41 protein-coding genes and 1 tRNA gene (1 of these 42 running past the window's edge) are annotated in these 45,012 nt (G+C 45.3%); 20 read left to right on the top strand and 22 right to left on the bottom strand.

Annotated elements, in window-relative coordinates; all coding sequences use genetic code 11:
- Positions 1-306: 306 nt before the first annotated feature.
- Complete coding sequence (nadK, locus tag RH86_RS01880) at positions 307-1,191, bottom strand: NAD(+) kinase (RefSeq protein ID WP_009384615.1); 885 nt, start codon at positions 1,189-1,191, stop codon at positions 307-309.
- Positions 1,192-1,336: 145 nt separating this feature from the next.
- On the opposite strand from nadK, the gene grpE reads away from it, so the two are divergent.
- The 5 genes from grpE to dnaJ all read left to right on the top strand — a co-directional run bounded on the left by grpE (position 1,337) and on the right by dnaJ (position 8,078).
- The gene (gene grpE / locus RH86_RS01875) at positions 1,337-1,942 is read left to right on the top strand and encodes a nucleotide exchange factor GrpE (protein WP_005594264.1); all 606 of its coding nucleotides are present in this window, start codon (positions 1,337-1,339) and stop codon (positions 1,940-1,942) included.
- Positions 1,943-2,374: 432 nt separating this feature from the next.
- A complete protein-coding gene (locus tag RH86_RS01870) occupies positions 2,375-3,652 on the top strand; it encodes a dicarboxylate/amino acid:cation symporter (RefSeq protein WP_005594266.1) in 1,278 nt (425 codons plus the stop codon).
- A gap of 298 nt (positions 3,653-3,950) precedes the next feature.
- Positions 3,951-4,235 carry a GIY-YIG nuclease family protein gene (locus RH86_RS20050; RefSeq protein WP_009384614.1) on the top strand — a complete coding sequence of 95 codons (285 nt, stop codon included), beginning with the start codon at positions 3,951-3,953 and terminating at the stop codon, positions 4,233-4,235.
- A gap of 496 nt (positions 4,236-4,731) precedes the next feature.
- Positions 4,732-6,645: a molecular chaperone DnaK gene (dnaK, locus tag RH86_RS01865; RefSeq protein WP_005593271.1), complete on the top strand. Its 1,914-nt coding sequence runs from the start codon at positions 4,732-4,734 to the stop codon at positions 6,643-6,645.
- Between the two features lie 284 nt (positions 6,646-6,929).
- On the top strand, positions 6,930-8,078 hold the full coding sequence (gene dnaJ, locus RH86_RS01860) for a molecular chaperone DnaJ (protein WP_009384613.1): 1,149 nt from the start codon (positions 6,930-6,932) through the stop codon (positions 8,076-8,078).
- Between the two features lie 109 nt (positions 8,079-8,187).
- Here dnaJ and RH86_RS01855 read toward each other — a convergent pair whose 3' ends face one another.
- Complete coding sequence (locus RH86_RS01855) at positions 8,188-8,607, bottom strand: type IV pilin protein (RefSeq protein ID WP_223296314.1); 420 nt, start codon at positions 8,605-8,607, stop codon at positions 8,188-8,190.
- Between the two features lie 127 nt (positions 8,608-8,734).
- Here RH86_RS01855 and RH86_RS01850 point away from each other — a divergent pair, with 127 nt between their 5' ends.
- From RH86_RS01850 to tadA, 7 genes are all read left to right on the top strand, one after another.
- A complete protein-coding gene (locus RH86_RS01850; RefSeq protein ID WP_005593274.1) occupies positions 8,735-9,244 on the top strand; it encodes a GspH/FimT family pseudopilin in 510 nt (169 codons plus the stop codon).
- Positions 9,222-9,860: a PilW family protein gene (locus tag RH86_RS01845; RefSeq protein ID WP_009384611.1), complete on the top strand. Its 639-nt coding sequence runs from the start codon at positions 9,222-9,224 to the stop codon at positions 9,858-9,860. The genes RH86_RS01850 and RH86_RS01845 overlap by 23 nt, the downstream gene beginning before the upstream one ends.
- A gap of 122 nt (positions 9,861-9,982) precedes the next feature.
- A complete protein-coding gene (locus RH86_RS01840; RefSeq protein ID WP_009384610.1) occupies positions 9,983-10,390 on the top strand; it encodes a hypothetical protein in 408 nt (135 codons plus the stop codon).
- Positions 10,380-10,862: a prepilin-type N-terminal cleavage/methylation domain-containing protein gene (locus RH86_RS01835; protein ID WP_009384609.1), complete on the top strand. Its 483-nt coding sequence runs from the start codon at positions 10,380-10,382 to the stop codon at positions 10,860-10,862. The genes RH86_RS01840 and RH86_RS01835 overlap by 11 nt, the downstream gene beginning before the upstream one ends.
- 251 nt (positions 10,863-11,113) lie before the next feature.
- A complete protein-coding gene (locus tag RH86_RS01830) occupies positions 11,114-12,673 on the top strand; it encodes an AbgT family transporter (protein ID WP_009384608.1) in 1,560 nt (519 codons plus the stop codon).
- A 127-nt stretch (positions 12,674-12,800) separates the two neighbouring features.
- A complete protein-coding gene (locus RH86_RS01825; RefSeq protein WP_009384607.1) occupies positions 12,801-14,081 on the top strand; it encodes a hemolysin family protein in 1,281 nt (426 codons plus the stop codon).
- 128 nt (positions 14,082-14,209) lie between these two features.
- On the top strand, positions 14,210-14,746 hold the full coding sequence (tadA, locus tag RH86_RS01820; protein WP_038219076.1) for a tRNA adenosine(34) deaminase TadA: 537 nt from the start codon (positions 14,210-14,212) through the stop codon (positions 14,744-14,746).
- 96 nt (positions 14,747-14,842) lie between these two features.
- On the opposite strand, the gene RH86_RS20760 is transcribed toward tadA, so the two are convergent.
- The gene (locus tag RH86_RS20760) at positions 14,843-14,974 is read right to left on the bottom strand and encodes a hypothetical protein (protein WP_009384605.1); all 132 of its coding nucleotides are present in this window, start codon (positions 14,972-14,974) and stop codon (positions 14,843-14,845) included.
- Positions 14,975-15,255: 281 nt separating this feature from the next.
- Positions 15,256-16,821 (bottom strand): membrane-bound lytic murein transglycosylase MltF, encoded by a 1,566-nt coding sequence (gene mltF, locus RH86_RS01815; protein ID WP_009384604.1) that lies wholly within the window; start codon positions 16,819-16,821, stop codon positions 15,256-15,258.
- Between the two features lie 293 nt (positions 16,822-17,114).
- Between mltF and purL the strand changes: the two genes are divergently transcribed.
- Together purL and RH86_RS01805 are read left to right on the top strand one after the other, a co-directional pair.
- Positions 17,115-21,044, top strand: a complete 3,930-nt coding sequence (gene purL, locus RH86_RS01810) for a phosphoribosylformylglycinamidine synthase (protein WP_009384602.1) — start codon at positions 17,115-17,117, stop codon at positions 21,042-21,044.
- Between the two features lie 562 nt (positions 21,045-21,606).
- The gene (locus RH86_RS01805) at positions 21,607-21,948 is read left to right on the top strand and encodes a DUF3622 domain-containing protein (RefSeq protein WP_005599319.1); all 342 of its coding nucleotides are present in this window, start codon (positions 21,607-21,609) and stop codon (positions 21,946-21,948) included.
- A gap of 74 nt (positions 21,949-22,022) precedes the next feature.
- On the opposite strand, the gene RH86_RS01800 is transcribed toward RH86_RS01805, so the two are convergent.
- From RH86_RS01800 to purM, 5 genes are all read right to left on the bottom strand, one after another.
- Complete coding sequence (locus RH86_RS01800) at positions 22,023-22,214, bottom strand: DUF4250 domain-containing protein (RefSeq protein ID WP_005599320.1); 192 nt, start codon at positions 22,212-22,214, stop codon at positions 22,023-22,025.
- A gap of 2 nt (positions 22,215-22,216) precedes the next feature.
- Positions 22,217-22,420 (bottom strand): YaeP family protein, encoded by a 204-nt coding sequence (locus RH86_RS01795; RefSeq protein WP_005599321.1) that lies wholly within the window; start codon positions 22,418-22,420, stop codon positions 22,217-22,219.
- A 139-nt stretch (positions 22,421-22,559) separates the two neighbouring features.
- Positions 22,560-23,219 carry a tellurite resistance TerB family protein gene (locus RH86_RS01790; protein WP_009384597.1) on the bottom strand — a complete coding sequence of 220 codons (660 nt, stop codon included), beginning with the start codon at positions 23,217-23,219 and terminating at the stop codon, positions 22,560-22,562.
- Positions 23,220-23,571: 352 nt separating this feature from the next.
- Positions 23,572-24,213, bottom strand: coding sequence for a phosphoribosylglycinamide formyltransferase (gene purN, locus RH86_RS01785; protein ID WP_009384595.1), 642 nt, complete (start codon positions 24,211-24,213; stop codon positions 23,572-23,574).
- Positions 24,214-24,215: 2 nt separating this feature from the next.
- Entirely contained in the window at positions 24,216-25,256 is a 1,041-nt protein-coding gene (gene purM / locus RH86_RS01780; RefSeq protein ID WP_009384592.1) for a phosphoribosylformylglycinamidine cyclo-ligase, read from the bottom strand.
- Positions 25,257-25,436: 180 nt separating this feature from the next.
- Between purM and upp the strand changes: the two genes are divergently transcribed.
- A complete protein-coding gene (upp, locus tag RH86_RS01775) occupies positions 25,437-26,063 on the top strand; it encodes a uracil phosphoribosyltransferase (protein WP_005599329.1) in 627 nt (208 codons plus the stop codon).
- A 154-nt stretch (positions 26,064-26,217) separates the two neighbouring features.
- On the opposite strand, the gene rluF is transcribed toward upp, so the two are convergent.
- The 3 genes from rluF to RH86_RS20045 all read right to left on the bottom strand — a co-directional run bounded on the left by rluF (position 26,218) and on the right by RH86_RS20045 (position 28,423).
- Positions 26,218-27,378 (bottom strand): 23S rRNA pseudouridine(2604) synthase RluF, encoded by a 1,161-nt coding sequence (gene rluF, locus RH86_RS01770; protein ID WP_009384590.1) that lies wholly within the window; start codon positions 27,376-27,378, stop codon positions 26,218-26,220.
- Between the two features lie 92 nt (positions 27,379-27,470).
- Positions 27,471-28,052, bottom strand: coding sequence for a DNA endonuclease SmrA (gene smrA, locus RH86_RS01765; protein ID WP_005599332.1), 582 nt, complete (start codon positions 28,050-28,052; stop codon positions 27,471-27,473).
- 230 nt (positions 28,053-28,282) lie between these two features.
- Positions 28,283-28,423: a DUF3149 domain-containing protein gene (locus RH86_RS20045; protein ID WP_009384586.1), complete on the bottom strand. Its 141-nt coding sequence runs from the start codon at positions 28,421-28,423 to the stop codon at positions 28,283-28,285.
- Between the two features lie 256 nt (positions 28,424-28,679).
- On the opposite strand from RH86_RS20045, the gene RH86_RS01755 reads away from it, so the two are divergent.
- Positions 28,680-28,756 (top strand) — tRNA-Pro (locus tag RH86_RS01755).
- A 194-nt stretch (positions 28,757-28,950) separates the two neighbouring features.
- On the opposite strand, the gene RH86_RS01750 is transcribed toward RH86_RS01755, so the two are convergent.
- The 6 genes from RH86_RS01750 to nagA form a co-directional block, all read right to left on the bottom strand.
- Positions 28,951-29,820 (bottom strand): TraB/GumN family protein, encoded by an 870-nt coding sequence (locus RH86_RS01750; RefSeq protein WP_005599335.1) that lies wholly within the window; start codon positions 29,818-29,820, stop codon positions 28,951-28,953.
- Positions 29,821-30,083: 263 nt separating this feature from the next.
- Positions 30,084-31,475: a peptide MFS transporter gene (locus tag RH86_RS01745; protein WP_009384584.1), complete on the bottom strand. Its 1,392-nt coding sequence runs from the start codon at positions 31,473-31,475 to the stop codon at positions 30,084-30,086.
- A 289-nt stretch (positions 31,476-31,764) separates the two neighbouring features.
- The gene (asnB, locus tag RH86_RS01740; protein WP_009384581.1) at positions 31,765-33,429 is read right to left on the bottom strand and encodes an asparagine synthase B; all 1,665 of its coding nucleotides are present in this window, start codon (positions 33,427-33,429) and stop codon (positions 31,765-31,767) included.
- A 207-nt stretch (positions 33,430-33,636) separates the two neighbouring features.
- The gene (locus RH86_RS01735) at positions 33,637-35,223 is read right to left on the bottom strand and encodes a cation:proton antiporter family protein (protein ID WP_009384579.1); all 1,587 of its coding nucleotides are present in this window, start codon (positions 35,221-35,223) and stop codon (positions 33,637-33,639) included.
- A gap of 86 nt (positions 35,224-35,309) precedes the next feature.
- Positions 35,310-36,524 (bottom strand): DNA-binding transcriptional regulator NagC, encoded by a 1,215-nt coding sequence (nagC, locus tag RH86_RS01730; protein ID WP_009384577.1) that lies wholly within the window; start codon positions 36,522-36,524, stop codon positions 35,310-35,312.
- Between the two features lie 2 nt (positions 36,525-36,526).
- The gene (gene nagA / locus RH86_RS01725; RefSeq protein ID WP_005599341.1) at positions 36,527-37,663 is read right to left on the bottom strand and encodes an N-acetylglucosamine-6-phosphate deacetylase; all 1,137 of its coding nucleotides are present in this window, start codon (positions 37,661-37,663) and stop codon (positions 36,527-36,529) included.
- A gap of 484 nt (positions 37,664-38,147) precedes the next feature.
- Here nagA and nagE point away from each other — a divergent pair, with 484 nt between their 5' ends.
- Together nagE and glnS are read left to right on the top strand one after the other, a co-directional pair.
- A complete protein-coding gene (gene nagE / locus RH86_RS01720; protein ID WP_009384575.1) occupies positions 38,148-39,722 on the top strand; it encodes an N-acetylglucosamine-specific PTS transporter subunit IIBC in 1,575 nt (524 codons plus the stop codon).
- Between the two features lie 247 nt (positions 39,723-39,969).
- Complete coding sequence (glnS, locus tag RH86_RS01715) at positions 39,970-41,640, top strand: glutamine--tRNA ligase (RefSeq protein WP_005599343.1); 1,671 nt, start codon at positions 39,970-39,972, stop codon at positions 41,638-41,640.
- Between the two features lie 107 nt (positions 41,641-41,747).
- Here the strand turns inward: glnS and fcrX are convergent, their stop codons facing one another.
- Positions 41,748-42,194, bottom strand: coding sequence for a ferric iron uptake transcriptional regulator FcrX (fcrX, locus tag RH86_RS01710; RefSeq protein ID WP_006710465.1), 447 nt, complete (start codon positions 42,192-42,194; stop codon positions 41,748-41,750).
- Between the two features lie 198 nt (positions 42,195-42,392).
- Between fcrX and RH86_RS01705 the strand changes: the two genes are divergently transcribed.
- A complete protein-coding gene (locus tag RH86_RS01705) occupies positions 42,393-42,887 on the top strand; it encodes a DUF4442 domain-containing protein (RefSeq protein WP_009384573.1) in 495 nt (164 codons plus the stop codon).
- A gap of 47 nt (positions 42,888-42,934) precedes the next feature.
- Here RH86_RS01705 and fldA read toward each other — a convergent pair whose 3' ends face one another.
- The 3 genes from fldA to RH86_RS01690 all read right to left on the bottom strand — a co-directional run bounded on the left by fldA (position 42,935) and on the right by RH86_RS01690 (position 44,695).
- Positions 42,935-43,468, bottom strand: coding sequence for a flavodoxin FldA (gene fldA / locus RH86_RS01700; protein ID WP_005599349.1), 534 nt, complete (start codon positions 43,466-43,468; stop codon positions 42,935-42,937).
- A gap of 48 nt (positions 43,469-43,516) precedes the next feature.
- Complete coding sequence (locus RH86_RS01695) at positions 43,517-43,738, bottom strand: DUF2788 domain-containing protein (protein ID WP_005599351.1); 222 nt, start codon at positions 43,736-43,738, stop codon at positions 43,517-43,519.
- 192 nt (positions 43,739-43,930) lie between these two features.
- The gene (locus RH86_RS01690; protein WP_009384571.1) at positions 43,931-44,695 is read right to left on the bottom strand and encodes an alpha/beta fold hydrolase; all 765 of its coding nucleotides are present in this window, start codon (positions 44,693-44,695) and stop codon (positions 43,931-43,933) included.
- A gap of 93 nt (positions 44,696-44,788) precedes the next feature.
- Here RH86_RS01690 and seqA point away from each other — a divergent pair, with 93 nt between their 5' ends.
- Positions 44,789-45,012 carry the 5' portion of a replication initiation negative regulator SeqA gene (gene seqA / locus RH86_RS01685; RefSeq protein ID WP_005599356.1) on the top strand. Its footprint extends 316 nt past the window's final position, so the window shows 224 of its 540 coding nt (coding positions 1-224); the start codon lies at positions 44,789-44,791; its stop codon lies off the right edge, out of view.

Below are 45,012 nucleotides of genomic sequence, written 5' to 3'. Positions count from 1 at the left end.
AGAAACGAGAAAAGATTCCCGACTCGCTCGTGCCTCGCTCTCGAGAATGACGGTGGTGGGTGGATTGAGAAGTGAGAAGTTAGGCAGAGATTAGAGAGAGTCGAGAAATCGAGAAGCGAGAAGCGAGAAAGAGGCGAGAATGGAGAAACGAGACAAAGATTCCCGACTCGCTTGTGCCTTGCTCTTGAGAATGATGATGGTGAGGGGGAAAAGCGGAGTTACGCCGCTTATCGCTAAACGGTCATTCCCTACAGCGACGTAGTCGCGTGGTAGGGAATCTAGCTTTTTGGAGGAACCAAAGCGGGGTTAGAACAGTTTGCTTGACCAGCCGAGCTTGCTACGCAGTACGTGGTAGTAGCTGTAGTCTTTTGGATGAATCAAGGTCAACATATTTGGGCTTTGGTAGATATGAATTTCATCACCTGGAGAAACCGGTAAAGAGACTTGCCCATCGCAGCTTACTTCTTGGGTGCCGCGGTTATCCGGCGAAACAATCAGTTTGATGCGGCGTTTGCTATCGACCACTAACGGGCGGCATGAAAGCGTATGTGGGAACATAGGCACTAACGAAATCGCATTTAAGCTAGGCGAGAGGATTGGGCCGCCGCCGGAAAGTGAATACGCGGTCGAGCCAGTCGGTGTCGCAATGATCAAACCGTCAGAGCGCTGAGAAAAGGCGAACGTATCATCAATATAGACTTCAAATTCAATCATTCGCGCTACTTGTCCTGGGTGAAGGACAGCTTCGTTTAAGGCCGCGTTATGACTTTTGATTTGTTTGTGTCGATGGATCTCGGTTTCAAGTAAGAAGCGCTCTTCTTCAATGTATTCACCATCTAATACTGCTTTAAGCGTAGAATGGAAATCCTCTGGATTGAGATCGGTTAAGAAGCCCAGATTGCCACGGTTGACACCAATCACACGGATATCAAAGCGTGAAAGCACACGAGCTGCGCCCAGCATGTTGCCATCACCACCCACGACGATCGCAAGATCTGCTGCTTTGCCTAATTGAATTAAACTGGCAAAATGTTCTTGAGGTACATCGTCAAGAATTTCGCTCAATCTATCATCAATGTATACGCGATAACCTTGTTCCATTAGCCAGTCATACAATTCTTTATGAGTTTGAATTGCCTGCTGATCTCTAGGTTTTCCAATGATGGCGATCACTTCAAAAGGTTTTTTCATAGCTTTTCCGACCGAAATGGGCTTGAATCGATAATCTTCATCCCCATAATAATGGCAAGTGCGCTAAATATGCGAGTTTTTGTGTAGTTAACGGCGAATAATCGTGACGTGTAGGTTGCACAAAACGTTGAATTCTGGAGATATCATGAGCAACGAAGACAAAAAAATCCAAGAAGAAGAACTACAGCAGCAACAAAACGCAGCGCAAGCTGACGTTGAAGCAGTTGGTACAGACGCAGATATCGAATGGAACGAAGGAACTGCGCTAGAAGAGCAAGAAGCGAAAATTGCTCAACTAGAGGCGGCGTTACTTTCAAGTGAAGCGAAAATCAAAGAGCAGCAAGATGGTGTACTTCGTGCGAAAGCAGAAGTTGAAAACATGCGTCGTCGTGCTGAGCAAGAAGTTGATAAAGCGCGTAAATACGCTCTGAACAAGTTTGCTGAAGAACTGCTTCCAGTAATTGATAACCTTGAACGCGCTATCGCAGCAGCAGATGCTGAGAACGAAGCCGTTAAGCCGCTATTCGAAGGTGTTGAGCTAACGCACAAAACATTCGTTGATACACTAGCGAAGTTTGGTCTAAAAGAGATCAACCCTGAAGGTGAAGCGTTCAATCCTGAATACCATCAAGCGATGTCAATTCAAGAAAGCCCTGATCATGCATCAAACACGGTGATGTTTGTAATGCAAAAAGGTTATGAGCTAAACGGTCGTGTAGTTCGCCCTGCAATGGTAATGGTTGCGAAATAACGCCCATACCATTGAGCAAAAATTTGAAACGCCCTTTCTTTTGGAAGGGCGTTTTTTTATGTCCCAAGTTCACACTTTTGTCATTTTTATCGCAAGCGAGTTGAGCATTTTTCGGTGAAGAAGATGAAATTTATCTGCATGAATAATGAGTGTGCTGATTCATGAATGATTAAAAGGAGTAGATTAAATTCAGCTAATTAGAAGGAGATGGTTGTGGCGGTCAAAAAATAAATAGGCGCTTTAGGTGAGCAAATATGCGTGCTCTATGTACTCAGATGTCTATAGGATGAACAAGCATTACTTGGTGATAAAAATGTAAATAGAGTCTTTTAATTGTTAATTTGCTGTGTATTATCCGTGTTGCTCGCCGCAAGTTGCGGGCTTTATAAAAATAAAAATATCAGCAAATACACAACATTTGGGAGATTTAGAATGGATAAATCGCTTTCAAGTAAGATTTTTATCGGCTTGTTCTCTGGCTTGCTGCTGGGAACGGCGATTCAGTACTTATTTAGCGGTATCGCGATTTTTGATACGTACTTACTCGGCACTGCTGAAGGTGTCGGTGGGATGTTTGTTTCATTGATCAAGTTACTCGTCGTGCCTTTGGTTTACGTGTCGATCGTTTGCGGCATTGTTGAATTAAAAGATATTCGCTCTTTTGGTCGTCTCGGTGGCAAAACTTTTGCTCTTTACATTTTTAACACCGTGATTGCGATTGTAGCGGCCTTGAGTGTGGCAATGATTGTTCAGCCCGGCGCAGGGGCTCATTTGGCGGGTACGATCTCAGATGCCGTGGCACTGAAATCGACCGAAACCCCTGATATTTTCTCGATGGTGACTAACATCGTGCCAAGCAATCCGGTTCAAGCATTTGCCGATGGCGATATGCTGCAAATCATCTTTATGGCAATTTTGACAGGTCTTGCCATTCAAGCTCTGGATGAAAAAGGTGGCCCTGCGGTCAAAACCTTTAACGTTGCTAACGCGATTATGATGAAGTTGATCGGCTTGGTGATGAGCCTAGCGCCTTACGGTGTCTTTGCGCTAATGATCCAACTTGGCGCAACACTGAATGCGAATACGCTTGCTTCGGTAGCGGGTTACGTTGCGCTGGTGGTTAGCATGTTGGTGTTGTGGATCTTTGTTGTCTATCCGCTGGCTGTGCAACTGTTTACTGGTATTTCAGCGCGCGAGTTCTCACGTAAAACCCGTGAGCAAGTGTTGTTCTCATTATCGACGGCCAGCTCGAATGCGACTATTCCCGTTACGATGCGCACGTTGACGGATAAGCTGAACGTGTCAAAGTCGGTGGCTGGTTTTGGTGTTCCGCTTGGTGCAACCATGAACATGGCAGGCGCTTCTATCTACATCGCGATTGCTGCGGTTTTTTGTGCCAATGCCTTTGGTCAGCCGATTGATGTGACGGACTTAGTTACGCTTGGCTTTACGGTGTTATTGCTATCGATTGGCGCGGGTGGTGTACCGGGCGGCGGTGTGGTGATGGTTGGCGTAATCTTGCACCAATTAGGTCTTCCACCAGAAGGCTTGGCTATTGTTGCCGCCGTTGACCGTATCAACGACATGTTCTGTACCGCATCTAACGTCGTTGGTGACACGGCGGTGAATACTATTGTGGCGAAGTCTGAGGGTGAGATTGGCCTCACCGCTGAAGCGATGGAAGCTGAGCTTGCTGCGAATAACGCGTAAGTAAGTGGATTGGTTATTAGAAAGCGAGCCCAAGTGGCTCGCTTTTTTTTTTGATTCAGACAGTTTTTAGAGAAGAGAAAAAGAGCGAGATTCCCGACTCAGTCGTTCCTCCTTCTCGAGAATGACGGTTTAGGGTTGGTTGCTACTGTGGTTCAGCTCTAGCTTTGGTCATTCCTGATAGCCTGGTAGAGGCGTGGTCGGGAATCTAAGTGACATCACACTTGATCATGAATATTTCATACTCACATCAGATCTAATTAGATAATTCTAGGAATTATTTTCGAACGGATTCGACAACTTGAAACAGCCTTCAATTTACTTATTGACTAATTATTCTCGGAGTACGTTGTACATCGGCGTCACGGGGCGCTTAAAAGAGAGAGTTTGGCAGCATAAAAATGGTACATGCGAAGGCTTTACTAACAAATATTGTGTGCATTACTTGGTTTATTACGAGTTACACCAGAGCTTTCGATCCGCGATTGAAAGAGAAAAAAAGTTAAAGAAATGGAAGAGAGCTTGGAAGGAAAGATTAATTAGTGAATTTAATCCAACATGGCGAGATCTGTATGATGAAATATAAGATTCCCGACTCAGTCGTTCCTCCTTCTCGAGAATGACGGTTTAGCGTTGAACGCTATTATGGTTCTGCTCTAGCTTCGGTCATTCCCGATAGCCTCGTAGGGGCGTAGTCGGGAATCTGATTGGTATTCCGGCATAAGCTTCCCGACTCAGTCGTTCCTCCTTCTCGAGAATGACGGTTTTGCATTGGTCGCTACTATGGTTCAGTTCTAGCTTTGGTCATTCCCGATAGCCTCGTAGGGGCGTAGTCGGGAATCTAAATAATGAAATGAATGACATTATTTAGATGCTAAAAGGGTTGAGACCTTCGGTTTAAGCTAAAAATTTCTAATTTTTTTCACCTTTTCCCTTGAAATGCGTTTTGACGCCCTTATCTAAGGTGCATACAAGAAGCAAACATAACAATGTTTGTTTGTGAGCAAGGGTTGAAACCCAATTCTCTATCCCCACATATGGGATAGAGCAAAATAAAATAGAATTTATTCGGAGATAGCCTGATGGGTAGAATCATTGGTATTGATTTAGGTACTACTAACTCTTGTGTTGCGGTTTTAGACGGCGACAAACCACGCGTAATTGAAAACGCGGAAGGCGAACGTACAACCGCATCTGTTGTTGCATACACAGACGGTGAAACACTAGTAGGTCAACCTGCTAAGCGCCAAGCTGTTACAAACCCAACTAACACGCTATTTGCAATCAAGCGTTTGATCGGTCGTCGTTTTGAAGATCAAGAAGTTCAACGCGACATCGAAATCATGCCTTACAAAATTGTAGCGGCAGACAACGGTGATGCTTGGGTAGAAGCGCAAGGCCAAAAAATGGCTGCTCCTCAAGTTTCAGCTGAAATCCTGAAAAAAATGAAGAAAACAGCAGAAGATTTTCTTGGTGAAGAAGTTACTGCTGCTGTTATCACTGTTCCTGCATACTTTAACGATGCACAACGTCAAGCAACTAAAGATGCTGGCCGTATCGCAGGTCTAGAAGTTAAACGTATTATCAACGAACCAACTGCAGCAGCACTTGCATACGGTCTTGATAAGAAAGGCGGTGATCGCACTATCGCAGTATACGACCTTGGTGGTGGTACATTCGATATCTCTATCATCGAAATCGATGAAGTAGAAGGCGAGAAAACGTTCGAAGTTCTAGCAACTAACGGTGACACTCACCTTGGTGGTGAAGATTTCGATACTCGCATGATCAACTACCTAGTTGACGAGTTCCAAAAAGAGCAAGGCATCAATCTTAAGACTGATCCTCTAGCAATGCAGCGTGTTAAAGAAGCAGCAGAAAAAGCGAAGATCGAGCTTTCTTCTACTACTCAAACTGACGTAAACCTACCTTACGTAACTGCAGATGCAACGGGTCCTAAGCACATGAACGTTAAAGTGACTCGTGCGAAACTAGAATCTCTAGTTGAAGACCTAGTACAACGTTCTCTAGAGCCTCTAAAAGTTGCTCTAGCAGATGCAGACCTATCAGTAGGCGACATCACAGATGTTATCCTAGTGGGTGGTCAAACTCGTATGCCTATGGTTCAAGCGAAAGTTGCTGAATTCTTCGGTAAAGAAGCACGTCGCGATGTAAACCCTGATGAAGCAGTAGCAATGGGTGCTGCAGTTCAAGGTGGTGTACTAGCAGGCGAAGTAACAGACGTATTGCTACTAGACGTTACTCCACTGTCTCTAGGTATCGAGACGATGGGCGGCGTAATGACTAAGCTTGTTGAGAAGAACACGACTATCCCAACAAAAGCGAACCAAGTTTTCTCTACTGCAGAAGACAACCAAAGCGCAGTAACTATCCACGTAATCCAAGGTGAGCGTAAGCAAGCTAGCCTGAACAAATCTCTGGGTCAATTCAACCTAGAAGGCATTCAAGCTGCACCACGTGGTATGCCACAAATCGAAGTAACTTTCGACCTAGATGCGGATGGTATCCTACACGTATCTGCGAAAGACAAGCAGACTGGCAAAGAGCAGAAGATCACGATCCAAGCTTCTGGCGGTCTAAGCGATGAAGACATCGAGAAAATGGTTCAAGAAGCTGAAGCTAACAAAGAAGCGGACAAAAAGTTCGAAGAGCTAGCGACAGCACGTAACCAAGCTGACCAAATGATTCACGGTACTCGTAAGCAAATTGAAGAAGCTGGTGAAGCACTTCCTGCAGATGAGAAAGAGAAGATTGAAGCAGCAATCGCTGAACTTGAAGTTGCACGTAAAGGCGACGACAAAGAAGCAATCGATGCGAAAGTTCAAGCGCTAGCAGCAGCAGCTCAAAAGCTAATGGAAATCGCTCAACAGCAAGCTCAAGCACAACAAGGTGCTGACGCGGGTCAACAACAACAGTCTCAAGAAGATGATGTTGTAGATGCGGAGTTTGAAGAAGTTAAAGACGACAAAAAATAATTTCGTCGCAGAGTAGCCTGATTTCGTTATTGGAAGTGCTCACCTACTAGCGTAGGCTCCGCGTTTCCTCCTAGAAATCAAGTTATCTGCTTAGAAATTTGTCTCGAAGACTTATTAATACGGGCGTCAGAGGTAACTCTCACGCCCGTAAATTTGTATTTAGACTTGTCGATCTAGATAATAGCTTTATTCGGCGTTTCAGCCGGCAGAACTTTTATCTAGATTGATACACAGACTACTGAAGTGACCATTCGGTAGTGGCAATTATTTTGGTGACCTAGAACATGTCAAAACGTGATTTTTACGAAGTATTAGGCGTAAGCCGTGATGCAGAAGAGCGCGAAATTAAGAAAGCGTATAAGCGCTTAGCGATGAAATTCCACCCAGACCGCAATCAGGGTGATGAAACTGCATCAGACAAGTTTAAAGAAGTAAAAGAAGCGTACGAAATCCTAACCGATCCTCAAAAGAAAGCGGCGTACGATCAATATGGTCACGCAGCCTTTGAACAAGGTGGTGGCGGCTACGGCGGTGGCTTTGGTGGCGGTGGTGCTGATTTCGGCGACATTTTTGGTGACGTATTTGGCGATATCTTCGGCGGCGGTCGTCGCGGTGGTGGTGGCCATTCACGTGCACAGCGCGGTTCAGATTTGCGTTACAACATGGAGCTTTCTCTAGAAGAAGCGGTTCGTGGTGTATCAAAAGAGATTGAAATCCCAACGCTGGTTCATTGTGATAGCTGTGATGGTAGCGGCGCGAAGAAAGGCACTTCAGCAGATACTTGTGGCACTTGTCATGGCCACGGCCAAGTACAAATGCGTCAAGGTTTCTTCGCAGTACAACAAACCTGTCCTACCTGTCATGGTCAAGGTAAGATCATTAAAGACCCATGTAATGTGTGTCATGGTCAGGGCCGTAAGCAGAAGACGAAAACCCTTAACGTTAAGATTCCAGCAGGCGTGGATACCGGTGACCGCATTCGTCTAACCGGCGAAGGTGAAGCGGGAGAAATGGGCGCACCAGCGGGTGATCTATACGTTCAAGTGCATGTTAAAGAGCACCATATTTTCGAACGTGAAGGCAATAACCTTTACTGTGAAGTACCAGTGAGCTTTGCAATGGCAGCACTGGGTGGTGAAGTTGAAGTCCCAACGCTGGATGGCCGTGTTAGTCTGAAAGTACCTTCTGAAACGCAAACTGGCCGTATGTTCCGTATGCGTGGCAAGGGTGTGAAAGGCGTTCGTGGTGGCGGTATTGGCGATTTGATCGTCAAACTTGTTGTTGAGACACCAGTTAACCTGAGCTCACGTCAAAAAGAACTGCTAAGAGAATTTGAAGAATCTTGTGGTGGCGATGCAGCAACTAAGCATAAGCCTAAATCGGAAGGTTTTTTCAACGGTGTGAAAAAGTTCTTTGATGATCTAACCAGTTAATGTCGTTATGACTTGATTTGAAAGCCCGCTAATTTAGCGGGCTTTTTTGTATCTGCGATCAGCATGGTTTGATCATCTGTTGTCTTGTTCACTCATATTAATCAAAGTGCTAATACCAACAAGTTGACGGCAGTGCCACTCCAGCTTGGTTCAAACTTAGCGTATCGGTTGGGGTATTTAAGCATGGATCATCTTGTTGCTGGTTGAGCGGTAAGGCCATTAAGGTGTAACCGTCAGCGGTAATGACCACCGAGAAACGATAATGCTGCGTATTACTTTGACAAACTAAGCAGTTGGCCGCAGAGATGACACTCTGTTTTGCTACGGAATAGTCTTGATTTGCATCTTGGTTGTAGCTGTTTTCTAAGTAGAGTTGCATTCGGCTTAGGTCCGTCAGCGCAACCATCCGCTTGGCTTTGATGCTTTGCCTTTTAAAGCTAGGGTAAGCAACGCTGGTGATGATTGAAATTATCGTCATCACGATCAATAGCTCGATCAGTGTCATTGCCTTTAATCTTTTGTTTGCCATGTTTGCACCGTCAAATTGGATTCGTTTTCAGAACTTTCTACCTGCTTTATCGCTTATTTTTCTGAGCTGCTAGCATGGATGCAAGATTGAATTTACTTACCCATCGGCTTGCAAAGGATTTTGAGAAATGGTTCGAGGCTTTACCTTAATAGAGCTGATCATCACTTTGGCGATAACGGTGAGTCTGCTGTTTTTCGCTGCGCCTAGTTTTGATGCGCTATTGAATAAAGTAAAAATGCAGCGTTTGGCTGGTGCGTTGAATGGATTTTTAATGCAAGCGAAGTCAGAAGCGATTACCCGCAATAAAAAGCTCTATGTACACTTTTCATTTGCTCACTCTACGCGGATAACCGGCGGAGTTTGGCATCTCACGCTTACCGACTCTTCTACATCAACAGGGCAATTATTGCTGCATTTGGATGGTGCGGCTTACGCCAATATCAGCATTCAACACAGTTACCATTCGGCATACATTAGCTTTGATGGAGTGCGTGGTCGTCCTAATGGTGGTCATATCGCTTTTAATCCACACAATGATCCCAGTGGCGCGCTGCGTGTGATCATCGCCAATCCACCTGGAAGGGTGAAAGTATGCAGTGGCAGTGAGGATCGATATGGTTATCCCGTTTGCAGTTAAACACCGTGATAGGCAAAAGTCAGGGCGGGTAAGTGCTGGATTTTCGCTGGTGGAAGTGATGCTTGCTGCGACTTTAGGTTCACTGGCCCTCGCGTTAGTCGGCAGTCTGTTTATTTCTGCACAAAAAATTGCACGACAAAAAAGCCAACAACTCTATTTGCTGCAATCGATGAGCGATGCTTTTCAAACCATTGAAGAAGATATTCAGCGTGCAGGATTCGATAATGGTTTTGGTCATACCTTGCGCTTAATGAGTGCCGCGAATGTGATTGAGCAAAATGGTGCCAGTGAATTTGGCTTAGCCTATTACCGAGAGATGGCGAGTAATGATAATTATCGAATGGTGCGTTATTACCTCAACAGCGGAAAGCTAATGGTGTGCGAGCAGGGGAGTGCTTTATCTTCAGCAATAAAACCCCTCAATCAGATCCAAGCGTGTCGCAGTTTACTTGATGAGCGTGTACTACGGGTTACCTCGTTTGCCATAACCTCTTCACCTTTGAGTAACAGCCACGCCCATTCTACGTTGTGGCATTTGACGCTGGCAGTGCAAAGTTTAGATCTCAATGATTCTCGCCAGCTAACCGTTGATGTCGCGCAGAGAAATTGGCAATGAATTCATCATTTTCAATTAACTCAATTAAGCCTCGATTTTCATTCAGGTTGCGACGTCCAATAAGGCTGCAATTTTCCACAAAGCGACAGCTTCCAATAAGACGACAGCAAGGTGCCGTTACTTTGTTATTGACCTCATTGTTGCTGGTCGTGATTTTGCTGCTCACATTGGGCAGCTATCGGATCACTTTCCATCAAATCAAAATTGGTCAGAATGAGTTAACCGCGCGCCGCTTGCACTGGATGGCTGAAGGTGCCATTGAGTGCCTTTTTACCTATCTTCGAGTCTCCAACGCCAATCCAGTCGAACTCACTGAAGGAAATAGCTCAACGGCGTTGAGTGAGGTGCAAAGTCTTTGTTTGAGCGACTTAACTCATCAAGCGCTCTTTACCGAACTGGACGCGACTCATCACTATCGTTTGGTATTTACATGGCAGCATCAACGGTTGGTGAGTAAAAGTGTGGTCGCTAAGCTGCATGATGGGCAAATGGTCTATTTTTGGTTACAGGGATCGTGGCGTGATTGGTAAAGCGCACGGTTTTACCTTATTGGAGGTGATGGTTTCGTTTGCTTTGATCACGGTAGCAGCGTTAGGTTTGATCCACTTACAAGCGAAGCTGGCACAGCAGACGAGCTTTACGCTCCATAGCTTAGAAGCACTGCATTTGGCTGAACAACAAATGGAGCGCTTTCGTACTCGTGCGGCGAGCACGAGCGGTGGTGTTGGTTTGATCGCTTTTGCCGATCTAGCGCTACCGCAATATTGTGGGCAGGGCATAAATGCTCTGAGCGGATCTCGGTATAATTTGACCTGCGAGGTAAAGGCTGTGAGTGGCGCCTTAGCGGGGGAGTTAAAACAGGTCACCGTTATAGTGAGTTGGTCGCGAAGAGTTCAAGGGTATCCATTGATACCCGTATTGTCGCTATCATCTGCTGTGGGCTCTCATCAGCTCTCTTTGAACAGTTACTTATCGAGATACAGTGAGTTCGATGAGCAATAATTTGCTTCTGGCACGTTAAAACTGCAATTCTTTACATAATCGTTAAATACAGTTTGCTGTTTATGAGTGAATTGGTGTTGTGGTTGTTATGTTGTCTTGCCAGTTTTGCAAAATATGTCTCCAAATATGGAAATTCTTTCAGGACTATGTGCTTTTGTGTTGTGAATTGAATAAAATGCACAACTAACAATCGACCGAAATAATAATTCTATCTATAGGTCATAAGTCACAACATCACATATGGAATTACCATGAGTAATCAAGCTGTAAATAAAGCACCATCACCAAAGCCGAGTGGTATGGATCGCTTCCTAAACGCGATTGAACGCGCCGGCAACAAAATTCCAGATCCAGCGATTCTGTTCTTCTGGGCTCTCGTGATCACTTGGGTGCTATCTGCCCTTTTATCAAACGTTACGTTTGATCTTGTAAACCCTCGCACCGGTGAAGCACTTTCAGTTACTAACCTGTTAACGGGCGAAGCGCTTGCTAGCTTCCTTGCGAACATGGTGACGACATTCACAGGTTTTGCGCCACTAGGTATCGTATTGGTTGCGATGCTAGGTGTTGGTGTAGCTGACTCTTCAGGCTTTATCACGACTGGCCTAAAGAAAATGCTGAACTTCACGCCAGCAAAACTATTAACGCCAATGCTGATCTTGGTTGCGATCGTATCGCACACGGCAGCGGATGCGGGTTACGTATTGGTAATCCCTCTTGGTGGTATCATCTTCCACGCAGCGGGTCGTCACCCTCTAGCGGGTATTGCTGCAGCATTCGCTGGTGTATCGGGTGGTTTCTCAGCGAACTTTATTCCTTCTGGTATCGATCCATTATTGGCAAGTTTCACGCAATCTGCCGCTCAAGTTTTAGATCCAGAATACATTGTTAACCCACTAGCAAACATTTACTTCACGGGTTTATCTTCAATCATCATCATCTTGATTGGTTGGTATGTAACTGAAAAGATCATTGAACCACGCTTAGCAAATATGCCTATGGATGAAGATGCAGAAAAAGCACCGGATCTAGGTACGTTCACTGCTATTGAGTCAAAAGCGTTCCGCGCTGCGGGTTGGGCGATGGTGGCGGGTATCGCACTACTTGTCGCGGCACTTATTCCTGAAACGTCAGCACTACGTTCACCAACTGGCGAACTGACGGCTTTTGATGCACCAGTAATGAAGTCAATCGTTCCACTGATCTTTATCCTGTTTATCATTCCTGGTTACGTTTACGGTAAAGTAGCGGGCACGTTTAAAACCAGCAATGACGTTATCAAAGCGATGGCAACGACCATGTCTACCATGGGCGCATACATTGTAATGTCGTTCTTCTGTGCACAGTTCCTATCTGTATTTGCTCAGTCAAACATCGGTACTATGCTGGCGTTATACGGTGCTGAAGGCCTGAAAGCGATGAACCTGTCTGGTGAAGCAACGATCGTTGGTATGATTCTACTAACGGCGTCGGTTAACCTACTTATCGGTTCTTCTTCTGCGAAATGGGCTTTGATTGGTCCAATCCTAGTACCAATGCTAATGGCAGTAGGTATCTCTCCAGAACTTTCTCAAGCGGCATACCGCGTGGGTGACTCGGTATCGAACATCATCTCTCCACTGATGGTATTCTTCCCGCTTGTTGTGGTTTACTGTCAACGTTACGTGAAGTCGACGGGTATCGGTACGCTAGCATCTTTGATGATGCCTTTCTCTATCGCAATGCTAATTGGTTGGTCTATCTTCCTAATCGCATACTGGATGATTGGTATTCCTCTAGGTATCCAAGCGCCGTACACTTACGCAATGTAATCACTGCTTGATCTAGTCGATACAAATGTTTACAAGCCTACCCGACAGGGTAGGCTTTTTTTTATTTGCGACACGCTATACACTGCATGCGACGGTAATTGCCGTTATACATGGAAAATCACCAACTATGAAAATTCTGCTTTTAGTAGGGTTAATTGTTTTAAACGGTCTATTTGCGATGTCAGAGATCGCTTTAGTCGCAGCCAAAAATAGTCGACTTAAACGCTTAGCTAAAAAGCATCGTGCCGCTCAAGTTGCACTCGACCTAAAAGAAAATCCCACGCGTTTTCTCTCTACCATCCAAATTGGTATTACCGTGATTGGTCTATTGAGCGGTATTGTGGGTGAAGCCACGTTATCAGTGCCATTAGCGGCACAGCTTGAGCTTTGGGGCTTAGATGCGACTCAAGCTGATATTTTTTCGACAGCGATTGTCGTGGTGGGTATTACTTATTTTGCGATTGTTGTTGGTGAGCTTGTGCCGAAACGCTTTGCGCAATCTCAAGCGGAAACGATTGCTGTGTTGGTCGCTTTGCCAATTTATTGGATTTCAAAAATCACCACGCCATTTGTCTTCGCGCTATCTTGGTCAACCGAGACACTGTTGAAATTATTGGGTCAAAAAAGCCAAGAAGACAGCGTGACGGAAGACGACATTCACGCGCTGGTGAAAGAAGGTTCAGAGTCAGGTGTGATTGAGCGCGGTGAGCAAGAGATGATCCGCAATATTTTGCAGCTTGATGACCGCTTAGTCAGTTCGTTGATGACCCCGCGTCGCGACGTAGACTTCATTGATATCGATCAGCCGATTGAACAGCTCCTCAAGCGACTTCGCTCAACCAAGCACAGTGTTTTCCCGTTGTGTCAGGGGCATATGAATAAGATTGTTGGTACGGTGTCGGCCAAGGCTCTACTCAACCAAGCAAATAACCTCAATATGCAAGTGATTATGGGGCTGTCGAAAGCACCGGTCTATATTCCTGAATCAATGAAAGGCTTACGTCTACTGACTTACTTTAAAGAGTCAGGCACTGAGATGGCGTTTATTGTTGATGAGTATGGCGATGTCCAAGGCCTTGTGACGCACTATGATGTGTTGGAAGCGATTGCGGGTGAACTGTCAAACAATCCTAATGATCTTTGGTCTGAAGAGATTGATGGCGAACTGTTCGTCGATGGTTTGATTCCAATTAGTGAACTGAAAAACCGTTTAGAGCTGTCTGAGCTCGAAGGGGAAAGTGAAGGCTTCCAAACGCTGAATGGTTGGGTTACATGGTTACTGGGTCGTCTGCCAGAGATCGGTGAAGTGATCGATTGCCAGCAGTGGCACTTCGAAATCGTGGCGGTGGAAAATAACCGTATCGTCAGTGTAAAAGTGACGCCAATTGAGCAGCAAGCGAGCGAGTAATACACGCACTGTTGTCCATTGTGTCTAAGATTAGGTATGCTTTGCCGCATACCTATTTTTTTGTTTGTCTTTAGGAGTCGACTTTGTCGCAATCCCATTCTCAACCACACTCTTCCCTTCAATCTGCGATGTCCTCGCCTGCGGATTCGTCGTTGCAATTTAGCGCCCAAGATGAGCATTTTATGCGCCGCGCGATGGCTTTGGCTGCACAGGCTGAGTTGGAAGGGGAAGTACCGGTTGGCGCGGTGCTAGTGAAAGATGGTGAAGTGATTGCAGAAGGTTGGAACCAATCTATTGGCCAGCATGATGCCAGTGCTCACGCCGAGATGCAGGCGATTCGTAAAGCCGGACAAGCGGTGGAAAATTATCGCTTACTGGATACCACGCTCTATGTCACTTTAGAGCCATGTCCAATGTGTGCTGGTGCTTTACTGCATAGCCGTGTTAAGCGTGTTGTCTTTGGTGCCCCTGACCTTAAAGCGGGTGCGGCGGGAACGGTTCTCAATCTCTTTGAACATCAAGCGGCGTATCATTACGCACAGGTTGAACATGGGTTACTTGAAGAGGATTGTCGCAGTCAATTGCAGGCTTTTTTTAAGCGTCGCCGTAAAGAGATTAAAGCGCGTAAGCAAGCAGAAAAGAAAGAAGCCGATCAGGGTGAGTAACTCTTTGGAAGTGAGGTTAGTAAATATCAACCGCTATTTACTAACCTTCTCGTCTCATCTAACACTCAAGTTGAGCTAAAGTCAGCTGAAGGCTCATTAACTTGATAGCTGCATGAACGCTCGATGGCGGGCAATCACCTTTTTCTTGTTGTTGACTAGCTTGCGTTTACGGCGGTTAGCAGCAACAGTCTTTGTAAGGCGTTTTGATTGCATGCGACGTTTACGCATAATCACAATCTCCTACAGATATCTGTAAAATCAAATATTCCTAAAATTCAACACAAACGTCTCCTCTCTTGCTCGTAAACGGAGTGAAGAGTGAGTGCAGTGTTGTGTGGTATTAGGAGTCCGAAAGCAGCTTCGCGGATGATAGTCAGCAGAGGTCTATGAGTGAGTCAGTTGCTCTGCTTGCGCGAAGGGCAGTGAGTATCTCTGGTTTGTAGGGCAAATATCAAGCAAGAGCCTCAACTAAGTGAGGCTCTTTTGATTTGGATTCGCTTATCTCGCCGTTATTCTTCGCTTTTGGCTACACTAGCGGCTGATACACTGCCTGAAACGGCTGGTATTGCGGTTGAAGCAGGGCTTATTGAACTGCTTGCCGCTGACAAGACGCTCGGGTCGAGTTGAATCACTGTTAAATCGTTGATATCAACTTCTCCTTCATCCGGCGTTTGCTGCTCAATGTGGCCAATAATGCTCTGGTAGTAACGACGAATATTCTCGACGTAGTTTTTCGCTTCATCACCACGCGCATAGCCGTAACGGGTTTGGCGATGGTACTTCGCTTGGCGTAAAAGAGGTAAGCGCTCTTTTACATCAGACCATTGGTCAGGATTACCGCCTTGCTTCTTAGTGAGGCGACGAGCATCCATCACGTGACCGTAGCCGACGTTGTAAGAAGCTAACGCAAACCAAATCTTCTCATGTTGCTCAATCGAGTCAGGAATGCGTGCCACCATTCTACGTAGGTACTCAACCCCGCCTTTTACTGATTGTTCGGGATCAAGGCGGTTGGTTACCCCCACACTTTTCGCCGTTGGCAGCGTCAGCATCATCATTCCGCGTACGCCTGTTGGTGATTTTGCCATTGGGTTCCAGTGTGATTCTTGGTAAGCCAATGCTGCGATTAAGCGCCAATCGAACTCTTCGGAATATTGTTTAAATAACGGTGACCATTTTGGCAGCTTCTTATCCAGTGCACGGATAAACGCACGGGTATCAACGTAATCAAATGAGCCTACATGACCGATGTATTTCTCTTCTAATTGAGCCAGTTCACCCGATTGTTTTAAATGACCGAAAAATTCAATCACCATCGCATAAAGGCTTTCATCCTCAGAGCGGCGTAAGAACCAAGAAGTCGGTTGATCTTCTGTTAATTCAAATGCGGTCGCCACATCAGGATAGATGCGCTGTGATAAGGAAACTTCCACTGAATCTGCCACAGTAAAGCGAATGTCACTCTCAGAGACCTCTTTTAGTAGGTCATTGACATCAGCATTGGGATCAATCGTAAACTTAAACTCAGGGTGTTCTTGCTGAATTTTGCTGAGTGTCTGGTTGAAATGAGAATCGCCAACGATAGTGACAATCGGCTGCCCTTCATTTTCTTCAATTAATTCGTTTTGCTTAGCTAACAATTGCTCAAGGTTACGTGGGCGCCATTTGCCTTTCTCATAGATCAACTGCTGGCTGACGTAGTAATACGCAGGGCCAGGGCGAAAGCGCTGCATACGTTCAGGAGATTGGGTAAGGCCTGCTGCAATAATATCTATTTCGCCATTTTCCAATGCAGGATAAAGGTTTGAAATGCGATAAGCGGGCTTCATTTCCAAACGTACGCCAAGCTCTTTAGCGAACTGACGCGCAATTTCATAATCCAAACCAGCAGGGCCATCGGGACCGATATAATAAGAAAGCTGATTATTTAGGGTACCCACACGCAATACACCGCGTTCGCGGATTTGGTCTAGGTCGCTCTTTGGTTCAGATTCGATCTGACAGCCAGCGAGTAAAACCGCGCTGAAAACAAGCACAAAATAGGTCCGTGCTTTGGTTAAAAATTGGCTACTCATTTAGTGATTCTCATACTTCATGTACGGCCTTTATATCAGAGTGGCGAGATAAGGCAAAGTGCAGCGAAAGCGATCGCGACCACCGCTTTGTTTTTGCACAATTTAGCTGTAATTCAAATTTGACAAAAAAAAGTGCGCAAACGTTTGCTTTTGATGTTACATCACAAAAACAATTGCTTTATAATGCCTGCGCAACGGCTAGGTAGGATTGGCATGAGTTTGTAATGGGTGTTGTTTAACCATTTGAATTTATTCCAATATTACTTTCATTAATCGTAGAGAGACCTAAGCACATGAGAATTTTGCGTGGCTCCCCAGCTCTTTCAGAGTTTCGTGTTAACAAGCTTCTTGAACTTTGCCGTGAACAGCAATTGCCTGTGACCGCTATTTACGCTGAGTTTATGCATTTTGCTAACTTGACGGCCGAGCTTGCTCAGCCTGAGCTTGAGAAGTTAGAAAAACTCCTCACTTATGGCCCAACTATTGAAGAGCACGATCCAGCAGGATTGCTACTTCTTGTGACGCCACGCCCAGGCACTATCTCGCCATGGTCTTCAAAAGCAACAGATATTGCTCGTAACTGCGGTTTGGACCAAGTTCAACGTCTTGAGCGTGGTACAGCGTATTATGTTGAAACCTCTACAGAGCTGAACGAACTGCAAAAGCTTGAGCTTAAAGCCATCTTGCACGATCGTATGATGGAAGTGGTTTTCTCCGATGTTGAATCTGCAGAGGCACTGTTTAAAGTGTCACAACCTGCACCATACGCGGAAGTGGATCTACTGGCCGGTGGTCGCGCTGCGCTTGAAAAAGCAAACGTTACCCTAGGTCTTGCTTTAGCTGAAGATGAGATTGATTACTTGCTAGAAAGCTTTTCCGAAAAGCTTGGCCGTAATCCTACTGATATCGAATTGATGATGTTTGCTCAAGCGAACTCTGAGCACTGTCGTCATAAGATCTTTAACGCAGATTGGACTATCGACGGTGTTAAACAAGATAAATCATTGTTCAAGATGATTAAGAACACCTTTGAAGTCACACCTGATCACGTTCTTTCTGCTTATAAAGATAACGCGGCAGTCATGACGGGCTCTGAAGTGGGTCGTTTCTTCCCAGATCCAGAAACTCGCCAGTACAACTACCATCAAGAGAAGACTCACATCTTGATGAAAGTTGAAACCCATAACCACCCAACGGCTATTTCCCCATGGCCGGGTGCATCAACGGGTTCTGGTGGCGAGATCCGCGATGAAGGCGCAACGGGTATTGGTGGTAAGCCAAAAGCAGGTCTTGTGGCATTCTCTGTCTCGAACCTTAAAATCCCGAACTTTGTTCAGCCTTGGGAAACCGATTTTGGTAAGCCAAGCCGTATCGTTACTGCGTTAGATATCATGCTTGAAGGCCCACTTGGTGGCGCTGCATTCAACAACGAATTTGGTCGTCCAAACCTACTTGGTTACTTCCGTACTTACGAAGAAAAAGTAAACTCTCACGCTGGTGTTGAAGTGCGTGGTTACCACAAGCCAATTATGCTAGCTGGTGGTCTTGGTAATATCCGTGATGAGCATGTGCAGAAGAAAGAGATCCCAGTCGGTGCAAGCCTAATCGTTCTTGGTGGTCCTGCGATGAACATCGGTCTTGGTGGCGGTGCGGCATCTTCAATGGATTCTGGTTCTTCTTCTGAAGATTTAGATTTCGCTTCGGTACAACGTGAAAACCCAGAGATGGAGCGTCGTTGTCAGGAAGTGATTGACCGTTGTTGGCAGCTAGGTGATGCCAACCCAATCGCCTTTATCCACGATGTGGGCGCGGGCGGTATCTCAAATGCCCTTCCTGAGTTAGTAGACGACGGTGAGCGTGGCGGTATCTTTAACCTACGTGACGTACCAAACGATGAGCCGGGTATGAGCCCACTTGAGATCTGGTGTAACGAATCTCAAGAGCGCTATGTAATGGCGGTAGCGGATAAAGACATGCCAACGTTCGATGCGATTTGTAAGCGTGAGCGTGCACCATACGCAGTGGTCGGTAAGGCAACGGAAGAGCGTGAACTTAAACTGCAAGATTCACACTTCGACAACACGCCAATTGATATGCCAATGGACATCTTATTAGGTAAAACACCTAAGATGCACCGTGACGCGCAAACGCTAAAAGTGAACAATCCAGCGATTGACCGTTCGGGTATCGAAATCAACGAAGCGGTTGACCGCGTTCTTCGTCTACCAACTGTGGCAGAGAAAACCTTCCTTATCACTATTGGTGACCGTTCAGTAACTGGCCTTGTGGCTCGTGACCAAATGGTGGGTCCATGGCAGGTTCCAGTTGCTAACTGTGCGGTAACGGCGGCAAGTTACGACTCTTACCACGGTGAGGCGATGTCTCTTGGTGAGCGTACGCCAGTGGCACTACTAGACTTCGGCGCATCAGCTCGTCTAGCCGTTGGTGAAGCAATCACTAACATCGCAGCGACCAATATCGGCGATATCAAACACATTAAACTGTCGGCGAACTGGATGTCTCCAGCGGGTCACCCAGGTGAAGATGCAGGTCTTTACGAAGCGGTGAAAGCTGTTGGTGAAGAGCTATGTCCAGCGTTGGGTCTTACTATCCCGGTGGGTAAAGACTCTATGTCGATGAAGACTAAGTGGGAAGAGAATGGCGAGCAAAAAGAAGTCACGTCTCCGCTATCTCTTGTTATCACTGCATTTGCTCGTGTTGAAGATGTTCGTAAAACGATTACGCCTCAGTTGCGCACCCCGAATAACCTTGAAGGCTTAGGCGCTACAAGCTTAGTTCTTATCGACCTAGGTAACGGTAAAAACCGTTTAGGTGCTACGGCACTAGCGCAAGTTTACAAACAACTTGGTGATAAGCCCGCTGACGTAGACAACGCGGCGCAACTAAAAGGTTTCTACGAAGGCGTTCAAACGCTGGTTGCTAACGACCAAGTTGTCGCTTACCACGATAAAGGCGACGGCGGTCTATTCGTAACACTGGCTGAAATGGCGTTCGCAGGTCACTGTGGTGTTAATGCAAACATTGAAGCGCTTTTAGCTGCATCAGAGAACAGTGAAGACACACTAGCTGCACTATTCAACGAAGAGCTAGGTGCGGTCATCCAAGTTCGCAACGATGATTTAGATGCTGTTCTTTCTACGCTTGCTGCAAATGGTCTAGAAGCGTGTTCACACATTATCGGCTCTGTTGAAGATTCTGATCAGCTCGTGATTAAGTCTGGCGAGTCTATCGTGATTGAACGTAACCGTACGGAACTACGTACTATCTGGGCTGAGACGACGCATAAGATGCAAGGTCTACGTGACAACCCTGCATGTGCTGACCAAGAACATGAAGCGAAGAAAGACAACTCAGATCCTGGTCTGAACGTGAAACTGAGCTTTGATGTAAAGCAAGACATTGCTGCGCCATATATTGCCAAAGGTTTGAAGCCGAAGATGGCGATTCTGCGTGAGCAGGGTGTTAACTCACACGTTGAAATGGCCGCAGCATTCGACCGTGCAGGTTTTGAAGCAACGGATATTCACATGAGCGATATCCTTACCGGTCAAGCGGTACTTGATGAGTACCAAGGTCTTGTGGCTTGTGGCGGTTTCTCTTACGGTGATGTACTCGGCGCGGGCGAAGGCTGGGCTAAGTCGGTTCTGTTTAACGACTCGACTCGTGAGCAATTTGCCAACTTCTTCAAGCGTGAAGATACCTTCTCTCTCGGTGTGTGTAACGGTTGTCAGATGCTGTCTAACCTTCGTGAACTTATCCCGGGTGCAGAGTACTGGCCACGTTTCGTTCGCAACGAATCAGAGCGTTTTGAAGCTCGTTTCAGCCTAGTTGAAGTGCAGAAGTCTGATTCTGTCTTCTTTAACGGTATGGAAGGTTCTCGTATGCCAATCGCGGTTTCTCACGGTGAAGGCCGCGTAGAAGTGCGTGACAACGACCACCTAAATGCGATTGAAAACTCAGGTACGGTTGCACTGCGTTACGTTGATAACCACGGTAACCCAACGCAGCAATACCCGAACAACCCGAACGGTTCACCAAATGCGATCACTGGCCTAACAACGACGGATGGCCGCGTGACGATCATGATGCCGCACCCTGAGCGTGTATTCCGTACGGTTGCCAACTCTTGGTCTCCAGAAGGTTGGGGTGAGAATGGCGCGTGGATGCGTATGTTCCAAAACGCACGTAAGAATGTGGGTTAATTAAGCATTATTTAAACAGTGTTATCGGGAAAATAACCACAAGCGCAGATCGAAAGATCTGCGCTTTTTTGTTTGATAGGCTTAGATTATTAGACTATATCGTCATTCCCTAGAGCGAGGAATGAGGGAGTAGGGAATCTCTGTTGGTTTTCGGCTAGCAGGAATAGATCCCCATCTCGTTCGTACCTCACTCTTGAGGATGACGAAAAAGGCTTTGAACACAATCTTTGTCATTCCCTAGAGCGAAGAATGAGGGAGTAGGGAATCTCTGTTGGTTTTCGGCTAGCAGGAATAGATCCACAACTCGTTCCCACCTCACTCTTGAGGATGACGGTAGAGGCTTTGAACGTAATCTGCGTCATTGCCGAGAGTGGCGAACGAGTGTTGTTGGGAGTCTCTTTTGTTGGGAATGAAATCGTCTCTCGTCTGCGGTAAAAAACTTGCAGCGTTTCGATAACTTTTATGCTCTAATACCGCGCTTACCAAGGGATGGTGTTAAACAGCTCAGCTTCGATGGAGTTATCAAGTTGACCGATCCCTGAATAATCCCTAGGAAATAGAAATGTCTAAGAACAAAAAATTTGCAATTCGTGTGTCTGAAAAGCGCACTGGTTGGACTGCTGAAATCACTCGTCAAGTGACCTCTCGTAAAACGGTTGTTTCTAAGCGTGAAGCTGGTTTTGAAAGTGAAGAGCTTGCACAAGCTTGGGCTGAAAAAGAGCTATTGGGTTTTGTGAAAAACCAAGCAGAGCGTAACGAGCGTAAAGGCCAACAACGTGTTGAGCGTAACGAACGTCAAGAGCGTCTAGAACGTGAAGCAGCAGAACGTAAAGCAGCGTTCCTTCAAGCTCGTAGCGAAGCTAACGATGCAGCAGACGAAGATTTCGACGACTACGAAGACTAATATTTAGTTTTATCTCGTTGTAAAAAAACCGCCCTCAGGCGGTTTTTTTGTCTCTAAAATCGCAGTTTTCGCGTTTAGCGGAACTGACCAACCTCAGGTAAAAACTCAAACCCTGCACTGGCCAGTTTGGTTTCTAAATCAGTTTTATCGATATCAAAAAACGCAACTAACTCATCCAGATCGCCATTGAAATCGTCGCGCAGTTTCAAGTTGACGATACTCATCAGCATGATGGTATCCATGCTTTTAAAATTGGCTAAATCCATGTCTAATCCTCGAAGTCAGAGATAAGCAGGTTAGCTGCCGCAAAGGCCGCTTTTTCACGAATAGCAAGCTCAAGCGTTGTATCCGCAGCAATTTCATTTAACGTACGAACCGCGCAGGTAATGGCTTGAGGGATATAGCCTTGATCGCCACTGCCAATCTGTGCATAAAGCTCGCGTATTAAGTCACAACAATCATAAACTTTCATCGTCATTTACTTCCAATCAAAATGAGAACTGGTCTCAATATACACAGAGTCACGAGCAAACTCAAAGTGAGAGCTTGCGCTATCTCAAGGCTTGTGTGGAAATGCGGTTAATTTATGCAATCCGATTAGCCAATGCGGATTAGCTTGGGTTGTTTACTTGCATTTCAAGCTGTTGCGTGACCTCTGGATCCAGTTTTAGTTGTTTCGCTAATTCTTGCAAATAAGCCTTTTCCATAAAGTTTTGTTCATCAACCACCAGTAGAGATGCAAGATAAATTTCAGCCGCTTGTTGCGATGTTGAAGCTAAACGAGCGATTTGAATTGGATCGAGTGGTTTATTGAGCTCTTGCTGTATTAGCTCACGCAGGTGTTGATCGCCACCAGATTGTTCGATAGCGGCGTCGATTTGCGCCATCTCGTCATTGTCCACGTGACCATCGGCTTTTGCCGCAGCAATCATGGCTTTAATGATTAACTGACTGTGTATGGGTTGGTTTTGATCAAATGGTTCATTGTTGGTGGCTGAACTAGATTGTTTGCCTTGCCAATCGTTATAGACCTTATAGGCAAGCGCCCCAAGCGCGGCTGCGCCACCAACCTTGAGGGCGTTTTTACCAATTTTAGCGCCCATTTTTTTACTCTTTTTCGACCCCATGAGTAGCCCGACTAAGCCGCCGCCGACTGCACCCGCACCAAGAGTCTTCAATGATCCTGAGCTGGATTGTTTTTTGAGTTGCTGTTGACCTTGGCGCACGATATCTGAATTCAGTGCTTGGTTCAGTAGAGATTTTAGATCCATAAGAAGCTCCAGTAGTGGCGTAATTAACTCTTAGAGTGAATGTAAGAACATTAGCAGAGCAAAAATGAACGTAAGATTAATGGGATAGGGTTTTGAGAGCCGAGATTGAAGCGAGAATAGAATCGGGAAGCGAGATTGAAGAGGCGAGAATCGAGAAGCGAGATTAAAGAGGTGAGAATCGAGAATCGAGAAACGAGAGGTGGGTAACTTCTCGCCTCTCGCTTTTTCTCGCCTCTCGTAGCGCAGCGTTCTGCTTTTGCTCGTCTCTCGGAGCGAAGCGTTCTGCTTTTGCTTTTTCTCGACTCTCGGAGCGAAGCGTTCTGCTTTTCGCTTTTTCTCGACTCTCGAAGCGCTACTCCGGCGCGTAACCGTGCATGCTGAGCAGATCACCATCAAGGTAAGCGGCTTTGCCATCGACCATTTCTAAACGGCCTTCAACAAACCATTTTGCGACCATTGGATAGATGCGGTGTTCTTGGTTTTGCACGCGTTCGGTGAGAGTTTCTACCGTGTCTTCATCAAAGATAGGCACTTTAGCTTGCAGGATCACCGGACCACCATCAAGTTGCTCGGTAACAAAGTGCACACTGGTGCCGTGTTCTTCATCACCGGCATGAATGGCACGCTGGTAGGTGTTAAGGCCTGGATATTTCGGCAGTAGAGAAGGGTGGATGTTAATCATGCGGCCCATGTAGTGGCGAACGAATTCGCCACTTAGAATACGCATGTAACCAGCAAGGATGACTAAATCAGGTTTAAACTCATCCATTTGGCGCATCAACTCATGATCGAAAGCGTCGCGAGTATCGAACGCTTTAGGATCAAGAAATACTCCAGCAGCTCCGGCGTTTTTTGCACGCTCAAGCGCATAGGCTTCCGCTTTATTTGAGAATACGGCGGTCACTTTGCCATCGGTGATTGAAGAATCACACGCATCAATGATGGCCTGTAGGTTGGAGCCATTTCCAGAAACTAAAACAACGATACTCTTCATACTTAATTGATCTCTACTTGCTCTTCGCCTGCCTGTGCTGGAGCAATTTTACCAATTACCCATGCATTTTCGCCTTCTTGTTGCAGCAACTTGACGGCTGCGTCTGCTTGGTCAGCAGGTAGTGCAACAACTAAGCCTACACCACAGTTGAAGGTACGGTACATCTCGTGTGTCGTGACGTTACCTTTCTCTTGTAGCCATTTAAAGATAATTGGCCACTCCCAGCTGTTACCATCAACCAACGCTTTAGTGCCTTGTGGTAGAACGCGTGGGATGTTTTCCCAGAAACCGCCACCAGTAATGTGCGAGATAGCATGAATGTCATGCTGCTCGATCATTTTTAGTGCCGATTTAATGTAAATACGAGTGGGTTCAAGTAGGTGCTCACCGATAGTACGACCTGCAAGTTCTTCGTTCTTGTCTGCGCCAGATACTTCAAGGATCTTACGCACCAAAGAGTAGCCATTTGAGTGAGGGCCGCTAGAACCGACAGCAATCAGTGCGTCACCGGCTGCCACTTTGCTACCATCGATGATGTCTTCTTTCTCGACAACGCCAACACAGAAGCCAGCAACGTCATAGTCTTCGCCTTCGTACATGCCTGGCATTTCTGCTGTTTCACCACCAATGAGTGAACAACCCGCTTGAATACAACCCTCAGCAATACCAGTAACAACGTCTGCTGCGGTATCAACATCGAGTTTGCCTGTTGCGTAGTAATCAAGGAAGAATAGTGGCTCGCCGCCTTGAACGATAAGATCGTTAACACACATCGCCACAAGGTCGATGCCGATGGTGTCATGTTTGTTCATATCCAATGCAAGGCGAAGTTTTGTACCCACGCCATCTGTACCCGATACCAAGACTGGCTGCTTATATTTCGTTGGCAATTCGCAAAGTGCACCAAAGCCACCAATTCCACCCATAACCTCTGGGCGACGAGTACGTTTCACCGCACCTTTAATGCGATCAACAAGTGCATTACCTGCATCGATATCAACGCCAGCATCTTTATAACTTAGAGAAGTATTATTGCCACTCACAGGAAGTCCTCGGTTAAGTAAGTTGGATATGAGAAAACGGCGCTATTCTACCAGTTGATAAATACCAATAGCAAACGTTTGCGTGAGTTTTTTATCTTATACAAGATCAAGAAATTGAGAACGAAATCGTTTATAATCTGAAGGTTTATTTGAAAAATACCCTATTTGCCGGAGATGGACATGAAAGTTGTTGAAGTAAAACACCCGCTTGTTAAACACAAAATTGGTCTAATGAGAGAAGGTGACATCAGCACTAAGCGCTTCCGCGAGTTAGCGACTGAAGTTGGTAGCCTACTAACTTATGAAGCAACCGCAGACTTTGAAACAGAGAAAGTGACCATTGATGGTTGGAATGGCCCTGTTGAAGTAGATCAAATCAAAGGTAAAAAAGTAACGGTAGTGCCAATCCTACGTGCTGGTCTTGGCATGATGGATGGTGTTCTTGAGCATATGCCAAGCGCACGTATCAGTGTTGTTGGTATTTACCGTGATGAAGAAACACTTGAGCCAGTACCATACTTTAACAAGCTTGCTTCAAACATCGATGAGCGTATCGCACTTGTGGTTGACCCAATGCTTGCAACGGGCGGCTCTATGATCGCAACGATCGATCTACTAAAAGAGAAAGGTTGTCAGGCAATCAAAGTACTTGTACTTGTTGCGGCTCCAGAAGGTATTGAAGCTCTAGAAAAAGCGCACCCAGATGTCGAACTATACACGGCTGCGATCGATGAAAAACTGAATGACAAAGGTTACATCGTTCCTGGTCTTGGTGACGCAGGCGATAAGATCTTCGGTACTAAGTAAACCGAATCCAATAAAAAGAGGAGCTGATGCTCCTCTTTTTTTGTGTTTAGAATATGCTCTCACAGAGCACGAAATCAAAATTGGTCATTCCATAGAGCGCGTTAGCGCGAGTAGGGAATCTCGCCCTTTTTCTCGCTTCTGCTCTCAGCTCTATTTACTTCTTCAAACCCAATGTACCACCTACGCGTGGCTTATTGCTTGGACGTGATGAGTTTGGACGCGATGAACTCGGACGAGAGTTATTGTCGTTCGAACGGCCTTTATAGTTCGGCTTGTCATTGTAACGGTCGTTATTGCGTTTATCGTTGCTACGAGCGTCGTTGCTGCGATCGTCGTTGCTGTTACGATTACCAGAGCGCTCATTATGACGACTTTGACCACGTTCGTTACTGCGCTCACGATTTTGCTCACCATGACGACCTTTCTTTGAGTTAGGTGCATGGCGGAACTCGTCGGCATTACGGCCTTTAAAAGTACGAGTGTTTTGATTACGGCGCGCGGTTGACTCTTGGTTCTCTTCGCGGCTATCAAACAATTTAGCATCAGTTGCTTTGCGAATGTGTTTGCCTTTAGCGTCGGTCTTTGACGCTTCTTCGGTACTGACAGAACCTTCACACATGGCATGAATTTCGTTGATTTCGTCATCGCTTAAATAGCGCCAGCGGCCATTTGGAATATCATCCAGCGTGATGTTCATGATACGAACACGACGCAGTTTAAATACCTCATAACCCAGAGCTTCACACATGCGACGAATTTGACGGTTTAAGCCTTGCGTCAATACGATACGGAATGAAAATTTGGTTTCTTTGGTGACTTTACATGGCAGAGTAACGGTATCAAGGATGTTAACGCCTGAGCCCATACGACGGATAAAATCGTCCGTGATTGGCTTATCAACACGCACTACATATTCTTTTTCGTGGTTGTTGCCAGCACGTAAGATCTTGTTAACGATGTCGCCATCGTTGGTTAGAAAGATCAGACCATCAGAAGGTTTATCAAGACGACCAATCGGGAAGATACGTGAGCGGTGGCCAATAAAATCAACAATGTTGCCCGGAATGTCGCGTTCGGTAGTACAGGTAATACCGGTTGGCTTATTTAGAGCAATATAGACAGGTTTTTCTTTGGCTTTGAGCGGTTGACCGTCAATGCAAACGTCATCACCAGGCATCACTTTGGTACCCATTTCAGGGATCTGACTATTAATGGTGACACGACCTTGGTCAATCAGCTTATCTGCTTCACGACGAGAGCAGTAGCCAGTTTCACTGATGTATTTATTTAGACGTTTAGCGTTATCTTGTGACATTTAGGTCTTCCTCAACGTTTCCCAACGGCAGTTAATTAGAAAAAAATGCAGCCCTATGGCTGCATTTCACATTTTAACACTAAGAGAAAGCCTTAACCTAACCGTTTTTGATGGCGCTCACGGTTTTCTAGCTTCTTTTCTTGGCTTTTTCGCAACAAGACATAAACCGCGCCAGTACCACCATGGAATTGTTGAGCGCTGTGCACCGATTGCACTTCTTTAATCTGCACTAACCATTGGGCAAGATAGCTTTTCATCTGTGCGGGTGGATTAGAACGCTCACCACGACCGTGCACAATGAGCACAGTACGAATATCCATGCGGATACATTGCTTTAAGAAGATCACTACTTCGTCGCGGGCTTGCTTTAGCGTGCGACGGTGTAGGTCCAATTTCGCTTGAATGGGGTACTTGCCTAATCTGAGCTTACGGTAGACGCCTTCTTGCACACCATCGCGTTTGAACTCGATGATCGCTTCCGGTTTTAGCGAAGGGGCGTAATCAATCGAGAGATAATCAGGATCTTCTTCCGTTAGCCAAATGGCCGCCGCTTGCTTAGCGAGTTGCGCATCACTGGTGTGATGAATTTTTTTTAGCTCGGCAGTGTCGTTATTAATTGGTTTTACGTCACCCATCATTTGCTGAAAAAGGGTGAAATCGTCGTCTTGAGACATAGAGGCATCTCAGGGTAAGAATCTAATGAGATAATTATACGAAAGCTTAATGGTAAAAGGGCAAATTTTTAAGGGATACAGAGCAGTTAGTGAAAGGAGTGTGATTAGACGAGAGTGGAGAGTTAAAATGGTTGTAGAGTGGCTTACGCAGCAAAGCGAAAAACCCGAAGTAGATAAATTATCTACTTCGGTGCAAGGCGCTACAGTTGCCTACCGCGATGCTAAGCGATCTAGTGAGGAGATTTGTCAGTCATTACTTTGTAAACGATGAAGCCACCGTAGAAGAACATAAGACCTAAAGCGCAGAAGATGACTAACATTGATGACAGCCCTACCGCATTACCAAAAAGAAGTTCAAGCCAAAAGTCCATGTTTCCCCCAAAGTTTTTGAAGACAGGTTTACGTTAACGGATGGGGTTTAAAATGATAATGATCTGGATCAATTGTATCCTTTTGGTTGTTATTGTGTTCTTTTTTGTGCGCTTTCAATCACACTTTGTGGCCCGTTGCTGATGTTTTAGGCAAACGAACAATAAAAGCAAAAAAGCTTAATGAAATCACTTGCGTTAAGTTCAGGAATCCGTAATATACGCCTCGTCGACAGGCAATACGACTTGTAAGACATCTCGGTGAATAGCGCAGCTTGGTAGCGCATCTGGTTTGGGACCAGAGGGTCGGGGGTTCGAATCCCTCTTCACCGACCACTTTTAAGAAAAAGGCTCTACAGAAATGTAGAGCCTTTTTCGTATCTGTACGTTTTATATATCCCCCATGCTCAAAGCACAGGAAAAGAATCAGCACTTGGAAAAAGCTCTCCGATCTCTCGGTGACCCTAACGTGCATGATGAACCTATGAACCTATGAACCTATGAACCTATGAACCTATGAACCTATGAATTTAGTACTTAAATTCGCAGTTCGCTTGGCTGCTGGTTGAGCGCTGAGTGACGGTAAAGCCTTTATTACGCAGTAGTGACACTAGGCTATCTCGGCCAATCAGGTGTAATGTCCCCACAACCACTAAATAGTTGCCTTGTTTCTTCGGTAAAATTTCTCTGCTCGCGAGCTTATTCGCCCAATCTTGATTGCGCTGATAGATGAATGCTTGCTCAAATTCAGGCGACATTTCTGTTAAGTGCGAAAATTCATTGAGTTTCGCGATATCACCACTCTTCCAGCTCTTAATTAAGCAGTGCATTGCATTTTCTGAATGATCAAACTGTTCGATCGCATTCGTGAGTAGCTCTTGCCCACCATTGGCTTGCTGGGTGAGAAGATCAATTTGAAATTGCAGCGACTCCAAACCCAGCACGGGCTTACCTTGATTAATCGCTTGCGACAGTAGCCAAAGATCCACCCCATCTTGAGGTTTGTAGCCTAAGTATTCGATTTGCTTCATTTGTATTGCCAATGCAGATGCCCAAGGTGGGGTCTGTAGCAGCTGTTCTCCATTTAGATTGAGCAGATTGGCAATTCCAAGCAACTCCTTTTGCTGATGTTGTGAGAGAACATCTTGACTGAGAACTTGAGAGTGAGGGTATTGCACCTTGTTCTGGTTGCGGATGTCAGCCTCAAGGATGATGCCATCAGAATGGGTTAAAAAGGTGGTGATAGCCGCGGGCAATGGGTACATGTCAGCATCACCGACGTGCACTGAGCCGACGAGCAATAAGTTGAGCTTACCCTTGCTTGCTTGCCAGTAGAGAGGCTCTGCGGTGGATAATTGGCTAAAGAAGAAGGTTGTGAGTAAGCAAATCAGTCGAATCATAGAGAGTCACAAAAGGTGCATTAATCAGATTGATTATAAGCATGAGTCTAATTGCGTTGCTATGCAACACTCATCGTCAGGCCTTTATGCTGGTTATCTCTGATCGGTTGAACAAAGGGATTAGTTTGCAGTAATAATTAAGCCCTCGTCAAAGTGGACTAATTTTTTGATGTGAAATAACTCGCAAAAAATTGTATCTCACTGGGTAGAGATAAAAAAGCCCAGTCTAAATGACTGGGCTCTAGCAATCGCAAAAGAACGAATTAAGCGATTTGTGACTGTTGCTCTTCGAGCTGTTGCTCGATGCTGATGGGTGCTTCTGCACCGTGCATCCAGCGTACCAGAGTGTTTGAGAAAAATAGGAGCACCACGCCGCTGATTGTTGCGGTTACCGCGATGCCACTAAAGATAGACAGTGCACCTAGCTCACCCACGTGCGAGCCAACGTAACCTGCAACATAGTTTGCGATAGCATTACAACCAAACCATGCCCCCATCATCAGTGATGCTAGACGCAGTGGCGCTAGTTTAGTGACCAGTGATAGACCAATCGGTGATAGGCATAGCTCACCCAGGGTATGGAAGAAGAATGCGCCGACTAACCAAAGCATAGAGGTTTTTACGGTTGTATCGCCGCCTTGCTCCATTACAGCACCTACCATACATAGGAAGCCAAGTGCGAGGAAGAACATTGCCATAGCAAACTTCACTGGCGAGTTTGGTTCACGTTTGCCCAGTTTTACCCAAAGAACAGCAAGCAACGGCGCAAGTGTAATGATAAAGAATGGGTTAAGTGACTGGAACCAAGCCGCGGGCACTTCAAAGCCACCGATCATACGGTCGGTATATTGTTGAGTGTAGATGTTCATCAGACCGCCTGCTTGTTCAAAGCCAGCCCAGAATACGATAGTAAAGACACTCATCACTAAGATAACTTTAATTCGATCGAACTCTTCTTTAGTCAGAGGCTCTTTTTTATTTGAGTTTTTAAGCTCTAGATCGCGTTTAGCTGCAGGCTCACGACCGATATCGCCAAGGCATGATTGTGCGAATGAAAGTTGCATTACTAGGCTCATCAGCATACCAATGCCGGCAGCAATAAAGCCCGCTTTCCAACCAAATTCATTGGTTACTGAACCCGAAACGACACCGGCCAGTAGTGCACCAATGTTAATGCCCATGTAGAAGATAGTGAATGCGCCATCACGACGGTTGTCGCCTTCTTGGTAAAGGTCACCCACCATGGTTGAGATATTTGGTTTAAACAGACCATTACCGGTGATCAATAGCGCCAAACCGAGATAGAAGCTGTGCATCATCGTCATGCCAAGTATGTCAGATGGCAGTGCCAAGGTAAATTGACCGATCGCCATTAGTGCGCCACCAATTAAAATTGAGCGACGTTGACCAAGGTAGTTATCTGCTAACCAGCCGCCGATAAGCGGTGTGATGTAGACGAGTCCAGTATAAATGCCGTAGAGATCTAGAGCATCTTTAGTCGACCAGCCTAAGCCACCATTTATAGTTGTATCTGTTAAATACAAAACCAAAATAGCGCGCATCGCATAGTAAGAGAAGCGTTCCCAAAGCTCAGTGCCGAAAAGCAGAAATAGACCACGAGGATGGCCCAAAAATTGTCGATGTTGTATTTGCATAAGTTTTACTAATAGTTATGAATAGAGAATTTTATAGCGGTAATACCTATACATGATGAAATTACGTAATGCAAATTATCTATAATTAGGAGTGATAGAGAAAAGTGTGATAAGTGGCTGAAATTTGGCTTTTTAGTGTTGAAATTGTGCTGTTTTTGTTCAATTAAAAACTAAGGTTTCATATTTGAGTGGCTGTTTTATAGCGATGAAAATGTGATTAAGTGATTGGTTTTATTCTAAAAAATGAAAAAAGGGACGCCAAAGCGCCCCTTTTTGATGTGATTGACTTTTAGTAAGCGTCGTTGTGAACAGCTTTCACCGCACGACCTGAAGGATCTGCACAGTTTTTGAACGACTCATCCCACTCAATCGCTTTCGCTGATGAACAGGCGACAGATGGACCACCAGGAACACACTCTGCCGCAGAAGGCAGTGGAAACAACTCTTCAAAGATTTCACGGTATACGTAGCCTTCTTTGGTGGTCGGTGTGTTGTATGGGAAGCGGAACGCCGCTGTTTCTAGTTGCTGCTGCGTTACTTTTTCTTCTGCCACTTCTTTTAATGTATCAATCCAGCTATAACCAACGCCGTCAGAGAATTGCTCTTTTTGACGCCATGCAATCGACTCTGGCAGATAGTGTTCAAAACACTCACGTAAGATGTGTTTTTCCATCTTACCGTTGCCACACATCTTATCCGCAGGATTAAGGCGCATTGCAACATCGATAAACTCTTTATCAAGGAAAGGTACACGGCCTTCTACACCCCATGCAGCGAGTGACTTGTTGGCGCGAGCACAATCAAACATGTTCAGTGCTAGCAGTTTACGCACGGTCTCTTCATGGAACTCTTGAGCATTAGGGGCTTTATGGAAGTAGAGGTAACCGCCAAAGATTTCATCCGCACCTTCACCAGACAACACCATCTTGATGCCCATGGCTTTGATCTTGCGACCAAGCAGGAACATCGGCGTTGAAGCTCGAATCGTCGTGACATCGTAGGTTTCGATATGATAGATAACATCACGAATCGCATCCAAACCTTCTTGAATGGTGTAGGTCATCTCATGGTGAACCGTACCAATTTGATCGGCGACTTCACGAGCGGCTTTCAAATCAGGCGCACCTTCAAGACCAATCGCGAATGAGTGCAATTGTGGCCACCATGCTTCTGATTGCCCATCATCCTCGATACGCATTGCTGCATAGCGTTTTGCAACAGCAGAAGTAATTGATGAATCAAGGCCACCAGAAAGAAGCACACCATAAGGCACATCAGTCATGAGTTGGCGTTTAATCGCTGCTTCAAGCGCTGCGGTTAACTCTTCTTTACTGGTGTGGTTATCTTTTACTGCGGCGTAGTCGTTCCAATCACGCAGGTAGTAGCGTTGTGGCTCGCTATCTTGGCTGCTGTAGCTGCAACCCGGAGGGAATTCACTAATGGTTTTACACACTGGAACCAGGGCTTTCATCTCAGAGGCGACAAAGTAGTTACCGTGCTCATCGTAGCCTTGGTAAAGAGGGATAATACCAATGTGGTCGCGGCCAACCAGATATTGATCTTTCTCTTCGTCATAGAGAACAAAAGCGAAAATACCGTTAAGTTCTTCTAACAGTGCTTCACCCATATCTTGGTAGAGTGCCAGAATGACTTCACAGTCAGAGTCAGTTTGGAAGTCGTACTTGCCTTCGTAGCGGGCACGGATCTCTTTATGGTTATAGATTTCGCCATTAACCGCCAGTATGTGTTTGCCATTTGGGCTATAGATTGGTTGCGCACCACTGTTGAGGCCGACGATGGCTAAACGTTCGTGAGCCAGAATCGCTTTATCTGAAGAATAGATACCCGACCAATCCGGTCCGCGGTGGCGTAGTTTTTTCGACATCTCAAGTGCGATAGGGCGCAGTTGAGCAGCGTCACTTTTAATATCTAAAATGCCAAAAATTGAACACATACTAATCCCTTATTTAAACTGTATTTATTTCTTGTATATAAACTTGCCATTCTGGTTAAGAAATGCAACCCATAGCGATAAAAAAAATCACAAAAGTGCCATTGCATTAAATAATATTTAATTTAACTTCGTTTGATTAAAAAAAATCCACCATTTGGTGGATTTTAGACCGTTTATCTAAGGGCGCTAACTAAAGCATTAAAAAAACTATGGTTTTTCAAAGCTTGGGCTCAACTGTTCGCAAACGTGACGGGCAAAGCCGCTACCAGCCTCACTATAAATGTTAAAGGCTGCGTCAACGCCATGCTCTAGCAGTGTATCCAGTTGATCTGGGTATTCGGCAATCGCCGCTATTTGGCCTTGATAGTTTCTTAGGTGTAATTGTTCGAGTGCGATTTGGTTACCTTGATGGTGTGGCATTGCTAACAGCACGAGTTTCACTTTGCCAGTATCCAAAATACGTTCCCAAAAATCGGGGTCGGTCGCGTCACCGGAAATCACGTTTCGGCCATGCGCTTTATGGATATGCGCCGCTTCTTCACGCACCTCAATACCTAGGCTGATTTTGCCGTAACGTTGGCGTAGTTCGTCGTAAGCACCAGTACCAATGCGGCCCATACCTAAGATAAGAATTTGTGCGTGGCCAGGATTGATTAATTGATCGCGCACATTTAATTTTTCTGCAGCGTGCTCTTTTAACCAACGTCCAGAACGTTGATAAAGTGCGTGACCTTGGCGGTTGATTGGCGCGGCAAGGATAAAAGAAATGGATACCGCAATCGCCAGTGCGACCAAAATGTCGCCGCTCATCCAACCCATCTTAAAGGCCAAGCCGCCAACAATCAGGCCAAACTCACTGTAGTTAAATAGACTAAGTGATGAGAGTAGTGAGGTGCGCACGCGGAATTTGAATGAGTTCAGTACTAAGAAGTAGAGAATGCCTTTTAGTGGCAGCATCAGCATAAAGATCAAAGCCAAGGCAAAGCCAGCCAGCGTTGGTTGTTCTGATAAACCGATGTTGAGGAAGAAGCAGACTAAAAACAGCTCTTTGAGGTTAAACAGTGATTTGGATAACTCTGAGGCTTTTTTGTGTCCAGCCAGCAACATACCCAAAATCAAAGCGCCAAGATCGGCTTTCATACCTACTAGTTCGAATAGTCCAGCCCCGACAACGAGAGCGAAGAAGATGCCAAACAGTACCAGCATCTCACCGTGACCAACCCAGTCGAGTAACTTGTAAAACAACGGACGCATAAACGGTAGTGCAAATATAACAACGGCATACCATTCCGGCAATTTTCCAGTCGATGCCGTTAGGAAGATCACCGCGAAGATGTCTTGCATAACCAAGATGCCAATCGCGATTGTGCCGTAGGTTGCGTTGAGCTCGCCTTTTTCTTGCAAAGATTTTACCGCAAAAACGGTACTAGAGAAGGAGAGGGCAAAGCCAAGCAAGACGATTTGATCAACGCTCATTGCGCTGAGTGAACCCACACCGAGAATTTTTAAGCACAATAAAGCGGCTGAGAAGAGTGCAGTAGACAACACATTGTGAATGGTTGCTCCGGCCCAGATCTCTTTAGACAGCAAGGTTTTGAGGTCAAGCTTCAAACCAATGGTGAACAGCAGCAAGGTTACACCCAGATCGGCGAGGGTAATGATGGTGTCGTTGGAGCTAAAACCTGCGGCTTTTAAACCAAAACCAGCCAGTAGGAAGCCAACCAGTGGGGGCAGGTTACATTTCAACGCTACAAAGCCTGCGATAAATGCAGCTGAAATTAAGATGATTTCCATACAATAAAACTACTCTGTCCCTAAAACGAAAAAGGCTATGTCATTGACATAGCCTGGTATTCTAACTCAACTTGTTGCCTAAGCGATCAGTCTTCCAGCAATTTTTGTAACAAAACCCCGTTTAACATAGCGCGTTTGATCATCGCAAAAGCACTCATGGTCGGTTGTTTGTCGATCTGTGAAGCGACTATCGGTAATTCTGCGTGGAAAGTTGGCAGCGATTGGTTTTCAACATTACGACGAATCGCAGGGAAGAGAATATCTTCACAGCTGGTAATGTCGCCAGCAATGATCACTTTTTGTGGATTAAACAAGTTGATAGTCATTGCGATGGCTTTACCCAATTGGTTACCAACACGAACCAGACTTTGGGTTGCTAGTTCGTCACCTCGATTGGCGTGCTCGCAAACATCTTTAATGGTAATGCTGCTCAGTTCACTTAGGCTTGATTCGTAGCCTTGTGCGGTAAGCTTTTTCACACGTTCAACAATAGCAGGGTTTGCGGCGACGGTTTCTAAACAACCGAAGTTCCCACATTGGCATTGCTCGCCAAGTGGATCAATTTGGATGTGACCAATTTCGCCTACGTTGCGGTTATAGCCTAAGAATACTTGACCATTAACGATAATACCCGCACCGGTACCGCGATGAACGCTGACTAGAATAGAATCTTGGCAATCTTGGCTGGCACCAAAGTAATGTTCGGCTAATGCCATGCCACGCACGTCGTTACCGACGAAGCACTCAACATGGAAGGTATTAGTAATCAGATCACCAATCGCCAAGTTATCCACATTGATATTGGGCATATACTCAACCACACCCGTTTCAGGGTTGATCAAGCCAGGTAGCGCAACACCAATAGCGATTAATTGGTTAATGGTCGATTGATTATATTGAATGAAGTTCTTGAGGAATAACAGCAACCCATCGACAAGCTCGCCTTGGGTGGTGTAATAGAACTCTTGATAATCAGACGCCAGTTCTTTACCGCCAAGATCAAACAGACTGAACTGAATGTAATCTCGACCTAAACGAACGGCCACTGAGTGAAAGGGCGCTTCTTCTGTCGTCAGCGATATTGCACGACGACCGCCAGTAGAGGCTTGTTGAGCGACCTCTTTAATGAGGCCGCGTTCGAGAAGTTGGCGGGTAATCTTAGTCACGCTCGCAGGAGCTAGATGACTGACATCAGCAACCTGTATCCGCGAAATAGGACCTTGTTGATCGATCAGTCTGTACACTGCTGCACTGTTTAGTTGTTTAACTAAATCTACGTTACCTATTTGTCCGCCATTCATGTCTACACTTGCTCGTATTGTCCGTTAACAATATTCGCTTGGATTTGGAAGTCGCGATTAAACACGGTTAGGTTAGCAATCATGCCTTTCTTAACTCGGCCTAATTTGTGATCAACTCCAATTGCTTTTGCTGGGTACAAAGTAGCCATGCGGATAGCTTCATCCAAAGCGATTCCGACGTGCTCAACAGTATTTTGTACTGCTTCAATCATAGTGAGAGCTGAGCCGCCCAATGTGCCGTTTTCATCAACACACTTACCTTCTCGGTAATATACTTTCTTACCAACAAAAATAAAGTAATCCATGTTGGCACCTGCAGGAGCTGTGGCATCGGTCACTAATACTAATTTTTCACCTTTAATTTTGTGAGCGATACGGATGTTTGCGTAGTCCACATGGAAACCATCAGCAATGATACCGGCATAAACATCAGGCGTATCGTAAATAGCACCAACCACACCCGGTTCACGGCCGACCATTGGTGTCATAGCATTAAACAGGTGAGTGGCAAAAGTGATACCGTGCTCAAAGCTTTCACGAGCTTCTGCGTAAGTTGCATTAGTGTGACCGATAGAAACCACAATACCCGCTTCTTTTAGGCGAGCGATGTGCGCAGGATCGTTATGCTCAGGCGCCAGTGTTACTTTGGCGATAACGTCAGCGTTGGCACACATGAAGTCAACCATGCTGTCATCTGATGGGCGAATGTAATCAACGCTGTGAATCCCTTTTTTCGCTACGTTAAGGTAAGGACCTTCAAGGTGCAGACCTAGCGATTGGTTTTGGTATTTCTCTTGGTATTCACGAGCAGCGGCAACAGATTGACGCATATCTTCATCTGAAGAGGTGATAAGCGTAGGGAGGAAGCTAGTACAGCCAGATTTTAGGTTAGCTTCATGCATGGTTTGCATTGTTTCTGCGGTGATTTCATCATTTAACATCACACCGCCACAACCATTTAACTGCAAGTCAATAAAGCCAGGGCTTAGGTTTGCACCGTCTAGGTCACGGGTTTCGATACCGGCTGGTAACTCAGAAACAGGACACACAGATTCGATGACGTTGTTATTGATAATGACAGCGTGGTCAACCAGAACATCGTTGCCTGTATAGATTTTACAGTTTGTTAGCGCATACATGATTAGCTAATCCTTATAAAGTTGAACTCTTGAAATTTTGTCGCGACCCAAAACTGGAGACAAAATCCTCACTTGTTTACTTTATTTGTGAGCTTCAATTAGGTCGCAAAATATCTTTAGCAAATGAAGGATATTCCCTCTCTTAGCATGATTGACGTGCACTTCATCGCGAAATCAATCCATTAGTAATGGCAATATTGTTATTAGAGCTAAGGCCTTATGCAATAAGACATTAAACTTGAATGTTTCGTATTTCAGTGCGGCGAATAATATCTGCTAAATGGCATTTTTTTGAATTGTAAAATAAGTTTTATGATCTCGCTAGCAAAAACCTTCCGCTATACCTATTTCTGGTGATTATGATCACAAATGATAAGGTTTTAATTTGCGGAGCAAAATTAATGTCATAAACTGAGTTCGACTAAATTGAGCAACAAAAAAAAGTCGCTCGACCAAAATACAAATCCTATAGGGGGAACTAAAGGTGAATATTCTTGGATATGCACAGAAGTTAGGTAAAGCACTTATGCTTCCTATCGCAACACTACCTGTTGCGGCGCTTCTACTACGACTAGGTCAACCAGACCTACTAGACATCGCGTTTATGGCATCAGCTGGTAACGCGATCTTCAGCCAACTACCACTACTATTTGGTCTAGGTATCGCAATCGGTCTTTCTAAAGACGGTAACGGTGCTGCAGGTCTTGCTGGTGCGGTTGCTTACTTCGTACTAACAGCTACAGCTGCAACAATCGATGCAAGCGTTAATATGTCATTCTTTGGTGGTATCATTGCTGGTATCATCGCTGGTCACTCTTACAACGCTTTCCACATGACTCGTCTTCCTGAGTGGTTGGCATTCTTTGCTGGTAAACGTCTAGTTCCTATCATGGCTGGTCTGTTTGCTCTAGTAATGGGTGCAGTTATGGGGGTTGTATGGCCTTCAATCCAAGGCGGTCTTGACGCTCTAGCGCACGCAGTATCTACTTCTGGCGCTGTTGGCCAATTTGTATACGGTACTCTTAACCGTGCACTTATCCCTGTAGGTCTACACCACGTTCTGAACTCTTACTTCTGGTTCGGTATGGGCTCATGTCAAGAGATCGTAATCTCTGCTGCATCTGCTGCTGGTCAAGCTCTACCATCACTAAAACAGTTGTGTGTTGACCCTGCTCTAGCGAAAACTCTAGTAGCTGGCCAAGAGTACACGTTCAACTTTGTTAACACAGTAACGCCTGAAATCACTGCAACTGTTAACACTGTAACTGATACTATCAAGTCTGGTGACCTACACCGCTTCTTCGGTGGCGACAAGTCTGCTGGCGTATTCATGAACGGTTTCTTCCCAGTAATGATGTTCGGTCTACCTGGTGCAGCTCTTGCAATGTACCTAGCAGCGCCTGCTGAAAAACGCAGCCAAGTTGGTGGTGCACTATTCTCAGTAGCATTCTGTTCATTCCTAACGGGTATTACAGAGCCTCTAGAGTTCATGTTCGTGTTCCTAGCGCCTGCTCTATACGCAATGCACGCGGTATTCACTGGTCTATCTCTAGTAGTAGCTAACATGTTCGGTACTCTGCACGGCTTCGGCTTCTCTGCAGGTCTAATCGACTTCCTACTAAACTGGGGTCTAGCGACTAAACCACTAGTACTTCTAGTAATCGGTCTAGGTTTCGGTGCTCTATACTTCTTCACTTTCAGCTTCGCTATCCGCGCTTTCAACTTGAAGTCGCCAGGTCGTGAAGATGATGACGAAGCAGCTACAGCAGCTCCAGCTGGTGAAGCAGTTAAAGGTGACTTAGCTCGCCAATACCTAAAAGCACTTGGTGGTCATGACAACCTGACTTCAATCGATGCTTGTATCACTCGTCTACGTCTTACTCTAAAAGACCGTACTGTTGCTAACGAAGATGTTCTTAAGAAGCTTGGTGCGAAAGGTGTTGTGAAACTAGGTGAAAACAACCTACAAGTTATCCTTGGTCCTCTAGCTGAAATCGTTGCTGGCGAAATGAAAGCAATCGGTGCTAACGAAGACCTATCTGATGTAAAACTTCCATAGTAACCACGGGTTAATATGTAAGTCTAAAAGCCTCCTTCGGGAGGCTTTTTTACGTTTGGAGGAATTAAAAAACCACTCTAAGGCTGTCGCTGGCGCTGGGAAGGGATTATTTAGCAATAAAAGACGAGTTCTTGTTGTGTCTTGAGTCAGAATTGTGGATCATTAGTCTCACTATGGTCTGAGCAGTGATTTTGCTGTCTCAGAGCCACTTTTATCTGACAATACTAAAACAATTGAGGTGCTATAGATGAGTGAAGCTGAAGCTCGTCCATCGAATTTCATTCGCCAAATCATTGATAAAGATTTAGCAGATGGTACACACACAAGCGTGCATACTCGTTTCCCGCCAGAGCCTAACGGTTATCTGCATATCGGTCACGCTAAGTCAATTTGCCTTAACTTTGGTATTGCTCAGGACTATCAGGGTCAGTGTAACCTTCGTTTCGATGACACAAACCCAGAAAAAGAAGACGTTGAATACGTTGAGTCAATTAAGAATGATGTGAGCTGGTTAGGCTTCGAGTGGAGTGGTGATGTATGTTACTCATCAAACTACTTCGATAAGCTATACGGCTACGCAGTGGAATTAATTACCAAAGGCTTAGCGTATGTTGAAGAGCTAAGTCCTGAGCAGATCCGTGAATACCGCGGTACGCTAACGCAACCTGGTAAGCCAAGCCCATACCGCGATCGCAGTGTGGAAGAGAACCTTGCGCTATTTGAAAAGATGCGTGACGGTGGCTTCCAAGAAGGTACAGCGTGTCTACGTGCGAAGATCGATATGGCATCATCGTTCATCGTAATGCGCGATCCTGTTCTTTACCGTGTGCGTTTTGCAGAGCATCATCAAACCGGTGACAAGTGGTGCATTTACCCAATGTACGACTTTACGCACTGTATTTCAGATGCGCTAGAAGGCATTACTCACTCAATCTGTACGCTTGAGTTCCAAGACAACCGTCGTCTATACGATTGGGTTCTTGAAAACATTACGATTGATTGCCAACCTCGTCAGTACGAGTTCAGCCGTCTAAATCTAGAATACACTGTGATGTCTAAGCGTAAGCTTAACCAACTTGTGACTGAAAAATTGGTTAACGGTTGGGATGACCCACGTATGCCGACTATCTCTGGTCTACGTCGTCGTGGTTTTACGTCAGCGTCTATCCGTGAATTCTGTAAGCGTATTGGTGTAACCAAGCAAGACAACATGATCGAAATGGGCTCTCTTGAGTCTTGTATCCGTGATGATTTGAACGAAAACGCACCTCGTGCGATGGCAGTTCTTGATCCGGTTAAGATCGTGATTGAAAACTTCGAAGCAGGCAAAGTTGAGACATTGACGATTGCTAACCATCCAAACAAACCTGAAATGGGTGATCGTGAAGTACCCTTTACTCGCGAAGTTTGGATTGAGCGTGAAGACTTCCGCGAAGAAGCGAACAAGAAGTACAAACGTTTGGTGCTAGGCAAAGAAGTTCGTCTACGTGGTGCTTACGTGATCCAAGCTGAACGTATCGAAAAAGATGCTGAAGGCAACATCACAACGATCTTCTGTAGCTACGATGCAGAGACGCTAGGTAAGAACCCAGCTGACGGTCGCAAAGTGAAGGGTGTTATTCACTGGGTATCTGCAGAGCAAGGTGTACCCGCGGATATTCGTCTATACGACCGTCTATTCACTGTGCCTAATCCAGCGGCGGCGGATAACTTTGCTGAAACAATTAACCCTGATTCACTGGTTGTGTTGAATGGTTTTGTTGAGCCAAGCCTAGCAAAAGCGGAAGCAGAAAAAGGTTACCAGTTCGAACGTATGGGTTACTTCTGTGCGGATAAGAAAGACTCTTCTGCTGAGAAGCTGGTCTTCAACCGTACGGTTGGCCTACGTGATACTTGGGCGAAAATTGACGCAGAGTAATCGTGAACAATTGATATGAAAAATGCCAGTCGAATGACTGGCATTTTTGTATCAACAGTATGTATGACACCACTAATAAAAAAGCGCCAAATAGGCGCTTTTTTATTTTATTTTGCTTTATGAGCGTCTGGATTACCTTTGCAGGTACCATCGCCACATTTACCGTAAAGGTATAGGCTGTGATTGGTTAGAGTCACATTGTATTTGGCTGCGATTTCGCGTTGACGTTCTTCAATGACGTTGTCAGAAAACTCGATTACTTCGCCACAATCAAGACACACTAGGTGATCATGATGATGTTGAGTTGATAGTTCAAAGACAGATTTACCGCCTTCAAAATGGTGGCGCGTAACGATACCTGCATCATCAAATTGGTTTAATACACGATAAACCGTTGCAAGACCAATCTCTTCACCAAGATCGATCAGTTTTTTGTACAACTCTTCAGCACTGATGTGTTGGCAGTCAGGTTGCTGTAGTACTTCTAATATTTTAAGTCTAGGTAGTGTTACCTTTAGACCAGCATCCTTGAGCGCTTGATTATTGTCTGACATATACTTTCCTGTTGATGATCTGCAGTGTTGAACAGAATTCAATATTCCCACCATTATAGGGCAGGTTACGATAACAATAAACCACGAACTTCAAAGGGTTACTTATATTTATTGTAAAGTTGTGGGGTGTCACGGATAAAACTGGTCTAATTAGTTACAATTGATTAACCTTTGTGTGTTCGTTATCAGTATTGTGCTATGAGTTCTTTATTTTCAAGAGTTTACAAACCTAGCTTTGTTAAATTTGCTTTAAATTGTTGGCCGCCATTTTGGGGCGCCGGGATAAAAATCCTTTATATCAGCGATGATTTTCGCCAAGTGCGGGTACGCCTAAAGTTGCGCTGGTGGAATAAAAACGCCAATCGCAGTCAGTATGGCGGCAGTATGTTTTCACTCACGGATCCGATTTACGCATTGATGTTAATGGGGATTTTGGGTGAGCAGTATTTTGTTTGGGATAAACAAGCGAGCATTAACTTTATTCAACCCGGTCGAGGTGACCTTTTTGCCGATTTTGATTTAACCGCGGGTCAATTAGATGAGATTTATAGCCAAACATCATCAGGTGATAAGAGCTTTCCTGAGTTTATAGTACATATTAAGGATGAGCAGGGTGACATCGTCGCTGAAGTGCAACGTAAATTGTATGTGCGTAAAAAACCGAAGTATCGCGAAGAGGAAATGGAGAAATAAGAAAATAGGGGAGAGAAAAAAACCTCCCGGAGGAGGTTTCTTAGAAATTAGCCTTCTAGCTCAGCTAGGCACATTTCATCGTAAATCTGTTTACACCAGTTATTTACACGTTCTTCGGTAAGTTCTGGTTGGCGGTCTTCATCGATACATAGACCAACAAATTGGCTATCGTCGCCTTCAACAAGCGCTTTTGAAGCTTCAAATTCGTAGCTTGCTGTTTCAGTGTAACCTAGGATTGTGCCGCCTTTCGCTTCAACGATATCGCGTACAGTACCCATTGCATCACAGAAGTACTCTGCGTAATCTTCTTGATCGCCACAACCGAAAATTGCAACAAGCTTGGTAGAGAAGTCAACTTGCTCAAGTTCAGGGAAGAAATCATCCCAGTCACATTGTGCTTCGCCGTAATACCAAGTAGGGATACCTAGTAGAAGAAGATCAAAGTTATCAATGTCTTCTTTGCTGCTTTTCGCAATGTCTTGAACGTTAACTAGCTGCTTGCCTAGTTGTTTTTGAATCATCTTTGCAACAGCTTCAGTGTTACCTGTGTCACTACCAAAGAAGATACCTACACTTGCCATAGATTCATTACCTTTACAATTGTCTACTTATTAGCATTTGGCTAAGGGTTAACCTAAACCTGTCCCTTCCCAACTTATCTGGATTAATCCTTTAACGATGAATCCAGCACAGCCAAGAAAGAGAACCAACCACACGATGCGACGCCCAAAGGGAGGAACATTACCAGCCTTTAATACATCTTTAATCGCCATACCAATTAAGAAAAAGATAGCAGCGAACAACAGGTCGAGACCAATAGACTCGATCATGTTCATGTAGTCGTAAAGCATGGCATCCCTTTATGCTAATTTACTTGCGCAGCACTATACCACTGTTATCCACCAAAGTTAATGCGATCGTCTCTCACTTTATGCTTATACCATTATAAATCAGTATCGCCGCATTAGGCCGGATCAAAATCGTGGTTAACTGTGATATTGCCTCGTAGTAAAGTTATCGTTTCGTTTTTAATCATCGTATTTTTAGGCAATAAATTTACGAATAGTACGCAATACCTCGGCTGGTTTTTCTGCATGCAACCAATGGCCAGTGTTGGCAATGACATGGGCTTTGGCGTGTTGGAACTGAGCTTGAATTTGTGCTTGATGCTCTGGCAGCAGGTAATCTGAATCCGCCCCCTTAATAAATAAGGTTGGGGTTGAGACCGTATTGATTGGCTGCCAGCCCATAATATGGCTGTAATTGTCCCATAAGTGAGAGACATTAAAACGCCAAGCAAGATGCTCTTCATTTTTGTACAGTGATTTGCTCAAAAATTGTCGAACACCATCGATCTCAATATGTTTCTCCAGTATCTCCATCGCTTGTTTGCGATCACTTGGTTTTTCCGCCTCGACGGCTTTTAGGCCTGCAAAGACATTGGTGTGACGTTGTTGGGTATATTCCACTGGTGCCATGTCGAGAACGATCAGTCTTTCTACTTGATCTTCGAGTAGCTCGGTCAGTTTCATTGCCACTTTACCGCCCATCGAATGGCCAATTAAGGTAAAGCGTTCAATCGATAATGCTTTCAGTAAATCCGCAATATCCTGAGCTTGCGCTGCATAGGTATGTTCACTGGAATGTAACGACTGACCATGGTTACGTAAATCGACACTCAGTACTTGGTAGTCGTGTTTTAAGTCGCGCGCAAGTAGGCCAAGGTTATCGAGATTTCCGAATAAACCGTGGATCAAAACAATGGTGTGACCCTCACCTTCGAGTTTGTAGTTGAGCTGTTGTGACATTTTATCTTATTCGTGACTGGTTTAACGTAGAGTCTGAGAGAAGATCTCGCTATAATCGCCTCAGAGTTTAAACATAGAGATTGTGAAAAGCGAATGAAAACAATTGAGGTTGATGAGGATCTATACCGTTACATCGCAGGTCAAACCCAACATATCGGTGAAAGTGCATCCGATATTTTGCGTCGATTGTTGAATGTAGATGGACAAGTTCAGGCCGCTCAACAGCAACCTATTATTGAGCCAATCGGCTTAGTAGTGAGTAAAGACGCTGTGAAAGAAGTTCAATTGGATGGCGTGAAAGAGATGCGTTCCCTGTT

Source organism: Vibrio sp. N418, assembly GCF_000222565.1.
GTDB classification, from domain to species: domain Bacteria; phylum Pseudomonadota; class Gammaproteobacteria; order Enterobacterales; family Vibrionaceae; genus Vibrio; species Vibrio scophthalmi.
Note: the sequence above shows the minus strand (reverse complement) of the source record. Positions and strands in the feature narration are given on the sequence as shown.

Excerpts from the sequence above, each read along its gene's own strand:
- RH86_RS01745 (WP_009384584.1), bottom strand. The coding sequence starts at position 31,475 with ATGCAAATACAACATCGACAATTTTTGGGCCATCCTCGTGGTCTATTT.
- nagC (WP_009384577.1), bottom strand. The coding sequence starts at position 36,524 with ATGAATGGCGGACAAATAGGTAACGTAGATTTAGTTAAACAACTAAAC.
- RH86_RS01795 (WP_005599321.1), bottom strand. The coding sequence starts at position 22,420 with ATGAAAGTTTATGATTGTTGTGACTTAATACGCGAGCTTTATGCACAG.
- RH86_RS01830 (WP_009384608.1), top strand. The coding sequence starts at position 11,114 with ATGAGTAATCAAGCTGTAAATAAAGCACCATCACCAAAGCCGAGTGGT.
- RH86_RS01850 (WP_005593274.1), top strand. The coding sequence starts at position 8,735 with ATGGTTCGAGGCTTTACCTTAATAGAGCTGATCATCACTTTGGCGATA.
- RH86_RS01825 (WP_009384607.1), top strand. The coding sequence starts at position 12,801 with ATGAAAATTCTGCTTTTAGTAGGGTTAATTGTTTTAAACGGTCTATTT.
- mltF (WP_009384604.1), bottom strand. The coding sequence starts at position 16,821 with ATGAGTAGCCAATTTTTAACCAAAGCACGGACCTATTTTGTGCTTGTT.
- RH86_RS01845 (WP_009384611.1), top strand. The coding sequence starts at position 9,222 with ATGGTTATCCCGTTTGCAGTTAAACACCGTGATAGGCAAAAGTCAGGG.
- RH86_RS01735 (WP_009384579.1), bottom strand. The coding sequence starts at position 35,223 with ATGGAAATCATCTTAATTTCAGCTGCATTTATCGCAGGCTTTGTAGCG.
- RH86_RS01870 (WP_005594266.1), top strand. The coding sequence starts at position 2,375 with ATGGATAAATCGCTTTCAAGTAAGATTTTTATCGGCTTGTTCTCTGGC.
- upp (WP_005599329.1), top strand. The coding sequence starts at position 25,437 with ATGAAAGTTGTTGAAGTAAAACACCCGCTTGTTAAACACAAAATTGGT.
- RH86_RS01695 (WP_005599351.1), bottom strand. The coding sequence starts at position 43,738 with ATGCTTTACGACTACATGAACATGATCGAGTCTATTGGTCTCGACCTG.
- RH86_RS01790 (WP_009384597.1), bottom strand. The coding sequence starts at position 23,219 with ATGGATCTAAAATCTCTACTGAACCAAGCACTGAATTCAGATATCGTG.
- RH86_RS20760 (WP_009384605.1), bottom strand. The coding sequence starts at position 14,974 with ATGCGTAAACGTCGCATGCAATCAAAACGCCTTACAAAGACTGTTGCT.
- fcrX (WP_006710465.1), bottom strand. The coding sequence starts at position 42,194 with ATGTCAGACAATAATCAAGCGCTCAAGGATGCTGGTCTAAAGGTAACA.
- rluF (WP_009384590.1), bottom strand. The coding sequence starts at position 27,378 with ATGTCACAAGATAACGCTAAACGTCTAAATAAATACATCAGTGAAACT.
- tadA (WP_038219076.1), top strand. The coding sequence starts at position 14,210 with ATGTCCTCGCCTGCGGATTCGTCGTTGCAATTTAGCGCCCAAGATGAG.
- smrA (WP_005599332.1), bottom strand. The coding sequence starts at position 28,052 with ATGTCTCAAGACGACGATTTCACCCTTTTTCAGCAAATGATGGGTGAC.
- nagA (WP_005599341.1), bottom strand. The coding sequence starts at position 37,663 with ATGTATGCGCTAACAAACTGTAAAATCTATACAGGCAACGATGTTCTG.
- purL (WP_009384602.1), top strand. The coding sequence starts at position 17,115 with ATGAGAATTTTGCGTGGCTCCCCAGCTCTTTCAGAGTTTCGTGTTAAC.
- fldA (WP_005599349.1), bottom strand. The coding sequence starts at position 43,468 with ATGGCAAGTGTAGGTATCTTCTTTGGTAGTGACACAGGTAACACTGAA.
- dnaK (WP_005593271.1), top strand. The coding sequence starts at position 4,732 with ATGGGTAGAATCATTGGTATTGATTTAGGTACTACTAACTCTTGTGTT.
- grpE (WP_005594264.1), top strand. The coding sequence starts at position 1,337 with ATGAGCAACGAAGACAAAAAAATCCAAGAAGAAGAACTACAGCAGCAA.
- RH86_RS01750 (WP_005599335.1), bottom strand. The coding sequence starts at position 29,820 with ATGATTCGACTGATTTGCTTACTCACAACCTTCTTCTTTAGCCAATTA.
- dnaJ (WP_009384613.1), top strand. The coding sequence starts at position 6,930 with ATGTCAAAACGTGATTTTTACGAAGTATTAGGCGTAAGCCGTGATGCA.
- RH86_RS20045 (WP_009384586.1), bottom strand. The coding sequence starts at position 28,423 with ATGGACTTTTGGCTTGAACTTCTTTTTGGTAATGCGGTAGGGCTGTCA.
- RH86_RS01805 (WP_005599319.1), top strand. The coding sequence starts at position 21,607 with ATGTCTAAGAACAAAAAATTTGCAATTCGTGTGTCTGAAAAGCGCACT.
- purN (WP_009384595.1), bottom strand. The coding sequence starts at position 24,213 with ATGAAGAGTATCGTTGTTTTAGTTTCTGGAAATGGCTCCAACCTACAG.
- RH86_RS01855 (WP_223296314.1), bottom strand. The coding sequence starts at position 8,607 with ATGGCAAACAAAAGATTAAAGGCAATGACACTGATCGAGCTATTGATC.
- RH86_RS01800 (WP_005599320.1), bottom strand. The coding sequence starts at position 22,214 with ATGGATTTAGCCAATTTTAAAAGCATGGATACCATCATGCTGATGAGT.
- asnB (WP_009384581.1), bottom strand. The coding sequence starts at position 33,429 with ATGTGTTCAATTTTTGGCATTTTAGATATTAAAAGTGACGCTGCTCAA.
- RH86_RS01690 (WP_009384571.1), bottom strand. The coding sequence starts at position 44,695 with ATGTCACAACAGCTCAACTACAAACTCGAAGGTGAGGGTCACACCATT.
- nadK (WP_009384615.1), bottom strand. The coding sequence starts at position 1,191 with ATGAAAAAACCTTTTGAAGTGATCGCCATCATTGGAAAACCTAGAGAT.
- glnS (WP_005599343.1), top strand. The coding sequence starts at position 39,970 with ATGAGTGAAGCTGAAGCTCGTCCATCGAATTTCATTCGCCAAATCATT.
- RH86_RS01705 (WP_009384573.1), top strand. The coding sequence starts at position 42,393 with ATGAGTTCTTTATTTTCAAGAGTTTACAAACCTAGCTTTGTTAAATTT.